This is a genomic window from Dyadobacter sp. HNCC25DJ186 (assembly GCF_056895235.1).
Genome location: NZ_JBXHAS010000003.1, coordinates 288,358 through 346,028 on the forward strand (window position 1 = coordinate 288,358; position 57,671 = coordinate 346,028).

A 57,671-nucleotide genomic window follows, 5' to 3' on the forward strand; every position below is an offset into this window, starting at 1 on the left:
TGACGAAGCGAAAGTTCTGCTTCTTTCCGACGCGTGATATCTCTCGCAATACCCGAAACTTCTTCGATTACGCCATTAGAATATTGAATTGGATTCAGATAAAATTCCAGCCACATTTCGCCGCCGTCTTTTTTATCAATTTTAAATTCAAAATACTGAGGCTCACCACGGAGTGCCTGGCGGTATTTTGTATCCAGCGTTTTTCTATTTTTTTGCCCAACCATACGCCAGCCAAATTTCTCCGCACCGACCTGTAAAGTCGGCCGGATACCTACCTGATTTTCAATCAGATCAGCATAATTTAGATTGAAAGACGTTAACTGCAGGCTCTTATTTACAGACCAGATCAAATGCGAACTGCTGTCAAAAATGGCATTCAAACGAGCGGCATATTTACTTAATTCTTCCTCACTTTGTTTTCTGGCAATAGCCAATGCAACCTGACCAGAAATAAATTCCAGTAATTCCAGATCGCGCGCATCAAACATATTCTGGTCGTCATAGGACTTGACACCAATAATTCCCGTTACTCGGTCGCCAATCCGCAACGGCACACAAAGCAATAATTTCGGAGTTACCCCATAAAGGTGGAGACTATTGGTCTTCGCCAGTCTTTCTATATCAGAGTCGTATAAAAAAAGTGGCTTGTTTGAAGCTATCGCATATTCGGTTACACCATTTCCCAAACGACGCCTTGTAAACCGTACATTTCCTTTAAAATATTCATCGACGTAGTAGGGAAAATAAAGATAACTTTTACTCTGATCGTAAAGCGCGATAAAGAAGTTTTTAACGTCGATAATTTTTCCTAATTCCTCATGGATTTTATGGTAAAAATCTTCCAGGTTTTGGGTATTGACTGTCCAGTTTGCGATACTGTAATATAAACTCTGTGCTTTTTCAGCCCGGATTTTTTCAGTGTAATCATTTAATATACAACGAAATGCTGTTGGTTTTCCGTTATCAAATCTGCAAACAACACTTCCTGCTACAAAAACCTTTTTGCCTTCCTTACTTAGAAAAACGGTTTCGAAATTTGGATTTGCCTTGCCCTCGCGGATCAAATCAAGCTGTGCGATAGCTTCCTCCATGTGCTGAGGATGAAGAATATCTTGCATGCGCATGGAAGCAGTTTCATCCAGCCGGTAGCCAAGTACCTCGCGCCAGGCCTTGTTTACAAATATAAATTTCCCATCCAGCGCCACCAGTTGAATCAAATCGCTGGTGTTATCTACCAGATCCTGAAGCTGCGCATTTGACTTGGTTATGGAAGATTCCATACGACGCTTTCGGGTTATATCATCACCAACCAGCGTGATGTATAAAACCTTGTCGTCGTCATTTTGGATCAAAACAGAATTTATGGAAAATGTCCTTAAAGTACCCTTTTGTGCTAAAAAAGGCACTTCCCGCTGTTCAAGTTTTCGTTTCCCCTCAATGCCTTCAAGCAGCATCTGACTCACTTCATCCTCCTCATCCTTTGGAACCAGCCTGTCGAAGATACTTTCTCCGATCAGATCAGATTCGAGCCACCCGGTTTTTTTTATCGCATAGGGACTAATCGCACGAATGATAAAATCAGGCGTGAAAGTTACCCCAATTAAGTTCAGATGTTGTAGTGTGGCGTGTATTGACTGCCAGTCAGTCAGCGACGATATCATTTCCATAGTTTGACGGAAACCGTATTTTTAAGATTACTTCCTATTCTTTATTCGATAAATCTACGAATTAAGACGTAATTTTGATCCGTGAAAATAAATTATAAAAATCAGAACGATTCGAAAGTTCGTGCCAAAAAACATTTGGGACAACATTTCCTTAAAGACATGAATATCGCCAACAAGATCGTTGACGGTCTGACTGGTCATGGCGGATATGAAAAAGTATTGGAAATAGGGCCCGGTATGGGCGTACTCACGCAATTCTTATTGCAAAAATCCACGTTCAGCACTTATGTTATTGAAATAGACACCGAGTCGGTCGTTTATTTAAAAAAGCATTATGAGGAACTGACGCCGCGGATTATTGAGGGAGATTTTCTAAAATACAATACTTCTGAAGTTTTCCCGGAGCCTTTTGCGATTATTGGTAATTTTCCATACAACATATCTTCGCAGATATTTTTTAAAGTACTTGAAATGCCCGACCGCGTTCCCGAGGTTGTTTGTATGCTGCAAAAGGAAGTCGCACAACGCATTGCCTCACCTCCGGGGAACAAAGATTATGGAATTTTAAGTGTGCTTTTACAGGCGTTTTATGACATCACTTATCTGGTAACGGTTCCGCCGGGAGCTTTCGATCCACCTCCAAAAGTCCAGTCAGGCGTGATTCGTTTGAGTAGAAATGATACCAAATCGCTTGCTTGTGACCAAAAATTATTTTTCAGAGTTGTTAAAACTGCTTTCAATCAACGGAGAAAAACTTTGAGAAATGCTTTGAAACCGGTTTGTGAAATGCCGGAAAACCCTCTTTTAACGAAACGAGCCGAACAGCTCGGCGTCGCAGAATTCGTAGAATTAACTAATCTGGCGGAAAGCGTGATCAAGGCTGCCAATTTGAATAATGCTTAAATCGTTTTGACCATTGCCGTCGTAAATATCCGTCAGCACGTTTCTCATTTTAATACCCCTTTTGCCAGCATAAATTTATGAATTTTGAGTTAACCAAAGAATACGTTGAACAAGTACAGGAACTAATCCTTGCAGAGAATTCGGAAGTCATTCGGACGCGTATGGCTGAACTTTATCCTGCGGATATCACTGGCTTATTGTATGAATTGGAAACTTCTGATGCACGGTACCTTATCAATCAGCTTGATACTGCTTTGGGGGCAGAGATCCTGGCGGCGCTGGACCAAAATGAAAGACGGGAGTTTTTGAAAGCCTTCACGTCAGAGGAAATATCAAAATATGTCAATCTTTTCGATTCTGATGATGCGGTGGATTTGCTGAATGAACAGCCTATCCGTGTCAGAGAAGAAGTGATTGCCTTACTTGAAGACAGAGAACAAGCCCGGTTCATTCTTGATTTGCTGCATTATGACGAGGATGTGGCAGGTGGTTTGATGCAGAAAGAATTGGTGAAAGCCAATGTGAACTGGAACGTAAATCAATGTATTGAAGAACTTAGAAAACAGGCGGAAGACGTTGAAAAGGTATATGCAGTCTACGTAACCGACGACAACGGAATATTGCTTGGCGTACTTTCTTTGAAAAAAATTGTGCTGGCCAGTAAGGATACAAAGGTTGAGCGGCTTTATGATAAGGATGTAATTTTCGTTGAAACCTATCGCCCGGCCGAGGAAGTTGCAGAGCTGATGCAGCGTTATGACCTTGACGCTTTACCCGTTGTGAATGTCCAGGGAAAACTTTTAGGGAGGATTACAATTGATGACGTGATCGATGTAATTACTGAGCAGGCCAATTCTGATACGCTGGCCATGGCCGGTATCACCGGAGATGTTGAGGAAGATGATACCATTTTACAACAAACCCGAGCGCGGCTTCCATGGCTTTTAGTTGGTATGATGGGTGGAATTCTGGCTGCGAAATTTATTAGTTTTTTCGAAGGCGACCTGAAAATCATACCTGCTATGGCAGCTTTTATTCCCATCATCGGATCGACGGGCGGAAATGTGGGAATTCAGACCTCTTCTATTATTTTACAAAGTATCGCCGACAAGACCGGTTTAAACATCAGTGTTTGGAGCCGGCTTATCCGTATGTTCGCCGTGGCTTCGATCAACGGACTTATCATCAGTGGAATTGTATTTGGATTTAACTTATTGATCGGAAACGAATTACAACTGGCATTAGTAGTATCTTCCGCTTTGTTATCGGTCGTCTTCCTCGCTTCTTTTACCGGGACAGTAACACCCATTGTTCTGGATAGAATCGGGATTAATCCGGCGGTTGCATCAGGCCCTTTCATTACCACAGCAAATGACCTGATCGGTTATGGCGTTTATTTTGGATTGGCGCATTTGCTGTTGCATTTGTAATGCGAAACCATCTAACATTCACTTAGACTGATTGGAATATTCACAGCCAGTCCACCTTCTGAGGTTTCCTTGTATCGAAAATTCATGTCCAGCGCAGTTTCCCACATCGTCTTAACAACGTTATCCAGGGATACTTTCGCATTTTCCGGATTGCTTTGCATAGCCAGTTGGGAAGCGGTAATAGCTTTGATCGCTCCCATCGTATTTCTTTCAATACAAGGAATCTGAACAAGTCCACCGACTGGATCACAAGTCATGCCTAAATGATGTTCCATGGCAATTTCAGCCGCCATCAGACACTGCTCGACAGTCCCACCGGAAACTTCTGTCAGGCCGGCAGCAGCCATTGCTGACGATACACCAATTTCTGCCTGACAACCACCCATTGCAGCAGAAATAGTCGCGCCCTTTTTGAATATGCACCCCACTTCACTCGCCGTCAGCAAAAATTTTATAATTTCTGGTTCAGAATCATGGCAGAAGATCAGATAATATTGTAAAACCGCCGGAATCACACCAGCCGATCCATTCGTCGGAGCAGTTACAACCCTGCTGAACGAAGCATTTTCTTCATTGACGGCCAAAGCAAAACAGCTTAACCAATCAAGTGTGTACTTGAAGCCACTGCCGCCATTACGAATAGCTTCAATCCATTCCTCATAGTTAGAATAACTTGCTCCGTTTAAAAGTTTTTGATTGAGCGCGGCAGCACGCCTTTTAACGTTCAAGCCGCCTGAAAGAACGCCCTCTTTATGACAACCTTGATAAATACTTTCCCTCATTACTTTCCAGATATTCAACAGCTGATCTGCAATCTCCGATTCGCTCCGCCAAACCTTTTCATTCTCATAAATAATATCTGAAATCTTCATCCCGGTCGACTTATGCCAGATTAGCAAATCAGAAGCGTGGTCTACCGGGAAAGGGAGTTTCACGCATGAAGAAATTTTCTCATCTTTATCATCTTCTTTTATTACAAAACCGCCTCCAACCGAAAAATAAGTCTCGGTAATGGTCTCGCCATTATCAGTCTCCGCAACGAAAGTGAGCGCGTTGGGATGGAATGGCAGGGATTCCTGCATCTGAAATTTTATATCATTTTTGGGATTAAAGATGATCTCCTTTTCACCATTCAATAACAGGATATTATTTTCTATGATGCTGGATTTTACACTTTCAATTTGTTTCGTATCCATAGTCACCGGATCGAAACCGCTTAATCCCAACTGCACCGCAAGGTCAGTTCCATGACCAATACCGGTCTTCGCCAGAGAACCAAATAAAAAAATCTTTACAACACTGACGTTTGCCAGACTGCTATTTTCCTGTATAAGTTTCACAAATTTCTGCGCCGCCCGCCATGGACCAAGTGTGTGTGAACTCGACGGACCGACGCCGATTTTGAAGATATCAAACACGGAGATTCTCTCCTCTTTCATAGCCGGTTTAGCAGCTTTCGATTTTTCCGATACGGTCATTTGTAAGAATTTAAACGAGTTCTTTCTACAATATACAACGCTAATTAAAACGTTTCAATATGCTCAGGATAATTTCCTGCGATTTGCGAGATTGAAATAAAAATTACTGACATGTGATCCTGTACGATTTATTGTTATTTTGCCATCCTTAAATTTTGGCCACTCGCAGGAAAACTCCTGATAATAATTTATAATATTCATGATTGCAGTTATTCAACGGGTAAGTGAAGCTTCCGTTACGATTGAAGGAAAAGTTGAAGGTAAAATTGATACCGGTTTTCTGGTACTCTTGGGTATCACCCACAGCGATACCCGGGAAGATATCGAATGGCTGGGTAAGAAAATAATTGGAATGAGAATATTTGGCGATGAAGAAGATAAAATGAATCTTGACCTGAAAACAGTCAATGGGAATATTCTTTTGATCAGCCAGTTTACGTTACATGCAAGTACAAAAAAAGGAAACCGGCCTTCATTTATTGATGCGGCAAAGCCAGAAATTGCCATTCCTTTGTATGAGCAGATGATTGAATTTTTGGGACAACAACTTGGAAGCCCCATTCAGTGCGGAATCTTTGGCGCGGATATGAAAGTCGCTTTACTCAATGATGGCCCGGTAACAATTGTAATCGATTCAAAAAACAGAATATAAAACCTTAGCGATGACAATCGAAGAAGCACAACAGCAGGTCGATAATTGGATAAAAACATACGGAGTACGCTATTTTTCGGAGCTTACGAATATGGCAATTTTAACGGAGGAGGTTGGAGAAGTAGCGAGAATTATGTCCAGAACCTATGGAGATCAGTCCTTCAAAAAGTCCGATATGGATAAAGATCTCGGTGATGAAATGGCGGATGTACTTTGGGTACTGATATGTCTTGCCAACCAGACCGGGATTAATTTGACCGAAGCTTTTGAAAAAAATCTTGCAAAAAAGACTGAACGAGATAAAAATCGGCATAAGGATAATCCGAAATTGAGTTAGCAAATAAGTAGGCAACGTAACTTCCGTACAAAGTGATAAAGTCTTTTACTGCGCGACTTACTAATCCTGAAAGGATGACAGTATTATAGAAAATGGATGAAGTGTTATGTTAAACCCTGAAAGGGTGACATAATTTATCTATAAACTCTTAATAAAACACAAACGACTTCGAAGATAATCTTCGAAGTCGTTTGTTAAATATATTAAGGACTACATATCCAATAACAACCTCATTGGATCTTCAAGTAATTGTTTTACCCGTACCAGGAAGCTTACTGAATCTTTTCCGTCAATTGTACGGTGATCGTAAGAAAGCGCAAGATACATAATCGGACGGATTACGATTTCACCGTTTACCACCACAGCGCGTTCAACGATATTATGCATGCCCATAATAGCCGATTGCGGCGCGTTAATGATTGGCGTTGACAGCATTGAACCAAAAGTTCCTCCGTTTGTGATTGTGAAAGTTCCTCCGGTCATTTCGTCCATACCCAACTTTCCGTCACGTGCGCGAACAGCCAAACGAACGATCTCCTTCTCAATCGCTGAGAAAGAAAGATCTTCTGCATTTCTGATCACAGGAACTACCAAGCCGCGAGGTGTAGAGACCGCAATAGAGATGTCAGCGTAGTCATTGTAAACCAATTCCTCGCCGTCAATATATGCGTTAACAACCGGGAAGTCTTTTAAAGCAACAGTAACTGCTTTTACGAAGAATGACATAAAGCCTAAACCAACTTCATGTTTTTCTTTAAACTTATCTTTGAATTTGTTACGAAGATCCATTACCGGCTTCATATCCACTTCGTTGAAAGTGGTAAGCATGGCAGTTTCGCTCTTCACAGCAACCAGACGTCTTGCAATCGTTTTACGAAGCGAAGACATTTTTTCTCGACGCTGACCGCGCTCGCCAGGAGCAGCCGCTTTCGCAGGAGCAGACGGAGCCGCCGGTTTTGCAGCGGGAGCAGCAGCTGGTGCCGGTTTTACGCCAGCTTTCAAAGCATCGTCTTTCATTATTTTTCCACCTGAACCAGAACCGTTCACATCCTTAGGATCGATTCCTTTTTCAGCCAAAATCTTGGCTGCAACAGGTGAAGTATGTTTTTCACTATAACCTTTATCTGATTCAGCAGCCGGAGCAGGAGCCGAAGAAGGTGCAGATGCACCGCCAGTCGAAGCCCCAACTTCAATTTTACATATAACCGCGCCGATTGCCAGGGTATCACCTTCCTGACCAACAATTCTCAAAGTTCCAACAGCTTCCGATGGAAGTTCGAAGGTCGCTTTATCTGATTCGAGTTCACATAGAATTTCGTCTAATTCAACATGATCTCCATCCTTTTTGCTCCATGAAGCAATTGTTACCTCAGTGATCGATTCACCAACGGCCGGAACTTTCATTTCATAAATTTCACCAGTTGCCGCTGGTGCCGCAGCAGGTGCTTTTTCCTCCGCCTTTTCTGTGGCTGGAGCAGCAGCCGGTGCAGGAGCAGCGACGGGTGCCGGAGCTTTCTCAGCAGCCGGTGCCGCAGCAGCTGCGCCATTGCCGGATGCATCGATCGTAGCGATCAAATCCCCAATACTTAATGTATCACCTTCCTGCGCTTTAATATGCAAAACACCTTCTGACTCTGCGGTCAGCTCAAATGTCGCCTTATCAGAATCCAATCCGCAAATCACCTCATCCAATTTCACAAAATCCCCATCATTCTTGAACCAGTTTCCTATCGTAACCTCAGTTATGGACTCGCCTACCGGCGGTACTTTTATCTCAATTTCAGCCATTTTATCAGCAATATGATGAACGAATTATGTCTTAAATAACCAGTTGAATACCTATTCAAATGCCCTGCGAATAATCTCAGCCTGTTCCTGCGCATGGATTTTCGCAAATCCTGTCGATGGTGACGCGCTTGAACGGCGGGCAATTACTTCCAATGGTTTGCTGCCATTGTACATACGAAGCATGAAAGTCCAGCCACCCATGTTAAAAGGCTCTTCCTGCACCCAAAATACTTTCGCATTTTCGTAAAGTGCAAGATGTTCGTCAATTTGTTTTTGCGGGAAAGGATGCATTTGTTCCAAACGGATGATTGCTACATCGTCACGTTTATCTTTTTGCTGCTTTTCAAACAATTCATAATACAGCTTTCCTGTACATAACAACACTTTGGTAACCTTTTTAGGATCCACAAACGAATCACCGATCGTCTCTTTGAAAGTTCCCTCAGTAAGATCTGAGATTGGCGAAACGCAAAGCGGATGTCTTAACATCGACTTTGGCGACATCACGATCAAAGGCTTACGGAATGGGAATTTCAACTGACGACGAAGCAAGTGGAAGAAGTTCGCCGGTGTTGTAACATTGGCAACGATCATATTGTAATCTGCCGAAAGCTGTAAATAACGTTCAGGGCGAGCATTCGAATGTTCTGGCCCTTGTCCTTCATACCCATGCGGAAGCAGCATCACAAGACCCGTCCAGCGATCCCATTTCGTCTCACTTGAAGAAATGAACTGGTCGATAATAACCTGGGCTCCATTGGCGAAATCACCAAATTGCGCTTCCCAAATCACCAACGCATTCGGATTAGCCATGGAATAACCAAATTCAAAACCTAAAACTGCATACTCCGAAAGCAGCGAGTTATAAATCATGAAAGGTCCCTGTCCTTCCTGGATATGCTCTAAATTACTGTATGAATCGTTGTTTTCAACATCGTGCAAAACAGCATGACGGTGAGAGAAAGTGCCGCGCTGAACATCCTGACCACTTAAACGAACAATATTTCCTTCCGCCAGAATTGAACCGTAAGCAAGTAACTCAGCCGTAGCCCAGTTAACTTCCTTCTTCTCAAAGATCATTTGTTCACGATCTTTCAAAAGTTTGTCAATTTGTTTCAGGCGTTGAAAGCCCTCCGGCGTATTGATCAGTGCTTTTCCTATTTTCTCAATTACCTCCAGAGATACACCTGTTTCAGGAGATTTCTCAAAATCAACAGGCGTTGATTTTCTCAGACTATGCCATTCCTGTTCAAGTTTAGGCAAAACGTAAGGCAATGCCTTTTGTTTCACCATATCGAGACGTTCCTGAAGCAAAGTCTTAAATTCTTTATCCATATTGGCTGCCAATTGGGCATCCACATCACCGCGTTCTGCAAGGGTCTTTTGGTAGATCTCGCGAGGGTTCTGGTGGTTTTCAATTGACTTATAAAGAACTGGCTGCGTGAACTTAGGTTCATCAGCCTCATTATGTCCATGACGACGGTAACAAACCATGTCAATGAAAATATCTTTATTGAATTTCTGACGATATTCAACAGCAAGTCGCATACAGAAAACAACAGCTTCCGGATCATCACCATTTACGTGAAGAACTGGTGCATCGACGATTTTCGCCACATCCGTACAATAAATACTTGAACGTGCATCAATGAAATCCGTTGTAAAACCAACCTGGTTATTAATGACAAAGTGAATAGTACCACCCGTATAATATCCATTCAAACCAGACATTTGCGTTACTTCGTACACAATTCCCTGACCCGCAACGGCCGCATCCCCATGAATGATCACAGGAAGAACACGGTCATAATCAGATTCATACATACCATCGGCACGAGCCCTGATAAATCCTTCGACAACCGGATTCACAGCTTCAAGATGCGATGGATTCGGAGCAAGCTTCAAATGAACCTGATTTCCGTTTTCAGCAGTGATCTGGCTTGCATAACCCATGTGATATTTCACGTCACCATCTCCCCAAACCTGGTCTGGTAAATTGCCTTCGAATTCGTTGAAGATCTGTCCGTAAGTTTTTTGCATGACGTTAGCCAACACGTTCAAACGGCCTCTGTGCGCCATACCGATCATCACCTCAACCACACCCATTTCCGCAGCTTTGTTGATCATTGCGTCAAGGGCAGGGATTGTTGTCTCTCCGCCTTCCAGCGAAAAACGCTTCTGTCCTAGGTATTTGGTATGCAGGAAATTCTCAAAAACAACAGCCTCGTTCAACTTCGAAAGAATATGTTTTTTCTCATTTATTGAAAAAGACATATTCAAAGCTTCTTTCTCAATTTTCTTACGTAACCAGCTTTTTTGTTCGCGGTCGCGAATGTAGAGATATTCAAATCCTATATTGCCCGAATAGATTTTTTTCAGGGAATCGATAATTTCTCGCAAAGTAGCAGGGCGACCGAAAACTTCGGTACCAGCTTCGAATACTAAATCCAGGTCCTCTTGTCCAAGACTAAAATCGCTAAGTTCCAACTGTGGTTTACGATCCCTCCTCTTTTGAATAGGATTGGTTGTAGCCAGCAAATGTCCTCTCGAACGATATCCACGGATTAAGTGAACCACCTCCATTTCCTTTCGGATCTGAGCAGCGTCCACCTTGCCGGCAGATGCTACCTCCTTTCCATTACTGGCACCATTGGCATGTCCATTGCCATTGGCAGGGTATTTCTGATAAAAATCAAACCCTTCAAAAAATTTCTGCCAACCTTCGTCTACGGAGGTTGGATCTTGCTTATAGGAATTGTATAATTCCTCTATGTAAGCGGCGTCGGAATTTGCTATATATGTGTATTTATCCATCACAAATGTGATTATTTCATTTACCGCACAAAGTTACGAGACTTATGTAAACAAAACGCAAAAAATCTCCTTTTTACTAAACATGTTCTGAGATATTCACCGTTAGTTTATTTCAATACTTCTGGAAGCCATTCGGGTTAGGAACAAACTTCAGCATTAACTCATGAATTCCTTTTGGCCCGGTGGTGACCAGGTTTAGTTGTTCAACCTGTTTAGTGCTATAAAAATATCCAAGCCTCACATTTCTGCCGACCATTACTTCGGCAGATAATTGTAAATAATTAATATTCGATCCGCCAAAAGATGAGCCTCCTCCTGCATGGTAAGTGGCCCCCAAACCAACTTTTTCATTAACCCAGATACGACCTCCAAAATCAACTCTTAGTTTATAATTCTTTTCCTGCACGAACAGCAAATTCGGGATCAGTTGTAATTCGTCTCCAAGCTCATAACTTCCACCAACCATAACATAAAGTGGCCTGCGATAAAAGAATGCAATTTGCTGCTGTCCAAATCCCTGAGACAATAACTCAGGCTTTGATACTCCCAAATAAAAGTTATCTGAATGTAACCAGGCTCCGAGACCAAAACTCCCAAGAGCCCTGTTGGTACTATTAAAGGACGAACCAACATCAAAAACTGGTAAAACATTTATGCCACCCTGACCACCCATAGCCAGTTTCCATTGGTCTGAGAGACCAAGGTGGTAGGCAAAGGAACCAGAAAATGCCGTGGTTGTGAAAAAACTCGTCTGGTCATTCATTGCCTGAAATCCTACACCGAACTTTCCGTTTCCGAAAGTGCCGTCTGCTGCGAAAGTCTGGCTTGAAGGCGAGTTTTGTATCGTGAACCATTTTCTGCGAAACATGGCTGTCATATTGAAGGTTTCCCTGACGCCGGTAAATCCAGGATTAATGGCCATAGGATTTTGGAGGTATTGCTCATACATCACTTCCCTTTGCGCATAAGCTTTTTCTTTATTAATGATAAATAAAGAAAGCAAGAGTAGAGAAAACAAAAAGCGGCTTTGGAAAAGTGTCATCATCAGTTTTGTGGAAAAGAAAGATTTAGAATAGCAAAAAAAAATGGCATGAGAACAGTTCCCGTGCCATTTTTATATTTAATATCATTCTGGTTTTTTAATCATCACTTAAAAGTCATAACCCAAAGTTACATAAGGAATTGCCTTATTGGTATATCCATTATCAACACCCCAGGCATAATCGAATTTAGCATAAATACCAAATATCGTTGTTCTAATACCTGCACCGTAACCCATTAAATAAGGATTTTTGTAGTTAGTTACCGTCGCTTTGAAAGGCTCTTCCACACTACCAATGATTTCTGTATTCAAGCTGTTTTTCTCGCTAAATGGTCCTTTTCCAGTCCAGGCTGTGCCAATATCTCCAAAACCTACGATCTGCAAATTACGGAGTGTGCTTGATGTAATGGAACCCCGGTAAAGATACTTGATCAAAGGAATACGAAGTTCTGCATTCAGCAACATGTAACTAGTTCCTGACAAACGGTTCAGATTAAATCCGCGTAAGTTGGTAGCAAAGTCTGTGAAGAAAATATCTCGGTTATCCCTGCTGAAATCAAGTGGATTGATGCCGGTCGTACGAGAATCTTTTTTGTTTCCAATCCAGTTTTCCATACCTCCCAGAATACTTTGCTTCGCAGCTTTTCCACCAGAATGGCTCATGGCAACACGGGTTGCAAAAATCAGGTCACGGTGAAGTTTTTGATAATGTCTGAAATCCAGACTAACGCGATTGAAACTTTCGTTGCCATTCGATAATCCAAGGTAGTTGTCGTAACGAACTTTGAAACGCGTTCCCTGCATCATATTCATACCTGTTTTAATGGTATTATCAAAAACAAATTCAGTTCTTAAACCTCCATAATTAGAGTTAAGATCCGGATTTGAAAGAATAAGATCTACCATTCGCGTCGAAGTGAACATCGGTGCCACAGTAAAACGGCTCGTTGTTGAGAACGGGTATGAAGCAGAAACCATGACCTGGTTGAAACGATATTTTTGCGGCGCAACCTCCGAATCGATGTATAACGCCTTTCTGTCCACCCTTACTCCAAAGTCAATCCGGTGAACATTGTTAGAATATTCTGCGAAAAGATCAGAGTTCCGGAAATTCGAAGAAATAAATACACCCGCTTTGATGACATGATTTTCAAGAAGATCGTTCATCGAAATAGATTGAGCGTATCCAAAACCCCGGATCGGGTCTATCCGCCAGTCAGAGCTTGCATCGTTATTGATAAACAAGCCTTTATAATTGTACGGACCCTTTATCGCAATGTTTTCACGCGTTGCCTTCGTTCTTGTTAAAGTATTTGGTGAAGTTGGGAATGTGCCTCTTTTTTGACGGGATTCAAATGATTTTAAAACATCTTCATCAAACTCATAATTTTCCGTATCAACTTCTCCCTCTTTCAAAGCCATTTTAGGCGTTTCAATTTTTGCCGGCACTTTTACTGAATCTGCTTTGATAACTGCATTTCCAGGCTTTCCTGCTTCAATTCCAACAACATCTCCTTTAACCAAAGAAGGCGTTTCTATCGACGCGCTCGCATCAAACCCATTTTTAAATGCCGCCGTGTAATAGCCATCATTCAAGTATGTATATGCAATAGCGCCGCCAGATTTCAACGTTATATCAGCATTACGCATGCTGTTGATATAATTCGTAACCTGCGAATTGGTATTTGACGCTCTGTTATATTTAAAAACATTACTTACGCCTTTTCCATTAGACAGATAAAAAACATCGTTATCATCTGCATAAATTGGCGCAACTTTCACCTTAGGATCCGCCGGTGTCAACCTCAAAAGCTGTCCTGAGCGCGGAGAACCGTCATGTTCAAAAACCGACAAACCGGCCGAAAGCGTTTTGAAATTTCCTTTATCAACCCCTAATGAATCCGTTGGGCGATTAGATGCAAAAACAACACGTCTGGCAGAGCCCTGAACAAATCTTGGGGAAACATCGTCATACAAATCATTTGTTAATCCGATCAGTGACATTCTCGCCACGCTGACCAGGAACAAATCATTTTGTCCGTTTTTGTCTGCACTCACTGCCAGCATCGTTCCATCCGTGGAAATATCCATATCGCTGATCTGATCCAGTCCGCGGATAGTCCGTCGCAGTTTAATTTTGATTTTTTTAGAGTCAAGGTTTTCGTATAAATAGAAATTCTGACGACCATTCTCAGAAGCAAGCACCGCCAGTGTGTTATTTCTCGACCAGCCTAAAAGTGGCGCCTGGGTTTTATTTCTTCCTCCAATGATATCAAGCTTACCCTGACGGATTATTTTTTTGGAACCAGATTCGCTGTTGAATAAATAAACGCGGTAACGTCCATTTTTAATTTCACTAACCGCAGTCCACTTTTTATCCGGTGAAACTTTTACAGCGGCTCCGGCATCCGAAGCACTCAACTCATTAAGTTTATACTTCCAGGCAGGTTTTGGATCCGTGTAAAATTGCTCGGCTTTTTTATTTAAATTCAGATAATACGCACGCCAGTCTCTCAAAAACCGATTGTATGAAGGTACTCCTAATGTGCTGGTTATACTGGTTTGTTCTGTACGAATAATTCTGGTCAGGTTAAGGATGTCGGAAATCTTATCCTTTCCATAGCGTTCGGCGATATAATTCCAGATCGAATGACCAATTAATGTTGCGTCATTGCCAGTCAGCAAGGTTGGTTTTCTAACATTACGATTTGTCAAAAAGTCACGCATGTAATCATTCAGCTCCGGCGACCAGCCCTCCGAAATATACGCCGCCGCGCCCGTCATGAACCATTCAGGAAGTGTAAGCAGAAGAGAACTTTGAAGCGCTTCCTTCATATTACCGCCATACAACATATCATATACGAACAGCAGACTTATATCTTTTACCAGTTTCTTTTTGAATCCAATCTGATCTCCGGTGTAGGCGACTTCGACGCGTGACTGGCCGAGATCCAACTTTTTATCTTCAAGATTATCAAGGCTTGACAATCCCATGTTGCTCTGTTCCAGTTCCTGAGGGGAATTATAGAGGAAAATTTTCACGCGACTGTAAGGCGTCCAGCCCAAAACATCCGTAATTTTATCGAACTCACTTTCAGCATATTGCGCTGTAAGTTTGGCCAATGCGGTTCCTCCCTGATAGTGATAAATTTCAAAATTTGTCGTTCTGAAAATCTTCCAGTTGAAGGTTTTGTATTGCACACGATTTTTGCCAAAGACTTCCTGGGACGGATAGCGCTGTGCGTTAGTCTCTACACCCGTCAAAAGCAGGGTAAAAAATGTGGCGGATAATGTTAGCTTGTGTATAATTTTAATTCTCATTTTTCTCCTGCTTACTTCAACGGAAATATAACGAAAAATACCTCTTAATATTCACTGCTTCATTCAATTCTTTCTGCTTTTCGAGATATTCTGTAAACTGGTTCGCAAAATACGGCGCGAGTGTGACACCCTTCGTGCCCAGTCCATTAAAAATCCCGATGCGCGGATGATCCGGATGGATACCTAACATGGGCCTTCTGTCATGTGAAGAAGGACGAATTCCCGCCAGCTGTCCAGTGATTTTATAAGGCACTTTTAACAACGACTTCAATTTACTTTCCAATTCCAGGGCCGCTGCTTCTGTCGTTTCCCAATCCAAAGGATCCCAGGAATAAGTCGCTCCTACGCGGCATTGTTTTTCAGAAACGGGAAGAATAAAAATTCCCTGATTTACGATCTGATTGGTCGACAATTTATCAATTTCAATTTCCAATATCTGGCCCTTTACCGGGGTAAAAGGTAGCCAGTTAAAAAGCTCATTTTCCCTCGCATTAAAACCCTGGCAAAGTATTACCTTGTCAAAACTGTAACCATTCCAGGAAACGGATTCCTGAGAAACTTTCAGATCGTCAATATGAAATGCTGATTCCAGATATTGACTTAAATTTGAAAAATAGTCACGGCTTTTATCCAATAATAAAGGTAAATCCACCCAGCCTGAACGAATAACTTCCATACCGCCAAAGGGAGCATGAACATGTTCCGGCACATTTTGTTGATCAGACGGTGACTGTATATATCTGGAAATTCCGGGATCGGACGTTTGAGCTAAGTACGAATTTTGCTCTTCTATGGATCGAAAAGGCCTAAAAATGGAAGCCTGATGCAAAAATTTCACATTCAACTTTTCCTCCAAACCAGCATAAAAATTTTGTGCATAGGGAAAAATCTCATCGGCGAGCCATGTTTTTACTAACTTTTTTCCTGTCAATGGATTAAAAATTCCGGCTGCAACCTTTGACGAAGATGGCAAAGACGAATCATTTATCAATAATATCCTCTTACCTGACTCATGCAGATGCCAGGCCAATGAAGTTCCGGCAATTCCCTGTCCGACAATCAGATAATCATAATGGTTTTTAATATTTTGTGTCATGAAATTTTATTTATTTTCACGATCACGAAGTACCAGACCGATTTGTTCATCCGCTAACCTGACCACCATTTCTACCTGCTCGTCCAGCGTCATCATCGAGTTATCGATATAAATAGCATCTTCTGCCTGTCTCAATGGACTTTCTGCACGGGTAGTATCTATCCGGTCACGCATTTTCAGGTTTTCGGCAATTTCGGGGAGACCGACCAGTTCCCCTTTTTCTAATAATTCAAGCTGACGACGTTGCGCACGAATCATTGGATCGGCCGTCATAAAAATTTTCAGCTCAGCCTGGGGAAAAACAACTGTCCCGATATCGCGGCCATCCATCACAATTCCTCTCGACCGACCCATGCGCTGCTGCTGGGCAACCAATGAATGCCGTACATCCTTGATCGCACTGACGGTACTTACCTGCTCGGAAACGTACATCTTACGAATTTCGTCTTCCACGTTAAGGCCGTTGAGATAGGTATCATTCGTTCCCTTTTCCTTATGTCGGCGGAACGTGATATGGATGTCATTTAACGCTTTCTGGATTTCCCTGGGATTGGAAACCGATATGTGATTCTGAATAAAAAATAATGTCACTGCCCGATACATGGCTCCTGTATCTATGTATGCGTAATTCAGTTGTTGAGCAACCTGCTTGGCGGTTGTACTTTTTCCACAACTTGAATATCCATCAATCGCAACAATTATTTTGGGCATACTTTCAAGGTTTAATATTTGGCGGCAGAGCCTGGCCAAATTCAAAAATGCAATAGATTAATCACTGCAAAAGTATAAGAAAGAAAGCGTGAGACGAACTTTTTTATATACTTACTTGAAAACAACCGCTGTTACAATTTCTAACTAATTCTCCACTAAAAAGATAACCATATTGCGGGCTCCGTGCGCACCAATCACCAACGACTGCTCAATGTCCGCAGTTTTGGACGGACCGGCAATAAAACAGCCCCAACCCGTCGTATCAGACAAACGGTTATAAGCGTCATGCATATTATTGACCAGTGCATTTCTCGGGATAACAAAAGCCAGATTTTGGGTAATAAAAGGCAAAACCCGATGCTGTAAATGGTTGTCCGAAATCCAGACTGCGCCGTTTTCCGCGACGCCAAATTCTGCCTGCAAAATAGCAACTTCAATTAATTCAAGATCATGCGGATCTGCAACCTGTAAACTAAAATCTGCCCAGGAAGCCAGTTCAGGAATTGTGGTGGCTTTATTTACTACACCAACGTACATTTCCTCAACTTTTTCAAGAAGCTCATCCTTAGATTCTACTATGATTACCTCAGTATATATGGCTTGTAAAATTTCTCTGAATTTCTCCTCCGTATCTTTATAACCGCTGTCAAAATTGAAATGCGTTGGCAAAACAGTTTCAGAAGGTTTGTTCAGCTTAACCTGCTGAAGAATTTTTTCACGTGAGCTCATGATATTTTTTGTTCTAAAATTATTTCCGGTTTCTGACAAACCAGTCTCTGAAACTTTCTTTTGGTGGCTCTGGCATTTCCCGTTGCTTAAACCATGGGTTCAGCGAATTATTAACCATAAAAGGTAAAGTCCGCATTACCGAGCGACCTAATCTGCCCGACCACTGATAAAACCTTGGCTGAGATAAAACCATCGACATCGCTTTTACGCCTATTTCTTTCGCCTGAGGCACGTGCCCGCCCTTAACCAAAACCTGCCGCCATTTATACAACTGATCGTGAATATCAATTTTTACCGGACAAACATTGGAACAGCTTCCACATAATGTACTCGCAAAAGGAAGATCTGCATTTTTAGTCATATCAAGATTCGGAGCGAGGATAGACCCGATTGGGCCAGCAACGGCATTATGATAACTATGTCCGCCGCTTCTGCGGTATACCGGGCAAGTATTCATACAAGCGCCGCAACGAATACACTTCAAAGAATTCCGGAAATCAGGACGGCCAAGCTGTGTGCTTCTTCCATTATCCACAATGACCAGGTGCATTTCCTGTCCTACGCGAGGCTTTCTAAAATGACTGCTGTATGTGGTTACAGATTGCCCTGTCGCACTTCTCGCAAGAAGTCTGAGAAAAACGCCCAGGTGAGATTGTAATGGGATGATTTTTTCAAAACCCATACTGGCAATATGAACATCGGCAAGATGCGCGCCCATATCAGCATTTCCTTCGTTTGTACAAACAACGAATCCACCGGTTTCAGCGATTGCAAAATTAACACCGGTCAATGCAGCCCTTCTTGTAAGGAATTTATCACGTAAATGTTGCCTCGCCGCCTCTGTCAGATATTGCGGGTCAGTTGCGCCTGCATCCGTTCCCAAATGTTCGTGAAAGAGATCACCGATATCTTTCTTTTTTAAATGGATAGCTGGCAAAACGATATGGCTTGGCGGCTCCTGGCGCAGTTGAACAATTCTTTCGCCAAGGTCCGTATCGATAACCTCAATGCCATTCTGAATAAGAAACTCATTCATGTGGCACTCCTCCGTCAGCATCGATTTGCTTTTCACCATCTTCTCAACCTTGTGCTGCTTTAAGATCGCCAGAACTATTTTATTATGTTCTTTCGCGTCAACAGCCCAGTGAACATGAATACCATTTGCTTTTGCATTTTTTTCAAATGTTTCAAGCAGATCGTCCATATGAGACAGTACATAATTCTTTATCTGTGAAGCAGTTTCCCGTAACTCCTCCCATTCAGGCAATAATTTTGACGAAATATCCCGCTTTTTTCGGACGAACCACAATGTTTCGTCATGCCAATCTACGTACGATTCGTCTTTATTGAAGGTCTCTGAGGCCTCGGCATGTTCAATTACTACTTTCGACATGGTTTGTTAACAAATAGATAATAGTATTTTTTAAAGAATCTCAATTGTACTTTTCACATTCGTTGTACTATTTCAAGTTTGCAAATTGTTAAATAAACAACTTTTTACAAAACACCAAAAAGCTATTTTACTCTATTGCAATATGTTGTAATTTTGAATCACAAAGTTTTTTGATCGGGGCATCAGAGTCTGATCAAAGTTTAATTTAACTTTTTTTAGACACAAATTAATTTTCACTCCTATGAAAACCAAAAACACTCTTTTTTCAGCTGCCTTGATTGGTATGCTTATAGCAGGTTCAGCATTTACAGCTAATGCACAAACCGCCATCGCAACTTCCGACAAAACTGAATCAGCTTCTACTAAGTTATCAGTTCTGCAAGTTAAACCTATGCAATTCCGCGTTTCATATAACAATGCACAATCAAACAATATAATCGTACGTATTCTGGACACTGACAAAAATGTTCTTTTTTCAGAAAACAAACGTGCAGCAGCAACATTTGTGAAATATTTTGATCTTTCGACGCTTCTTGATGGTACTTATACTTTCGAGATTACGGACGGAAAAGAGAAAGCTTCACAAACGTTTGATGTTCTGACAAAGACGAGCCGCGTCGTTTCTTCAATCAACTAAACGACTGAGCCTTCTCAGATTCTGGATTCCGTAAACTTTGTAAAATGCCGGTGCTCAATGATTGGGTGCCGGTATTTGTTTTACAGCACTATTCAAAATCTCAGCGATATGTTTTACCTGAACTGGTGAGTTTTGTCGTTTTAAAATTCCTTCCAAGTGCAGAAGACAACTCATATCTGATCCGGTAATATATTCGGCATTATGACGGATGTGGTCCGATACTCTGTCTTTCCCCATCTTAACCGAAACTGCTTCTTCAGCAACGCAAAATGTTCCTCCAAATCCGCAGCACTCATCTTTTCTATCCAGCTCAACAAGCTGTAATCCCTGGACCTTCGTTAATAAAGTTTCCGGTTTGTTATAAGGCGCGGCATTCAATTCTGACATCTGGGAAAGGTGCAAGCCGCGCTGTCCGTGGCAACCCTGATGCAACCCGACGCGATAAGGAAAATCTGCCGCGACCTCATCGATTTTCAAAACATCGGTTATAAACTCAACAAGTTCATAAACTTTCTTACGAAGTTTTTTAGAATCCTCAACCCGATCCTCTACTTTCAAATGCTCTTTGATATGCAGCACGCAACTTCCTGAAGGTGCTACGACATAATCGAATTCAGCAAAAGAATTAAAAAAAAGATTGTTGCAGTCCTTGGTCAAATGCTCGAAGCCTGAGTTCGCCATGGGCTGGCCGCAACAGGTCTGATTTAGCGGGAAGCTAACTTTACAACCCAATTTTTCAAGCAACTCCAAGGTCGCTATACCCACCTGCGGATAAAACTGGTCCACATAACAGGGAATAAACAGTCCGATTTTCAAATGTGAGTAATCCATATTTTACCAAAATTCAATCGTTGCCATAATGGGGTAATGATCAGAAACGTCCGGGTATTTTTTGATAACCTTGTATTTCTTCACTCTAACCTTGTTGTTCATCAATACAAAAATATAATCGAGCCTGTCACCGGGAAGTCCCTCAGTCCAGGTTTGCATCTGGGATCCCCGGGCTGCATCCTGCCATTTTTTCCTGAAAGAGAAATAGGGCTGCTCATTTGGCCGGGCGCCCATGTCCATTCCTAAAACCACAGGCTGAATACTTCCTTCAAGCAACCTGTTTACAAACGCCGCCTGCAAAGCTCGGTCAACAACGGAAGCATATTCAAGACGTGCATTACAAAACCTAAACGTCAGGTTTTTATTGACACTAATCAGCCCGCATTGTAATACTCTGGCATCTGATCCCTTAGTCGCAGGTAAATTGAACTTTTGCGTTTTCTCAAATGGCCACTTGGATAACAAACCTACACCCTGCGATCCATGCTCGGTGCTGTCAGCGACGCCATAAGCATAATACATACCCGTCTGAATGGCTAGCTGCCTTAACTGAAATTGTACTTTACCGTTATTTTTTAAGCTATCGACCGCTTGTAAGGCGACTAATTGTGGCGAGTTCTCTTTTATAATTTTCAAAATCCCCATGAGATTCGATTCGTCGTTCAAATCGAGTCCATGCCGGATGTTGAAACTCATGACTTTAATCTCCACCGGCCGACGAGGCTGTGACGAAAACAAAGTGATGGTTAAACATATTAAGCTGATAATCAGTACTAACTTTTTCAATCTATCAAATAGCTAAGTAAAATGGCTCCTGTCAAACTGTAATTTAAGACCCTTAGGTCTAAAATCGCAATCTGTCTTCGGTTAATTCCTGAGAAGGTTTCCCCTAACTTTTATTGAGTGATGCTGGTTGGTGCTAGTTTTAAAAGCTATTTTTCAATTGTGGCTAACAAAATTTGTGGTACTCATTTGAAGATAATCCCTAAACCAAAGCGAAGATCTTGTCCATTATAACCCATTTCTCCCCTTCCTTCGCAGAAGGCAACGCTTGCTGATATTTCCACATCAGCTGCTCCCAAACCTGTACATCCGGATTGGCAGCATCCATGGCATTTTTTGTTTCAAAACTAAAATCGTCTACCGTTTCCATAATCATGAATAACCGGTTTTCAATTCTGTAAAGCTCCATTTGCGTAATCCCTGCATCCAGAATACTCTTTTTTATTTCCGGTCGCGGTACGCGATGGTGCTCTTCATACTCTGCTATCATTTTTGCGTCGTCAACTAAATCCAGAGCAAGACAGTATCTTTTCATTTTGTAATCTTTTTAATCGAGGGAATAAAATTTTACCGCATTTTCACCCCAGACTTTCTTTTGTTCAATTTTGGTAAGCTTGGTCATGTAATTTACAAGCACATCTTTCATCGCTCCGTATTCAGCTGCCACCAGACAAACCGGCCAGTCAGAACCAAACATCAAACGATCTGATCCAAAAGCTTCAAAAACAGTATCCAGATAAGGTTCAAAATCTGCGTTCTGCCAGGAATACCAATCCGCTTCTGTCACCATGCCTGAAATTTTGCAGGAGACGTTTGGAAGCTCGGCTAACTTTTTAATATCCCTCGCCCAGGTTTCTATCTCACCTTTCCTGATATAAGGTTTTGCAATATGGTCAAGTACAAACTTTACGTTTGGCAATTGTTTTGCAAAAGTATAACTGGCCGCCAGCTGGGTCGGATATACCAGAATGTCGTAAGTAAAACCGAACGCAACCAATTGTCCCACACCTTTAATAAAATCAGGTTGCAGCAAAAAGTCATCCGGCTCTCCCTGAACGATATGTCTGAAACCTTTTAGTTTTTCAAATTGCGAACAAACTTCCAGCCTATCATACAAATTCTCAGCCCGAAGATCGATCCAGCCAACAACGCCTTTGATAAAATCGTTTGCCTCTGCAAGCTGCAACAAAAATTCCGTCTCAGAATTGGACTGATCTGCTTGCACAGCCACGCATCCATCCACGCCATTTTCGTACAAAATCGGTTCAAGATTTTCAGGTAGAAAATTCTGTCTGATCTTTTCCATTTCTGGCGTGATCCAGGAATCTCTTACCGGATCATAAATCCAAAAATGTTGATGGGAATCGATAACCATATTATATTATTTGAATTTTTCCGGATGAGAATTATGCTTTGCACCCGGAAAATTTGAATTTATACTGCTTTCCAGGCAATTGCTTCCTGCTTCTGAACACCCAAACCTTCAATACCAAGTTCAACGATATCACCTGGTTTTAGATAAACCTGAGGTTTCATACCCAGACCTACGCCAGCCGGAGTTCCCGTAGAAATAACGTCACCAGGAAGCAAAGTCATAAACTGGCTCAGGTAACTTACAAGAAAACCAACCTGAAAAATCATATCCGAGGTATTACTATCCTGAATTTTTTTACCATTTAAAGACAACCAAAGGTCAAGATTATTTGCATTCGGAATATCTTCTCTTGTGATAAGGTATGGTCCAAGTGGTGCGAAAGAGTCATTACTTTTCCCTTTTACCCATTGTCCACCACGTTCCAACTGATATGCACGTTCGGAGTAATCATTGTGAATGGCGTAACCAGCTACATAACTAAGCGCATCAGCTTCTTCAACATAACTTGCTTTTTTCCCAATCACAACGGCAAGCTCAACTTCCCAGTCTGTTTTTTCCGAACCTCTTGGAATAATAACCGGATCATTTGGGCCAACCAGCGCAGAAGTTGCTTTAAAAAAGACAATTGGCTCTTTCGGTAATTCTGTTGCACCGGATTCATACGCGTGTTTTGCATAATTCATCCCTATACAAATAATTTTTGAAGGGCGCGCAATACATGACCCAAAACGGAAACCAGGTTCAACACGTGGTGCCGAAGCAGAATTGACAGTGAGCCAGTCGGCAAGACGATTTAACCCGTCCGTACCAAAAAATTTCTCATTATAATCTTCACCAAAGGCAGAAACATCCAGCAACTCGCCGTTTGTAAGTTCTACACCGGGTTTTTCTTGTTCGTAAGCTCCAAAACGGAAAAGTTTCATAGTTATGGCTTTCGGCTTTCGGCTGTCAGCAATCGGCTGCCAGATTACGGCCAGTTTTGATAAAATATTTTCTTAACTATTTCAATTATCAATGCCGATTGCCGAAAGCCGACAGCCGACATTTTTTTTAATTATTTAGTTTCTCAAATCCCCCATCAATCAAATAATCGCAACCGGTGATGAAAGAGGCTTCGTCTGAACAAAGGTATAGCGCCAGTGCACCAATCTCATCCGGTTTTGCCATTCTGCCAATCGGCTGAGTTTTCGATAGTTTTTCGAACATTTCAGCTTCTTGTCCCGGATAGTTTTTTGCAATAAATCCGTCAACAAAAGGCGTATGAACACGTGCCGGCGAAACGCTGTTGCAGCGAATACCATCGGCCAGATAATCTTTCGCAACGGATAAGGTCATTGAATATACAGCACCTTTTGCGGTTGAATAAGCAAAACGGTCAGGTATACCGACCGTTGCGGCAATTGACGCCATGTTCAGAATTACACCCCCACCAGCTTTTTTCAAATGTGGTATTGTCGCAAAAAGGCAATTGTAAACGCCTTTAACATTGACATTAATCACGCGGTCGAAGTCGGTTTCAACTGTATTATCCGCTTTTCCGATATGGGCTATCCCGGCATTATTGACCAATATATTAATGGTTTGTTTTTCAGCAATTTCATCAATAACTTTTACAACATCAGCCTGTTTTGAAATATCGATCGCGTGCGCTTCTGCGCTTCCGCCACCACTTTTAATATCTTCAGCTACTTGATTTGCTAGGTCAATATTAAGTTCAAGAATATGCACATGAGCACCTTGCTTTGCGAAGGTTTTAGAAATCGCCAAGCCAATTCCACTTGCACCTCCCGTTACCAAAGCCACTTTGCCGGTTAAATCAAACATGTATTTTTATAATTAATTATTACGTCAATGTCTAAATGAAAAGACTGATGGTTGCGAACTTTACTCGAAACAAACTTGCGGTCAACAGGATAAATCCCGTGTCGAGACCTCCAAGCTCCTGGCCCCAGGAATGACTTCTGGCGTTGTAGCCTTGGATATTTTCCCCGACCTATACCTGAATAATTCACAGGAATGGTGACCTCAGTGCTTTTCCAGATTCATTTGCAAGATCAATCCGCGGATTAGTTGTTTCCAGCTTCTAATGTTATTAAAGCGAAACACCTCTTTTCCAGGGAATAAAATCATCCTGCCCTAGCTGCTGCGCCTTCGTCAGTTCTCCACTTGCCACTTTGATAACATATTCCAATAAATGGTCTGCGTTTTCCTCCAGTGACTGCGTACCATCCACAACCGGCCCGCAATCAAAATCGATCACATCCGGCATACGGTTTGCCAGAATAGTATTCGTTGCAACTTTGGCAACGGGGCAGATTGGATTTCCTGTCGGAGTTCCCAAACCAGTTGTGAAAAGGATAATATTCGCCCCGGCAGCTGTTTGTCCCGTTGTCGCTTCTACGTCATTTCCGGGTGTGCAAACTAGTGCCAGACCAGCTGCTGTTGCTCTCTCCGTGTAATTTAAAACATCTGAAATATATGCATTTCCACCTTTTTTAGCAGCACCAGCTGATTTAATTGCATCGGTGATCAAACCGTCTTTGATGTTACCAGGCGAAGGATTAAAGGCAAATGCTGATCCAACTGCTTCTGCTTTTCCCGCATAATCACGCATTAATTTTTCAAACTTGGCCGCTTTTTCTTCTGTAACACAACGGTTGAGAAGTTCCTGCTCTACACCATTAAGTTCCGGAAATTCAGCCAAAAGGGTTTGTCCGCCAAGCCCAACGACGATATCAGACAAATGACCTAAAACCGGATTAGCAGAAATTCCTGAAAATCCATCCGAACCACCACATTTCAATCCAACGGAAAGTTTCGACAAAGGTGCCGGCTCACGATACTGCTTGTTCATTTCTGTCAAACCCAGGAAAGTTGACTTGATCGCACCTGAAACCAGCGAGTATTCAGTTCCTTTCTGATGTTCAAAAGCGTAAAAAGGCTTGTTGAAATTTGGATCGCGCTTTTTAATTTCGTCTTCCAAAGTTTTAAGTTCCGAATTCTGACAACCTAAACTTAACACCGTAATACCAGCCACATTCGGGTGAACTGCATAAGCGGCAAAAAGCGCACATAAAGTATTGGCATCTGTGCGGGTACCGCCGCAACCGCCTTCGTGTGTCAGGAATTTAATTCCATCAACATTTGGGAACGGACGACTTTTTACCTGCTGTTCTTTTGTTGGTTCAGTAAATCCTCCCAAATTTTGCATACGGGACATATCTCCTGACTGGTATGCCTTCAAAAATTCAGCAACCTGCCCCCGATACATATCCGTTTGCGCATAACCAAGTTCTCGCTCGAAGGCATCTTTCATGATCAGCACATTGCGGTTTTCACAAAATACCAGCGGCAAAACCAGCCAGTAATTGTAAGTCCCTACCCTGCCGTCTTCCCGGTGATACCCATTAAAAGTTCTTCCCTTCCACCGACTTACGTCCGGCTGTGTATATAAATATGGCTGCCGATTCGCAGTGCTGTAATCCTGGGAATCGTGTTTTAAATTAAAGGTAGTAATGGGTTCTCCCCGTTTGATCGGCTGTTTTGCCCGGCCAACCAAAACGCCGTACATGATAATCGCACCACCTGCCTCTATATCTTCGGTAACAAATTTATGCTTTGAAGAAACGCCGAAAGGCAAAACATAACGCTCGCCGTTCCATTCCGCAGTATCGCCTGTTGGAATATCTCTTAGCGCAACGATAACATTGTCGGACGGGTGAATTTTTAAAAGATTGGACGCCATAGTCTCAATAGAAATAAGTATTAATAAATGTTCATGATGTAAATCTGAAATAACTTCTTGCTAAGAAATTCGTCTTCATTATAATCAGACGATTTATTCCGTTTTTACCCGGCATATCAAAAGCATACATCACTAATATATACTTATAAAAAACAGCTGAAATAATACAGGAAGTTATCCAAATAAAAATACCAATATTTCTTATTGAATTTTAACACAAATGAATAGAAATATAAAAAGGCGTTGTTTCACTATACTGGCATATTTTTCAATAATTTTGGCATAAATTGATTCATAATTGATTAAATCTTGACATTATAACTGTGAAACCGCAATTACTTAAAGTATCCAAAGGATTGCACCAGTCTTTCAGTATCAGGCGGGATGTGGTGTTGTATTTTTATAACCGTTGGCATTATCATCCGGAGATCGAGCTCGTGCATATTGAACAAGGCTCCGGAACTCAGTTTGTGGGAGATAACATCCAAAATTTTGAGAGTGGAGACTTGCTGCTGATCGGCCCAAATCTGCCGCACTATTGGCGCTGTGATGAAAAGTATTTTAAGGGTGATTCTCAGCTGTATGCTCAAGCCACGGTCCTTCATTTTTCTGCGGATTTATTTGGAGAAACTTTCCGAAGTCTTCCTGAAAACAAAGCAATCAATGAATTACTGGAAAAGGCGAAATGGGGAATGAAACTTTTGGGAAAGGAAAATCAGCAGATTAAAATGCTGCTTCAAAAACTGCTGGATCAGGTTGATGGAAATCCGATTATTTCATTGTTGCAAATTCTGGAAACGCTGGCGCATAGTAAAGACATAAAGTTGCTTTCGAATAGCCATTATCAGGAAGAATATGACCAGCACGACGAAGATCGGATTAACCAGATATATAAGTATTCACTGAGTAATTTCCAGCAAAAAATAACGATCGAAGAAGTTGCCGAAATCGCAAATATCAGTCCAAACTCTTTTTGCAGGTATTTCAAAAGCCGAAGCCGGAAAACTTATTCTCAATTTTTACTGGAGCTTCGAATCGGCCATGCCTGCAAATTATTGATTGATGGAAAACTGAGTGTCGCACAGATCTGCTATGAAAGTGGATTCAATAATTTTGCCAATTTTAACAAATATTTTAAAATGTATACCGGAAAAAGTCCCCTTCAATACCAAAAGGGCTATCGCGCGAGTTCGGTTATTTCCTGATTGTCTTTTATAGCTTCTATTCTTTTTTTTACCGGTCCGACGGCAGAAAAAGCCGTCGGACCGGGCGACCCCGTCGGATGGCTTTTTCCGCCATCCGACGGGTAAGGAAAAACTGCGTCAGAAACTAAAAGCTACTTGGTGATGGTTTTATAAATTACGTGCTGAAACAATGAATACTATTCACGCGGTATTAAAACAGATGGTTTGTATCCTTACCATTTAATACCAATACATATTTGCCAAAACAATAATCAAAATGAGAGCCAACCTAGTTAACATCTTCGAAAAGACAATTCAGGAAGCTGAGATTTCAATAAAGAATAAAGTCATTGAAAGTATAAATATAATAGGCGAAGAAAATCCTAGTCGTCCTTATATAACACCGGGTTTTGTGGATGCCCACGTCCATGTCGAAAGCTCCATGCTGACACCTTCCCAATTTGCCCGATTAGCCGTAGTCCATGGCACGGTCGCCACAGTTTCTGACCCGCACGAGATCGCCAATGTGGTTGGTGTCCCAGGTGTAGAATACATGATAAAAGATGGAAAACGTGTTCCATTTAAATTTTGTTTCGGTGCCCCTTCATGCGTCCCAGCTACTGTTTTCGAAACGGCTGGTGCCGTGGTCGACCCGGAAGATGTCAGAAAAATGCTCGCAAGCGACGACATTGGTTACCTTGCAGAGGTTATGAACTTCCCCGGCGTTTTGCAAGGCGACCCTGATATGGTGGCGAAAATCAACTGGGCTAAACATTACAATAAACCTATCGACGGCCATGCTCCCGGACTTCGTGGCGAAGCGGCCAGACAGTATGCAGCCAATGGAATTTCCACAGACCATGAATGTTTCACTTTTGAAGAGGCGAGAGAAAAAATCGATTACGGTGTCAAAATCCTGATTCGTGAAGGAAGCGCCGCCAGAAATTTTGACGCGCTAATTCCGTTACTGGCAGAATTTCCCGACCGGATTATGTTCTGTTCGGATGACAAACATCCCGACAATTTGGTCGAGGGGCATATCAACATACTTATAAAAAGAGCACTGGCGCTTGGACACGATCTCTGGAATATTTTGCAGGCCGCCTGTATCAATCCGGTCGCGCATTACAGACTTCCCGTTGGCTTACTGAGAAAAGGTGACCCGGCAGATTTTGTGGTTATCGATAATCTTACAGATTTCAATATTATCCAGACTTATCTTGACGGAGAATTGGTCGCTGAAAACGGAATTTCTTTTATTCCTGATCTTCGCAGCGAACATATCAATCAGTTTAATTGTGAAGCAAAAACACCATCAGATTTCGCATCTCCAACACCTACCTCAACCAATGGAAAAATTCGGGTTATTGAGGCTTTGGAAGGACAATTGATCACGAATCTGTTAATCGAAGATTTTAAAACAGAAAACGGTTTTATGGTTTCGGATACCGATCAAGATATTCTGAAAATCGTTGTTGTAAACCGATATCAAAATGCTGCTCCTGCCATTGCATTTATCAAAAACTTTGGCTTAAAAGAGGGGGCGATTGCTTCGACCGTTGCGCACGACTCGCACAATGTCATTGCAGTTGGCTGCGACGACCAAAGTATTTGTGACGCTGTCAATTTATTAATTGAAGCAAAAGGTGGAGTTTCCGCCGTAGGTTTGGATGAAAAACATATGCTCGCACTTCCTATTGCAGGTCTCATGACGGACTTGGACGGGTACAAGGCAGCAGAAGCTTATGCAAAAATTGATCAGTTTGTTAAAACGAAGTTAAGATCAACATTAAAGTCACCCTATATGACATTATCTTTTATGGCTTTATTGGTAATTCCTAATATTAAACTAAGTGACAAGGGTCTTTTCGACGGTGAAAAGTTTGAATTTGTAAACTTAAATCTATAAAAGGTTACTTAACTAAGGTTTATTGCATGATTAACTTAAAGGATGTAATTTTTTCTTGAAAATATTTTTTTAATACGTTTTTTTATAAATATATTTACAAGTGTAAAAATGACCCTTATTAATTTATCATTCCTAACCTTAGTTAATTCCTAACCTTACGATGGCTCACTTACGCTACAAACAAGAAGAAGAACTTTGTTTTTGGGACCAGTTCAGAAAAGGAGACGAGAACGCCTATGCATGCCTTTATCGGTCGTACGTTCACATCCTCTACCAATACTGCTCTCAGTTTACGATTGATAAGCCATTAATTAAGGATTGTATTCACGATTTATTTGTGGAACTCTGGAGAAACCGAACAACGCTGGGTGACACCACATCTGTTCGGTTTTATCTTATGGCGTCGATCAAGAGAAAATTGGTTCGCCATTTGAATGCGCAGCAGAAACACACCAGCAATGAGGATATTCCCGTGGAATACTGGCACATTCACACGCCTTCTCATGAAAATCAAATGATTTCTGAGGAAGAATTTGACTCAACAAATCAACATTTAAATGTAGCAATTAACGGGTTGCCCCGCCGCCAGCGTGAAGCGATTTTCCTGAAATTTTACATGAATCTTAACAATCATGAAATTGCCGACCTGATGAAAATCAACATACAATCGGTATATAACCTTGTATTTGGCGCGTTGGGAAATCTAAAAAAACAAATGACACTAGACCGACTTACATTCTGATTTGAAAATATTTTTACATTTGACAGAAAGCGTAACAATGTGTTACGCTTTTTTTTTGTTATTAAATTACATCAACAAAAATTACATTCTCAACACATGATATCACCAATTGCCACGCCTCTTGCCGAAAGACTACGTCCACGCATACTTGATGATTATATCGGACAGGAAAAATTACTTGGCAAAAACGGACCATTAAGAAGGGCCATTTTACAAAATACAATTCCCTCCATGATTTTCTGGGGCCCTCCGGGGGTCGGAAAAACCACACTTGCCTTATTATTGTCCGACGCTACTAAAAGACAGTTTTATAATTTAAGCGCGATTAACTCAGGAGTGAAAGAGTTACGGGAAGTGCTGGCACGGCCTTCCGGTCTATTCCCACCGATTTTATTTATTGACGAAATTCACCGGTATAACAAAAATCAGCAGGACGCTTTGCTCGGAGCAGTGGAAAAAGGTCAGGTTACGCTGATCGGCGCGACGACGGAAAACCCATCTTTTGAAATAAATTCCGCTTTGCTTTCACGTTGTCAGGTTTATATCCTTGAAGGTTTTGGTGAAAATGAATTAAAAGCAATTATCAACCGTGCACTTGAAAAAGACGAATGGCTGAAACAGAAAAAAATAACCTTCACTTCATATGATGCTTTATTAAGGCTTTCTGGCGGTGATGGCAGAAAACTTTTAAATCTTCTCGAACTCGTTGTGTTAGGTAAGGGCGATGTAGCAGAAATTGAAATTACAGATGAGTGGGTTACAGAAGTAGCGCAGCAAAATATTGCCCGATATGATAAATCCGGCGAACAGCACTACGATATTATTTCCGCATTTATAAAATCCTTGCGAGGCAGCGATCCCAATGGTGCCGTTTACTGGATGGCCCGGATGATTGTTGCCGGAGAAGATCCGTCTTTTATTGCAAGAAGGATGCTGATTATGGCTTCCGAAGATATTGGAAATGCAAACCCCACCGCGATGATCATGGCAAATGCCTGTATGCAGGCGGTGAATGTGATTGGCTATCCTGAATGCAGAATTATTTTGTCGCAAGTGGCAATTTATCTGGCGACATCTCCGAAAAGTAATGCAAGTTATCTGGCCATTGCGGACGCCATGGAAGCTGCCAAAAATACAGCGCATTTACCAGTTCCGCTCCATTTAAGAAACGCTCCCACAAAATTGATGAAACAAATTGGTTATGGAAAGGAATATAAATATTCGCACGACTTTGAAGGCAGCTTTGCGAAACAGAATTTTTTGCCTGAAGAATTGAAAGGTACTAAACTATTTGAGCCTGGGAATAATGCCCGCGAGGAAGAGATACGCCGGAAACTTCAACAATGGTGGACCGACTGGTATGGATACTGATGTTCAGGAAAATGTATCAGGGTTTCGAATCCGGTACTTTTTTCAAATCCTTGTCTTTTAAGAGCTTTTCTGCCAGTTTGCTTAAATATTGATGGTTATTTTTTTCTTCTCCGGCAACAGATGCCATAATCTCGTTGACCTGGTCGATATCTAGCTCGCCGACCAATGCTACCAGGTGATCGTAAGATATCACTTGAAGATTTTGCAGATCTGAAATATCCGTGTGCCTCTTTTCCATGTCAGTTTTTTGTGATTTTCTTTTTAAGGGTTCAAATGAAACATTACTTTCCCATCCTTTTGTGGTATCAATCCCTAAAACCGGAGTTTTAATTTCTGCTTTTGGAAATGAAATTTCCAGCTCTTTAATATTTTCGTCTGCTCTTTTCCAGATATCTTTCAAGGCTTTCGCTAGTTTTTCCAGATTCGATCTTGTTTCCATTTCGCGAAGTGCATCCTCAATTTTTTTCTCCCCGAAATGAGTCTTTCTCAATTCAGAAAGAAATAGTTGTTGATATTTTATTTTCTTTTGGTCTTTGTCCATAATATATAGCGACAATGTGCCGCAAATCTATTCTACAATTTTACAAACTTTATTCTATACATCCTTATAAAGGTGCTGGTTAAAGAGTTTATGTATAGTACGTAAAATTATATAAAAAGTAATGCCTTGATTATCAAAATATTCCAAAAACTATTAAATAATTTCGATAAATTCTAAAAGCACAACTTCACGGCGTATTCTGGAAACTTTACTGTAATTACAGGCATGACTATGAAACAGTTGGTTATTTCTATTGATAAAAATTGTATATTTGATCAAATGGCTCAATCAAATTTGAATGACTATCTTAAACATCTAGCCATTTGTCTATTCTTGCCTTCACATCACAGGGATTAACTTTGATTAAGCCATTTCTGAAAATCAACAAAATAACAATTAACAAACATTATGGCTAATTTTTTTCATCTTGAAGGCCAGAATTTCGCCTTCAATATTGACCGTGTAGACTATTTTATTAAATCACAGGAAGAACCAACAGAAAGTGAATTGGCAAAATATCTGATCACTTTTTATTCAAACGAAATCAAGGTTGGAATTTGGGTATATGATTCAGTGGAAGCCAGGGATAACCAGTTCGTAAGTCTGGTAACTAAGAAATTCCCAAAATCATCATCGAAAGATCAAAACATTTTGAAAGTTCCGATTACTATTATAGAATAGAAATAACTGTATAACGAAAAAGGAGTCAATTTTTACAATTGGCTCCTTTTTCAATATATAGTTATCAGGATATTCCCATCAAGGGCTCGTCTGGTTCGTTACCTGGAAGAGGTTCCGGCGTAATTTCGGGTGCGTCCGGGCTTACCGGCGGCAATTCTGGTTCTGGTTCAACTGGAGGTGTTTCGGGTTGCCTTTCCCAAGGTGGCGTTTCCTGTGGAATTTCCGGATTAGGATACTCCGGTCTTGGATCAAAAGGAGGCGTTTCAGAAGGACTAATCGGATCCGGATACTGGTGGCCCTGGCTCACTACTGTTTCTTCGGATGTCTCACCGGGATTTATGGTCTGTTTCATGATATCTCAATTTTGGAAATTTAAGCATTGTCATAATGATTTGTACAGTTAAAATAACCATGCCCACCAAAACCCGAATTTTACCAGCCTGAGTTCTGTTTTAAATTTGGGTTAATGTCCAGTTGAGGTTGCGGAATCGGATATATCTCGAATTTCGGATCATAAGGCGTCAACCTGGCTCCCACAATCTGGTCGGGCGTTATCGCCGCAATTTCTTCGCGCAAAGTCCCCCACCTTCTGATGTCAAAAACAGTAGTGAATTCCCCTGTAAGCTCCAATCTTCTTTCAGTACGAATTGCAGCACGAAGTTCAGCAGCAGCAGCCGCTTTTGAAGGAGCCGCTTTTGCCCTTGCTCTCACCCGATTCAAAATCGGCAAAGCATTCGCCGGTTTACCTGATTCATTTAATGCTTCTGCATAACATAACAAGACATCCGAAAAACGCATTTCGATCAAATCGGAATTATAACCCTGCGCCGGAGATCCAGCGATTCTGGGAACTCTGGCGAGTTTTCCATAAGCAAGACCATATCCAGTGGTTGTGTCACCCATATACATTCCGTTTTTTTTATTTTTGTAAACATTCACTGTAGAATCGTAAATGACACTATCACCCGCAACTGCGGCAAAATTGGGGCTTCCTTTGTACAGGTACCTTTCGACCAGAGTAAAGTCTCTTCTCGTATCGCCTGGCCCAAAGAGTTTATAGAAACTGTATGTTAAACCATAAGTAGTCTGCTCATCTCCATTCTGCAACCCCTGTGGAAAAAGGAAAAACGGAAAGAAATTCCCATTGGGATTAGACTCATTTGCAAAATATCCGAAAGACAAAACGATCTCCTGATTACGTTCATTATTTATAGAAAACACATCAGCAAAATTGTCGAGTAAGGTAAAATTATGCTTCGCTTCATTTGCCGTTCCGACCACTTCTGCCAGTTTATCAGCGGCTGTCTGAAAATATTCTACTTTGTTCAAAGGCTTGCCGGCCATGTGCAGATATACTTTTCCAAGTATCGCTTTAACAGTCCCGGCAGAAATCCGGCCAATGTCCGCACCTGTCCAACGATCAGGAAGATTATTTTCCGAGAATGTCAGATCTTCAACAATGAAGGCATAAGTTTCGTCAATAGTTGACGCTGGCGCATAGATCAGGTCTGATTGTTCAAGGGATGTGATTGCATTTTTTATCAGGGGAACACCGCCAAAATAACGCACCAGGTTGAAATAAGCATAAGCTCTGAGAAACCTGGCCTCTGCAATATATGTATTGGCAATTTCCGGATCCTCGACAGCTTTATTTGCATTTTCAATGACAGAATTTGCCCGGAAAATGATTTTATAAAACCGGCTCCAAATGGAATTAAAGGCATCCTCTCTTGGTAAATGTCCGAATCGGTAAAATGGATCAGCACCAGCTCCAAAAATTCCTGCGGTAGCATACCGATGCCCTGACTCGCTCAGAATGAAACGGTTGACAATGTCGTTGTAATTTGCGGCAGTGTAACTTTGATACACACCAAGTGTCGCCTTTTTTAATCCTTCTTCATCAGCAAAAACCTGGTCCTGGTTTAAGGACGAATACGGAACTTCGTCGAGAGAATCTTTACATGACTGCAAGCCAAGTATGGAGAGCAGCAGTGCTGATATATATATTTTAAGTTTCATATTTTGAATGATCAAATTGAGAATGAGATATTTTCAACTTTTAATATCGAATTTCACTTAAAAATTGCACGAAAAACCAATGGTATATGAACGTTGCGCTGGATAAGCTCCATAATCAATTCCCTGCTGAAGCAACGACTGATTAAAAGAACTTACTTCCGGATCAAACCCTTTGTATTTTGTAAAAGTGGCAATATTGGTTCCTGTGACAAACAAACGCGGATTCTGAATTACCCCCAACTTTGGAAATGTATAAGAAAGTGTCAGCGTTTTTAGACGAATAAAACTTCCGTCTTCCAGCATTGTCGAATTAATATCCGAGGAGCTCAGGCCACGCTGCGTACTTGGATAAAGCGGATCATTGTGTTGATTGGATTCCGTCCAGCGCTTTTGATACCAGTCTTCTGATTGGTTAAATGCTATTCCGGAATAATTTACGATACCATTATTCAAATAAAACCTGGTAAGATTGAGTACATCATTTCCGACTGAACCTGTAAAAAACGCGTTAACCGAAAACCCTTTCCAGGCAAAATCATTGGTCCAACCGAACGTAAAATCAGGATTTGATTTTCCAAGAATCTGGCGGTCTTCCGCATTGATGATACCGTTCCCGTCGGTGTCCTGATATTTCCAGGAACCCGGAATCTCAGTCGAAAGGCTGGCATAAGGATAGGTCGGTTCGCCTTCCGCGTTAAAATCGGATTTCTGCGCGAGACCCACTATTTTATATCCAAAAAACTGTCCAACCTCTTGCCCTGGAATTAAAATTCCGGATATTCCACCCAGCAGGTTTCCATTGATCGCTACATAATCCGGCGTTTTTTTATCTCCGAGATCTATCAGCGTGTTGACATTTCTTGAAATATTAAACCGTGTGGAAAACTGGATATTCTTTCTTTTGATCAGATTTGCCTGCAAGGTCAGCTCAACGCCCTTGTTTCGCATATTTCCATAATTATCTATGATACTCGTCACGCCCGACTGAGCAGGAACGACCCGGTATTGAAGCAGGTCCATCGTTTTTTTATTGTAGTAATCAAAGCTCACCACGAGACGGTCATTTGCTGTATTAAAGTCGAAGCCAATGTTCAGCTGACGGGTTCTTTCCCAGGATAAATTCGGGTTTCCAATCGAGGTCGGATAAAGGCTTGTAGCAATGTTTCCTTCATTACCCATTTCATAAAAAGCACTCCAAAATTGCGCAAGTGAGGAATAGGGACTGATTGCCTGGCTGCCGGTTTCACCAAATGAAGCTCGGATTTTTGAATTGGAAACGGCTTTGACATTTTCCATAAAAGGCTCCTGATCAATATTCCAGGCAAGCGCAACGGCAGGAAAGATTCCATATTTTTTGTTTGCAGCAAATGGAGACGCCCCATCCATTCGAATAGACGTGTTCAAAACATACCTTCCTTTGTACGAATAATTGCCTCGAAAAAATCCGGACTGCAATCTTCTTCCTTCTTTATAAGAACTGATACTCTGATTATGCGCACTTCCGATATTATCAATTCCAAAAAACGGCACATCATATCCGCTTGAAACCGTATTTAAAAATTCAACAGTCTGGTCATTGTATTCGGCGCCCAACGTGGCATTTAAATAATGATCTTTATTGAAAGTGTTCTCATAAAGAAAGTATGCATTTACGTTATAACTATATGTATTCGACATGGAATTACTTCCACTACCATTCACGACACGCCCTTCTGCGGTCGTTGGGGGCATAAATGCATTTCTCCTGGTGAGGTTTTGATTCGTCCCAAGGCTTACAACAAGCTGCAAGCCATCGACAATCCTGAACCAGTTTTCCAGGTTAGCAATGATGTAATCATTCTTGGAAATGTCTGTTTTGGATTTTAACTCATTATATGGGTTCGCAAAATAAGTACCAACAAAGCCCGGAACACCCAATGAATTGTTACCTAAATAATTAAGATCAATAATTGGAGCAGCTCTTAAACCATCCATCAAACCGCCCGAATTTGGCCAGGCATGACCAGTAGTTATTGCCCGATTGGATTTTTGACGCACCAGTGATAATTGTCCTTTAAGCGTGTACCAGTTCGTAACTTCATTATTCACATTGACACGCAGACTTGCCCGGTTATTATCTGAATTGATAAGTGTACCTTTTTCTGAAAGATAATTCCCGGAAATATAATACGAAGACTTTTGACTTCCTCCCGACACACTTAACGTAACATCCTGACGAAAACTTGGCTGGGTGATTGCCCCAATCCAGTCGGTATTTGTGAAGGCGCTATCCAAATTTCTGAATGGCTCAGGCCGGTCCGTTATACGATAAGATTCATTGATAATTTCGGCATACTGCCTCCCGTTCATCATCCTGATGGGTTTTGCAATGGATCCGAAGGATGTTTTATTCACAAGCTCCACTCTGCCAGCTCCCCGTTTACCTGCTTTTGTGGTAATCAGCACGACGCCATTCGCACCTCTCGAACCATAAATTGCCGTGGCAGAAGCATCTTTCAAAACTTCCATGCTTTCGATGTCATTCGGATTTATTCCGTATAATCCGTTTTGCTCATACGCACCTGTGAAGTTTGCGCTCGCCTCGCGGTATGGAGGCATCGGAAAACCATCGATGACATATAAAGGTTCATTGTTTCCACTCAGAGAATTATTCCCGCGAATACGTACCACCGTTGACGCGCCTGGCTCACCCGACGATTGGGTCACCTGAACTCCGGTCGCACGGCCCTGCAAAGCCTGGTCAAGCGTATTCACGACCGCACTTTTTATTTCCTGTGCAGCAACTCTTGATGTGGAACTGGCGAGATCGCGCTTGCTCTGCGTTCCGTATCCAACAACGACCACTTCTTTCAGTGCTTTTGCTTCCGGATTAAGGGAGATATTGAAATTGGTCTGCCGCTTTACAACTTTTTCCTGTGTTGTAAAACCGACATAACTGAATACCAGTACCGATTTTTCGTCAGGCACCCGGATATTGAAAAGTCCGTCAGGATTCGTCACCGTCTGGATTTTTGTATTTTTTACCAACACACTCACGCCAGGCAAACCTTCACCGGCTTCATCAATCACCCTGCCTTTTGTAGCTATTGCTCCGGGGCCGGCAACACTGTCCGTTCCGACTTGGGATGTTACATTTTCCGTAACGGATTTATTTAACGTATCGGACTTTTCAACGGGTTTTGATATTAAATCATTTCTCCCGGCAGGATTTGCAACGGTATCAATCTTTGCGGCGGGTTTTAAAAGCGGATCAAAATTCTGACGGGTTGGGGAAATGGAGTCGGTTCTAGGGACGGGCTTGACCAACGTATCTTTGAGCGTGGAGGTCAGAGTCGAATCGATTTTTAAATTTTGGCTTCTGACAGAATCCTGCATTGGCGCAGGTATGGAATCGCGTTGGGCTGGTGTTATTTGTGCTGCCGAATATTCTGTCAAAAAAATGGATAGACAAATAAGCGGTAAAACTTTTTTCATAATCACGAAAATGCGCCAATGGGTGCATGTTTCATAGCTTCGTTGAGATTTGTTCATAAGTGGCAGGTGAGTAAAGAAATTCAGATAATTGATTTAGTTTACATTGGATAGTAATTAAGTCTTGTTTCGAAGTTGAAACCACCCATATACTTAAACAAAAATCATACCGTTACTTTTCTGCAAATATTGGGCACAAAAAAAATGGCCGTCTTGCAGATCAGCCATCTTTACTCTGTCATCAGCATCCTATCTGTTCCAGCTCAAAGACCATCGAAATTTATCGTTTTGATGCTAACACAGTAGCAATAACCGAATTACCTTTTGTTAGGTAAATAGTACAACACTTAGGAAAGCCTGATAAATTATCACAAAACAAATCAGGTGTAAATATTTTCTGTCCCTTTGTTTGTAGATTTTTTCAACAAAAAATGGTGCATATGGAAAATTAGTATAGCCAAGACCTATGTACGCTATACGATAAACAAAACCACCCTTCCCAAAATTATCGGATGATATAATTTCTGGAAAAGATGATTTTGAGAAAGACATACTATTTACCGGCAGCCCAAAATATGGCATTTTTGAACATGGTTGTATAAACCTCATTTTCAAAAAGATCCGGAGAATGACCCATGAAAATGTAAACATTTCTGGCTGCAAATTTCGGGTTAGACCATACAACCGGATGATCCCCCATTTTTATTTTAGAATCCGGTTTGTAGGAAGATTCATCTACGCTGGCCAGCACCTTTACATTTGGCCGTGGACTTTTATTATAGGTATACCATTCTTCTTTACCGACTTTAAAAAATGCCGGAACACCTTTCATAACCGGATGCTTTCTGTCTTCCACGTTCACTTTCCCGGAAGTAAAAGTGGAAATATAATCTTTGTAACGGATTCCACCCATGAATTCTGAAAACCAGTTCCACATCGGATAACCGTCAAATTCCCCCAGCAAAGTGGCGTGATGGAAACCGATCCAGCCGCCTTTCCCCTCCTTGATATACTTTTCAAATGCAACACCTGCGGTCGGTGTCCAGGCATAAGGAGGAAAATCGAGCTGGATGAACAGTTGATATTGGCTTAGAAAAGCATCATTAATTTTTTCAGTATTGTCAATATAGTCGACGGTAAAATTATTTTTCTCCGCCAGCTTATCGAGCCAGACTTTTGCAGCTTTCGAATACTGAATATGATGGCCACCATTTTCAGCGATGGCCAACACCTTGAAAGCAGATTTTTTCTGTCCGGAAGTAATGTTACTTATCAGCAGACAAAACCCAACAATAACAAAAAAGAATATTTTCATTTGAATGATTTATTAATCTCATCCAGCAAATAACCTTTCGGATCTGAGTTGTATTCCCAGAACATCACGCCGCCTAACTTATTATCAAGCACATATTTACATTTCCCGGCAACCGACTTTTCATCATCATATCCAATAAACACTTTAGTTTTTTCATTATACAGATAGGGAGCTTTTGCAGCTTCATCACGATATTCCTTATAGCCGTTTTTGTTAACCAGACTGTCTTTGATATAGCTATACCCATCGATGTAAGCCTTTGCAACAGAGTTTTCACCCAGTATCGTTTTCGAGTCTTTCGCCAAAGTGAATGAGCGGCCATAAAATGGAATACCAAGCACGATTTTCGAAGCAGGAACGCCTGCATTCATGTAAGCTTTCACGCCATTATCGGCAGATTTTCTTGTTTTGAATTTGTCCGTTGCATATAGGGCCGCATGATGCACCACCGTGTCGCCTGAGAAAAGATCATAAGTCATCAGGTTAACAAAATCCAGATATTGCTGCGCTTTTCCCATTTCCGAATGCGGAATAAATTCTTCCCAGCCAGCAACGGCCGTTGTCAAAAGTTTTTTATCTCCCTCTTCTTTTTCAAGTAAATCCAGTTCTTTTCTGATCGCTTCGAACATCAGTGTGAAATTCTCCTTATCCTCCGGACGAAACACGTTCCCCTCTTCACCAGGCATCGCAGGATATTCCCAATCGATATCGACGCCGTCGAGTTCATACTTTTTGATGATATCAACTGAACTTTTTGCAAATTTCGATCTTGAACTATCCGTCAAAACCGCGTCAGAAAAGTTTTCGCTCCACGCCCATCCGCCAATCGAGATCAGAATTTTAAGATCAGGATTGATCTTTTTCAACAGATTCAGTTTTCTGAAATTGGTTGAATCCGTTTTTTCGTTGGTCAGAAAAGCTTTCCCGTCCTGCACATTGACAAAAGCATAATTGATATGCGTCAGCTGGTTCGCCTTAATTTCATCGGTATTGACAAGTCCATGAAAACCGCCTACGTAACCAATAATGACTGGCTTGGTTTCAGCTATTTTTTCCGTTTCCTTTTCCTTTGTGCCGCAGGAAACAACAGAAGTCGTCAAAGCGATTCCAGCTAACAGAGAAAGGACAGTGTTCTTATATTTCGGTTTTTTAAACAATGTGTTCATTTGATAAGGGTTAGGTTTGAAAGTTTTAAACTAAGAAACATTTGCTGATTCCCGCATAGAAAAATCAAAGATATTCTATTGTCTGTTGCCAACCGAAATACCGAACGTGATACGTGAGTCATTTCTTTTTCTACCCGCTTCAACAAGATTTTCGTAAGAGTTTTCGTAACTCGTTCTGAGCGCGACCCATTTGTTGACCGGAAATTCCACAGATATTACAGTATTCCAGCGCAGGTTTGAGATATCCGTCAGCGCTGGTTGTACAAACGTGATATGGTTGATCCTGAACCGGTCTTTCGCAAAAGAATGTTTTCCTTTGACACGGAAAGAATTTCGCTGGATGCTTTTAGTGGGCAGCTCACGAAAGTTGGTCGATTCGTGCACGAGTGCATTTGTCAATAATATTTTATTTTTTTCAGTATTCAACAAACGGTAACCGATACCGGCACCACCCATGATCCGCATTGTAATTCCACGAAGATTGCTCGTTTCCAAAGTCCCCAGCCCGAAGACATACGTTTTTCGTTTTTTGAAAACATCGACAAACAAATCCACATAAGAATCCCGCTCGGCCAGTATACCGTTTTGCTTACCATACGTAAAACGCGGATTGGTAGCAATCGAAAGCACGGGACCAGTCGTAATAATTTCTGCCCGAAGCACCATTAAACTGCGGTTCACATTACCGCTCGTAAAATTTCCATCTCCAATAAATCGGTACGTTATTGTATCAAGTTTGAAAAGAATTGGTGGGGCCACAATACTATCTTTTGGAATCGTAGACAGCGCAACGGAATCTGACACGGCCACACTATCTGTAACTGTTTGTTGACTGTAAGAATTTGGACATATCGTGAGAAGGAAAAATGTTAACAAATAGAAAAAATGGAAATAATTTAGTTTTCTCATAACTGGAATTTACTGTAATACTTCGGCCGATCTTACTTTAACGGTCTGTTCTAGATAGGAAATCGTTTGAAAACAGCATCCGGTTTTGCTGCTTCTTTAATATAATAACACTTTTAGCTTGCTTATATTTTCTTCAAATAAACTTAATTTCGACCATTGGAGATAGCTTTCCAGTCTTAATTAATTTGAGGAAACGAAAAACGAATGCTGAAAAAACCGGGTATAATCGAGCGGGTCAACGAATTAAAATATCATCGGAACGAATATATTTTTGAAAATTTCAATGTTTCGGCGTTGGACCATGCTTTCCTTTTAAAGTATAGTTCTTCACTAACTGAGACAGGTCGGAGAGGTTTTTTTGACATCTTACCAAAGGTCATTGAAATAAATTTCGCCACATTTTCCATTCCATCTCCGGCAATGGACCTCATCGTTTCAATCAAACAATCTGAAAATGCCGTAATACTATCCTGCCCTTGCGGCGCGGAGAAAAAGATGCCTTGTGAACATCAGGTTCAGGTTTTATATAACGTGATGGATCGGAAAGATCTGCGTATTTTTTTCGACGAAAAGCTACGGCTCGCGCAGGTAAAACTTATTGCGATCGATTATGGGCTGGAAAATGAGCCTAATCTGGATGAATATTTCAGGCTGGAACATGCGAATAAATCGGTTGAAATAAAACCAAAATTAAAACAGCTTTTTGCAGTAAATGATACTACAAAAACCTACCTGAAAGAAAATCTGGTTCCCAGGCAAAACCCGCTCTTACCAAAAAACTCGGACTCAAAAGACGTTTCAAAGATGATCGTCGTTTTCGGCCAGCATAAATATTACGATCATTTTTACGTAGAACTGTTTGAGGCACAAACCACAAAAGACGGGAAGCTGAAAAATCCATTGATTTCAATTAATCCGCTGGATTTTATTTGGAAACTCGACAATGCCGAAGAGTTAAAATTCTTTACCGGCGTATCCAAATTTCAGAATCAGTACCGGTCCGGGAAGTCAGATTCAGATATCGACGGACTAAAATCACTCGTAAAAAATCCATTAAAATTACCGGCCTTTTACCACGACATAAAAGTTTCGGAACGTATTTCGGCAGCGTCCCTGATTCCCGTTCAGATGCGGGCATTGCCTGTTGATCTTCACTTACTGGTTGATGTAAAGGATAAATTTCATGAACTTTCCGGACAGCTGATCGTTGACGGCAAGCCATTCGCGCTGGAAATCCTTAAAATCAGATATAGCTATTTTGTCGTGATCAATGACACCATGCATCTGATCGAGAATCCAGACATTTTGCGCGTGATTGAATTTTTCAAACAAAACAACAACGAGATCCTGGTACACGAGAGCAAATTTGAAGAATTTCATCATACCGTTCTTTCAAAAATTGAAGATAAAATCCGGGTCACTTATGCTTACCTAAAACCTGCAACACAGAAACAATTAAAAGAAAATGGTTTTGAAAGGGAAAACGAACAATTGATTTATCTGTCTGATCTGGATAATTATATTTTGATCACGCCGGTTATGCGTTACGGAAATGTTGAAATTCCAGTTCTATCCAAAAAGCAGATTTATTCCACGGACAGTAAGGGGCGGCCCTTTACGGTGGAACGTGATGAAGAGCTGGAAGTTCAGTTTACGGCGACTTTATTAAGGCAACATCCCGATTTTTATGATCAGATGGGTGCGGATCATTTCTATTTAAGCAAGAACAGGTTTTTGGATGAAGGCTGGTTTCTCGATGTTTTCGAAGAATGGCGGAATCAGAATATAACAATTTTAGGTTTTAATGAATTAAATAACAACAAGTTAAATCAGAACAAAGCCACTGTTTCTCTTAGCATTAACAGCGGAACAGATTGGTTTAATACCCGAATTCAGGTAAAGTTTGGGAAGGAAACAGTTTCACTGAGACATCTGCATAAATCCATTCGTAATAAAAATAAATTTGTTCAGCTTGGCGACGGAACACTTGGCATTTTGCCCGAAGAATGGATTGATAAGTTTGCCAGATATTTTGAGACAGGCGAGGTTGTGGGCGAAGAAATCCGTACCCCAAAAATCAATTTTTCCGGTATTATGGAATTATATGATGACGAGGTTTTGAGTCAGCCGGTGAAAAATGAGCTGATGTTATATGCTTCCAAATTCACAGATTTTGAGTCGATCAAGCCGGTTGAAGTCCCAAAAGATTTACACGCGTCACTGCGTGAATACCAGAAAGAAGGTCTAAACTGGCTGAATTTCCTAGACGAATTCGGTTTCGGAGGCTGCCTGGCAGATGATATGGGTTTGGGGAAAACAATACAGGTGATCGCTTTTATTTTATCGCAACGAGAGAAAGGTCATCAGAATACCAATCTGATCATCGTTCCGACTTCCCTGATTTTCAACTGGCAGGCCGAGGTTCAGAAATTTGCACCATCCATAAAGATCCATACGGTTTACGGATCGAGCCGGGTGAAAAATCATCAGGAGTTTGATGCGTATGAGATCATTTTGACTTCTTATGGCACATTACTTTCTGATATTAAGTTTTTGAAAGATTATCATTTCAACTACATATTTCTTGATGAATCGCAGGCCATAAAAAATCCCGAATCGCAACGTTACAAAGCGGCGCGGTTGCTTCATTCCAGAAATAAAATTGTCCTGACGGGAACACCGATTGAGAATAATACTTTCGATCTCTACGGTCAGCTTTCTTTCGCTTGTCCGGGTTTGCTGGGTAACAAAATTCAGTTTAAAAATCATTATGCGATTCCAATTGACCGTTTTGAAGACAGTAAACGCGCAAGAGAATTACAGAAAAAAGTAAATCCATTTATCCTGAGAAGAACAAAACAGCAGGTTGCGACAGAATTGCCGGACAAAACGGAAATGGTGATCTACTGTGAAATGGGTGCTGAACAACGAAAAGTTTACGATTCATATTCCAATGAATTCAGAAATTTTTTGCTTACAAAACAGGAAGGCGATTTGGCGCGCGACAGTATGAATATTCTTGCCGGGTTAACAAAACTCAGACAAATTTGCAACTCGCCTTCTTTGATCAATGACCAGGAATATTACGGGGATTCGTCTGCGAAGATTGAAGTTTTAATCGAACAAATTGAAACCAAGGCGCCACGGCATAAAATTCTCGTCTTTTCTCAATTTGTAAAAATGCTGGATCTGGTCAAAAAGGAGCTTGTCGGAAGAAACATAAATTTCGAATATTTAACGGGACAAACTAAAAATCGTGCTGAGAAGGTCAATAATTTCCAAAACAATTCCGATGTCCGGGTTTTTCTGATCAGCTTAAAAGCCGGAGGTGTCGGCCTTAATTTAACCGAAGCAGATTATGTTTATCTGATCGATCCATGGTGGAATCCGGCTGTTGAAAATCAGGCTATTGACAGAAGTTACCGTATAGGCCAAAAGAAAAATGTTGTTGCCGTTCGTTTGATCTGTCCGGATACGGTGGAAGAAAAAATCATGAAGATGCAGGATTCAAAAAGAGATCTTGCCAATGACATTGTAAAAACAGATACTTCGATTTTGAAATCGTTGAGCAAGGGAGATTTGCTTGGATTGTTGTAGCATTAAAAGGGTTTCTTAGCAGCGCTCTGTCACCCTTTCAGGGTTTCGGTTGTGGATCATTAATGTTCTTTCTATAATAATTTCATCCCTTCGGGATTATAAAAAGGGGCTGAATAATTTCGAATTTTCAGCCCCTTTTTGTAGTTAATTCTTAATTATATTCTGCAAAGGATTCATCTTCATAACACCATAGCCAATACTCACCAGGCTCAGCTGAATTTATTACCGGATGGCCGGTCGCGTGGTTATGTTTGGTCATATGCGTTGATGGTGAATCATCACAGCACAGCGTAATCCCGCAAGTTTGGCAGGTGCGCAGGTGTACCCATGTTCCGCCCGTTTTCACACACTCTTCACATTCACGCTTTTGCGCGGTTTTAATTTCAGTGATCGCACTGATATGACTGCAAATCTGATCTGCCATTATATTTCGCTTAGATATTGATGAACCAAACTAATTGACATAGAACCTTCTCCAACCGCAGAAGTAACTCGATTCATAGCCCCCGCACGCACGTCGCCGGCGGCAAAAATACCAGGAGAACTTGTCTCCAAAAGGTAAGGATCGCGGTCTGCCTTCCAGACTTTTTTAAACTCGCCGTAGTTATGCATTTCTCGGCCTGTTTCAATAAATCCCTTTTTATTTTTAATAATTTCAAGGCCAATCCAATCTGTATATGGCTTTGCACCTATAAAAATAAATAAGGCATCGGCAGAAACCGAACGTTGTTCGCTTGTATTCAAATCAATAAGTTTCAAACCCTGCAAATGACCATTTCCGCAAGCCTCAACGATTTCTGTACAACCTAAAATCTGAACATTTTCAGTCGTCGAAAGCTGATCGATCAGGTAGGAAGACATGGATGAGCTCAGGTCATTTTTGCGCACCAGAATATAAACGTGTTTCGCAAATTTGGACAAATACATCGCCGCCTGTCCTGCCGAATTTCCTCCTCCTAAGATATAAACCTCCTTATTGCCGCATGAAGTGGCTTCCGTATTTGCAGCACCATAATAGATCCCCTTTCCGGTAAATTCCTCGATCCCTTTAGTTTCCAATTTACGATAATCAACACCTGTCGTAATAACAACCGCCTTTGCATTGATTTCGGTATCGTCTTCCAGCACAATGGTTTTATACTTGTCCTTCACTTTAATCTCTTTTACAGACTGAGGTGAAAGAATTTCCGTACCAAATCTTGTCGCCTGGGTAACTGCTCTTCGGGCAAGATCTGCACCGCTCAGACCAGATGGAAATCCAAGATAATTCTCAATTCTTGAACTCGTTCCAGCTTGTCCGCCCGGAGCTCTTCTTTCGATCAGCAAAGTACTCAGTCCTTCCGAAGCGCCATATACGGAAGCAGCCAAACCAGCAGGTCCCGCTCCGATGATGATCACGTCATAAATCTGCTGTTTAACCGTCGCATTCAATCCGATCCTTGATGCAATTTCAAGTACAGACGGATTTTTAAGCAGCGAGCCATCTTCGAAAATGACAACGGGAAAATCGGCAGTTTCGAAATTATTGGTCGAACAAATCTGCTTTCCCTGGTCACTTGACTCGATATCCATCCAGGAATAGGGAATCAAATTGCCATAAAGGAAATCTTTTATCTGATGCGATTTTGGGGAAAACTGATAACCAAGTACTTTAAGGCCTTTGAAATCAGGGCGATAATCCGCCTGCCAATCGTTTAGCAAATCATCAATTGCCGGATACAATTTTTCCTCAGGAGGATCCCACGGTTTCATCAGGTAATAGTCAAGCTGCACATCATTAATCGCCTTAATCGCTGCATCGGTATCCGAATAGGCAGTCAGCAAAACCCGTTTTGCATCCGGAAAAATCTTTTTTGCTTTCTGTAAAAAATCAACGCCCTGCATTTCAGGCATTCGTTGATCTGATATGAAAATAGCAACTTCTTCGCCTTTATTTTGCAAATCAAGCAAACTATCCAAAGCCTCCTTTACAGACGATGTGCTCAAAACGCGATAAGTATCCCGATACTTCGTTTTTAGGTCGCGGGTGATGGCTCTCAAAACCTGCGCATCATCATCAATTGAAAAAATAATCGGCAAACCCATATATCGTAGTTTTTCTATTTAAAGCTAATTATCCGTTGATTGGAAAACAAACCACAAACTCAGTTCTTCCGGGAACGGAATCCACCGTGATGGTCCCTTTGTGCTGCTTTACAATTCTGGTAACTACATCAAGTCCCAAACCAGTTCCCTGACCGATTTTTTTTGTAGTAAAAAACGGATCAAATATTTTTTTCTTAATATCATCCGAAATGCCGGCACCATTATCGATCACCGAAACACATACAAATTCTCTGTCGCGTCTTGTTTTCAATGTCAATACGGGATTTTCTCTTCCTTCCAAAGCATCCGTAGCGTTATCGATCAAATTCGTCCACACCTGATTTAACTCGCCGATCATGGCTTTAACAGGCGGAAGACTTTCATCATAATCCTCGATGACAGTTATATTCGCCTTTTTAATTTTATAATTGAGCATAATCATCGTATTTCTGATGCCAGTACGGATGTCAGCAAACACCTTATCGCCGCCACCATCCATGTGTGTAAAAGTCTTTACAGAACTGACCAGTTCCGAAATTCTTTTTGATGCCAGCCCAATTTCCGATACCATCCGTTCTGTGGTAAAACTATTGTTGATCCAGATCAGCAACGGAGATAATTTCCCTTCCGGAATATACGTTTTAATCTCTTCCAAATCCTCTATAGAGAGCCCGAATTCTACAAAATTTTCGGCCATGTCATAGACGTTTTTTATCCCCTCCTGCGAATCCAGCCAGTCAGAAATTTCATCCTCCCTGTCTGCACGTTCCATCATAGTCAGGACAGGACGTTCCTTGTTATCCAGTACTTTATGAATTTTACTATTTACACTTTCGATATCAGCCGTATCCAGTCGAATTGAAATTAATTGTTTAAAAGCATCCGGCAAACATTGCAAATGTTTTTCGAGAGAAGCTGAGCCACGTACAATTGCCGCTGCCGGATTATTGAGCTCATGTGCAAGCCCGGCGGAAAGTTTTCCAAGCGCCATCATTTTCTCACTTTGCTGTTCACGCTCTGTAAACTCTTTGATGCGCGAAGCCATCACGTGGACAAATACCTGCGTCAATTCATAGTTGAGCTGAATAAGATCTCTCATCTTGTCTTTCGACAACGAAATTACTTCCGTTTCTTCAAGACAGACAGCGTTCGCAAAAAAATTTTTAGCACGGGAAAATGGTAACAGACCAGTAATTGAGCCCCCGCCTACATCTGAGACAGAAAGCTTTTGATTATTCTGCATCCTGTAAAATTCAACACGTCCGCGAAGGATGATGTGCGTGTAGACAATTGGATCGTTGATCTTACCAAAAAATTCGCCTTCTTCTAAAATACGGTGTTCACTTTCATCAATAAACCATTGTAGCTGTTCGTCAGGCACCTCTTTTAAAGATTCAATAACCTTTAAATCTTCTACTGTAACCTCCTTTGTGGCGAATTCCTTCATGACAATCGAAATTTAGGATTTGATTTACTTTTAAGCGAAACAAGTCATATAATCAGCACAACACCAAAATTAAACAATCTGTCACAAGCTGTTTGTGTAAATTTATATTACAAACGATCTTTTATACAAAAGGCCTTGCGGTAAAGCAAAGCCCTTAATAATCGATAGATAAAATTTCGTTATTTCGTCCACAAACTGTCCGTAAAATAATGCTTGCAATCAAGAAAATTTTCGATCAGCTCAAAGCCGTTATTACCGGCAAGATTTTCTATTTCAGAAAGCGAATATTTTTTAGACAACTCTGTCCATATCAGTTCATTTTGTCGGAAAGCGTAAGACTTGTCTAAATTGGCAATGTAAACATCCTGCTGTTTCAAACTCACTAAATAACTTCTTACTTCACCATTGACCGGATTGTAATGTGAATAAAAATCAAAAAATTCTTTCTTGAAGTTGCCTCCTAATTCTCTATTGATACGCTGTAACAAGTTCATATTAAATGCTTTCGTAATCCCCTGACTATCATCATAAGCATCCCGAATGACAGCCGGATTTTTTCGAAGATCGAAACCGATCAGCAGCTTGTCACCCGTTTTCATATGCTGATTAAATTGTCCAAGCAGATCATTGGCCTCCTGGTCCTGGTAGTTCCCGATATTACTGCCAAGAAACAAAAACAATCCCGGCTTCTCCAACGAAAACAACTCTTCCATCATGGTAAAGTAATTGCCAACCAGCGATTTTATTTTTAATCCCGGCAAATAATCAAGCATATTGGTTTCCAGTTCATCAATCGCTTTCTGCGAAATATCGATTGGAACGTAAGTAAAATCTACCTGTTTTTCGATCAGTTTTTTCAGCAACTGACGGGTTTTGATACCGTCTCCGGCACCAAATTCTATGATATTGAAAGGCTCTTCAAAGTTTAATTTTCTAAGAATATCCTCTCCCTGCAACGACAAAATCTCAAATTCGCAGGGCGTCGGATAATATTCAGGCATTTTCATAATATCCTGAAAAATGACGCTGCCCAGATCATCGTAAAAATATTTTGATGATATGGTTTTAAAAGGTGCTGTCAGGCCTTCGTCAATATCCTGCTCAAAAGTCGATATAGCGCTTACGGTTGTAATTTCCATTTTTTAAGTTTGTTGATGGTTAAGTGTGGCGATTAGCTTTTAGCAATTAGCCGGTTGCTAAAAGCTAACTCCTAATCGCTAAAAGCTATTTCACTAGTCGGATTCCGGTATACTGCCAGCGTTCGTCGGTGTGAAAAAAGTTACGGTATGTATTCCTGCTATGGTCGGGCGAAGTGGCTACCGACGCTCCGCGCAACACCATGGTATTGATCATGAATTTTCCATTGTATTCTCCGACAGCTCCTTTTGCTTTGGTAAAATTTGGATAAGCCAGATAAGCGCTGTTCGTCCATTCCCACCTTTTTCCCCAAGAAAAATGATAAGATGCGACTTCCCACTCAAATTCTGTTGGCAGGCGCATTTCTTTCCATTGTGCATAGGCCCAGGCCTCATAATAACTGACATGGCAAAGAATTGCTTTCGGATTCAATTTCTGCAAACCGCCCAGCGTGAAATAATGCCACTCGCCATTGATCTTATGCCAGTACATCGGCGAATCGATCTGATTTGCATTCACCCAGGACCAGCCCTCGTCCAGCCACAAATTAAAATCCTGATAACCACCCGCTTCGATGAATTCAATAAACTCTTCGTTGGTAACCAGCGACTTATTGATCTCGAAATTCTGGGCATAAACCTTATGCCGGCCTTGTTCATTATCAAAACAAAATCCGTCACCCGCATATCCTACCTCGTAAATGCCTTCGTTGATCTGAACAAAACCAGTTTCTGAATTCACATCATCAACCAGATTATGTTCCGGGTCATACACGGGAAAAGTTGGGTTATGGCCTAAAATATATTTGATATCCGTCACGAGTAATTCCTGATGCTGCTGCTCGTGGTGCAAACCTAACTCAATCAACGTCAACGCCTCTTCATTATCCAGCGTCGTCAGCAGTGTATTCATAAACTCATCCACATAGCTGCGATATGCGTACACATACGAAACCTTTGGGCGCGTAATATTTCCCCTATCCGTTCTCAGGACGCGATCGCCAACATTGTTATAATAACTGTTGAATAAATAGTTAAAGGTTTCATCAAAAACCTTATAGTCCGCTACGTGATTTTTCAAAATGAAAGTTTCAAAAAACCATGTCGAATGCGCTAGATGCCATTTTGGAGGACTTACAAACGGAACCGGCTGGGGTACATAATCTTCCGTTTCGAGAGGTTGACAAATCTGTTCAGTATACTTTCTGACAAGGTTATATCTTTCCCTAATGTTGGTGGTTCTCATTAGACAAATAATTTTTTAAATCTGAAATAGTCTTAATACGCAAGGATTGTGCCTGACTTCTCCGCATCATTAAAGCATAGGCGTTATTAAACCCGATCGGTTTTAGCCAGCTCAACCTGTACTGATCAGAAAATTCCTTTTGAACAAAATCAAATACCTTCTCCCGGTTTCCAATAATTGGATCCAGCGTTTTTTTGTCAGGTTTTAGAATAACGAGAAGTCCGGTGCCGGTGTATTCCGGGTACATATCGATCTCATTATTCGTTAATGCATCAAAACAAATTTTCGTTCCGCCAAGGCCTGTTCTGGTTACAACTTTAAGTTTGGTGTTTCCTTCGATCAGCATTTTATAGATGTTGATCAGAATATATTGCTCCGCAAAGATTTTTGATCCTAAACGAATGGTACCTGCATCCGGACTGTTCTGCGGCTTTTTATACAAACCCTTTTCCAACATAAAATCAAGCGCAACTTTTTCGGGCAATTGTTTCTGATAATCAACCCGATAGTTCAGTTCTGTCATAATGGAATCGTTGATCACGCCCGACAGAATATCCAAAGCTGGCTGTAATTCCGGGTATTTTTGGAGAACATCCTGGCGAACCAGCGGAGCTGCATAATATGGTGGAAAAATCGTTTTATCATCTTCGAGTGTAACCAGATCATAGGCCTTCAGGCGACCATCCGTACTATATCCGCTGATCACATCCAGTTTATTTTCAAATGCCGCTTTATACATCACCGCATCACTGATCACCACAGTAGAAATATCGAGTTTATATTTCGATTTCAGCCCAAGATATCCGTCTTCACGGCCCATAAATTCTGGCGTAAATCCAGCCAGTATTTTTTCAGATGTATAGGGAATAATGTAAAATGAAGAGAATAAAATGAGCAGTACCGGCAATACCACTGTTACTTTCCTCATTTTTTTCAGGTTCGCTTTTTGAAAAAGTGAAAGCAAAAAATCAAGTAAAATCGCAAGTAATGCCGCAGGAATGGCTCCTGCCAGAATCATGTTCGTATTATTCAAAGCAATTCCCCCGAAGATAAATTCCCCCAAACCACCAGCCGCAATGTAGGCAGCAAGCGTCGCCACGCCAACATTGATCACGGTCGCGGTCCGGATTCCCGCCAGAATTACCGGCATCGCCAATGGTATTTCGACCTGAAACAATATCTGCCATTTATTCATTCCCATCCCGCGCGCAGATTCAGTGATGGCTGGATCCACGCCTGTAATGCCAGTGTAAGTATTACGGATGACCGGCAATAACGCGTAAAGAAAAAGTGCCGCAATAGCCGGTAAAGCGCCAATTCCCAACAGCGGAATCATAAAACCAAGCAAAGCAATACTGGGAATAGTCTGAAGAATTCCGGCGACTCCAAGAACAAACCAGGCTGCGCGTTTTTTATCGGCGATCCATATTCCAAGTGGTAAACCAACGGCAACAGCAATAAGTAAGGAAATGCAGGTCAGACCAATGTGTGCGATGGTTTGATCCAACAATTTATCCGATTGCTGCAACATAAACTGACCTAAATTCAGCTGCTCGTTCATCGGTTTCGTTTGTTTTCAAGATAGACAGACTGGATTGTCTGTATTGAAACTTCCTTATAAGAATTATCTTCGGAGTTTCGGACAATCAGTATCTCTTCGTTTTTTTCAGAGAGCATTTCCATACCTTCCCAAAGACTCTGATTACTGTTCAATGAAGGTTTTGTTGAAGATGAAGCATCCGTAAGAGATTCCCATATATTGCTGAATTTTAAAGCACTTAATTCGAGCTGCAAACGCTGATGGCTGAAAAAATCCCTTGCAAATTCATTAACGGGTTTGAAGATCAGTTCCTCGGGGGTTCCTGTCTGAACAATTTCCCCCTTATCCATCAGACAGATCTGGTCTCCCAATTCAAAAGCTTCCTGAACGTCGTGCGTTACCAAAACAATTGTTTTACTTTTTAATTCAGGCAATTCCAGAAACTCCTTTCTGACGCTTGCTCTTGTAATTGGATCCAGTGCGCCAAACGGTTCGTCCATTAACAAAACCGGTGGATCCGAAACCAGCGCCCTGGCAAGAGCGACACGCTGTTTCTGACCACCGCTCAATTCATCGGGATATTTGCCGGCATATTGAGGTACGGAAAGTTTCAGCTGATCCAATAAATTGTTAGTTCTTTCGCTGGTTCTTGCTTTGTCCCATTTTAATAAATTGGGGACGATTGCTATATTTTCTGCAACGGTGAAATGCGGAAAAAGGCCGTTATTTTGGGAAACGTAACCGATACTACGTCGTAAAATTTCCGGTTGAACCGACAAAATATTTTTACCGTTAATCGTAATTTCTCCGCTTGACGGTTCTATTAAACGGTTAAGAATTTTTAACGTTGTCGTTTTTCCGCAGCCGCTGGTTCCCAGAAAAACCAGCGTCTGACCTTCCTTTACTTCAAAGGAAACATTATTGACTGCCTTGATTCCATCAAATTCCTTACTGACATTTCTGGCAATGATCATCTGGCTTTGTATCGGTTACTACTGTCTCAAAAAACATATCACACCTCAGCCAACTTCACTGCACAAAAATTACTTTTCAAGCGTCATAAATAAATTGTTGAGCGATTCAGAATAAGTTGGATGTGCAAAAACACCGTCTTTCAGCTGCTGATAGGTAATTCCACCCATCATCGCCAATTGCACAATGGTAATAATTTCACCACCTTGTTCAGCCAAAATAGAAGCTCCTAATATTTTCCCGGTTGTCTTATCCACCACAGCCTTCATCATGCCGCGGGTATCTCCCGTTTCAATCGATCTCGCCACACTCGTATTCGGCATTGTCGCTACCAAAACATCTTTACCGCTCTCCTTTGCCTCTTGCTCCGTTATACCTACGCGGCCAAGCTGCGGATCGATGAACATGCAATAGGGAACGTGGCGATCCTTGATGGATTCGTTGCCGTTTTCTATAATATTTTTTCTAATGACACGGTAATCATCATAAGCGATATGCGTAAAAGCAGGGCCGCCTTTAACATCACCCAAAGCGTAAATTCCTTCTGCGGATGTTTCCAGTTTATTGTTAACCTTTACATATCCTTTTTCATTTACATCAACGCCCGCTAAGTCCAATCCAAGATCAGCAGTTTGCGGCTTCCGGCCGGCACCAATCAAAACGTGAGTACAGGAAATATTTACAGGCTTTTCGTCAACGCTTAGGAAAAGATTGATCGTTTCGCCTTCTTTTTTGATAAGCTCAACTTTACAATCCGTAATGATTTCGATTTCTTCTTCGGAAAATATTTTAACAATTTCTTCTGCAATATCTTCGTCCTCATGACGTAAAATACGCTCGGATTGTTCCAGTATTGTCACTTTGCTTCCAAACCGGCGAAACATTTGTCCGAACTCCAGAGCAATGTATCCACTTCCGATAATGGTCAGATGTTCCGGAATTTCGTCCAGCTCCATAATCGAAGTGGACGTGAGATAGTCGATGGTATCTATACCTTCAATTTCCGGAATTATTGGTTTTTCACCAACATTAATAAAAAACTTATCTGCGGAAAAAGTCTGTTCTCCACCGTCATTTAAGTTAACAGTGATTTCTTTGGGACCGGTAAAAACGGCTGTACCATAGATCAGATCCAGATTTTCAGTTTTTTTGATTCCCTTTTCAGAATTCCCACGCATCCGTTTCACAACCTCGTTTTTGCGATCCAGAATTTCATGAAAATCAACGGTATAACCGCCAACATGAATGCCCAGTTTTTCACTATTAGCAACCGACCAGGCCAATTTCGCAGATGCTACCATGGTTTTGGTTGGCGAACAACCGTCGTTGACGCAAGTTCCTCCTACCCAGCGTTTTTCAATCAGCGCCGTTTTCAATCCTGATTCTGCAAGTTTTTTAGATAAAGGAGTTCCCGCCTGGCCGGAACCAATTACAATTGCGTCATACTTTTCCATATCGACTTTGATCAGGCTCCTATTTGAACACCTTTCCAAAAGGCGATATAATTTTGAATATTTTTTGCTTCTTCTTTCGGTTCAGGATAATACCAGGCCGCATCAGGATTCGACCGTCCGTCTACTTCCAGTGTGTAATAAGAAGCTTCACCTTTCCATGGACAAGTCGTATGGGTAGCCGAAGGAATCAGGTATTCCTGGTTTACTGATTGGACAGGGAAGTAATGATTATTTTCAACCACGATTGTTTCGTCGCTTTCTGCGATCACTTGATGGTTCCAGATTGCTTTCATAAAATTTGATCGATGATATTTATTGGCCTAACAGTTTTTAATTCAATAACATTAAAATTGTGCCTGATTTAATAAAAAAAAAGCCGGCAAGCATCAAAGCTTACCGGCATTCCCCAATTTTTTTTCTAAATTATTTATTTTGATAACTACCAAATAACCTGATCATCCGATCCGGCTGATTTGTAATTATTCCGTCCACACCAAAAGATGCCAGCTGTTTCATATCCTTTTCGTCATCCACAGTCCAGGGCAAAACCAAAACTTTCTGAGCATGGGCTTTCTTTACAAGTTCTTCATTCACAAGAGAATAGTAAGGACTATAAATTTCCGGTGTGAAGCCGAGTTTCTTGATATTATCTTCAAAACTTTCCTTATTCATGATCAGCAGGGCAAGTTTCACTTTTGCATTTTCCCTATGCAAAACCTGCAAAGTGCGTACATCAAAAGACTGGATCGTTGTTCTGTTTTCGATTTGCTTCTTTCTGATCACATCCATGACCAGCGACACAAAAACATCAGGCGCTGGATTATAAACGCCATCTCCCTGAGGTGAGATTTTCGTCTCCATGTTATAAAATACCGGTTTCAACCTGTTCTTTTTCACATACACCTCTACACTGTCGATCAGGTCTGACAACAGTGGTTTGTAAGTTTTCAATTTATTTTGCTCCGGGAAACGCGGATGAGGTTTCGTGCCACCATCAAATTTTCGGATACTATCATAAGGCATCTTATACAAAGCCAGACTTTTTTCTTCCTCTTTTTTGATGTCAGAACCATCAGGTTTACGCATGAACTCGGAGGACATATACGGATCGTGTGATACCACCACTTTCCCATCTGCGGAAATTACGCAATCCAGTTCAAGGGTTTTCGCGCCCAGTTTAACAGCATTAATCATGGACGTAACGGTGTTTTCAGGATATAAACCCATTCCCCCACGATGCGCCTGAACTTCCGGTTTTTGTTGTGCAAATGTGCCTCCGGAAGAGATAATACCCGCAGCGACTAGTGTTAAGAAAATATATTTCATAAGCTTGCAATTGATTTTAGCCGGCAATTTTTAGCTTTAAATCGATATTATTGATTTTTGAAATATTATGAAATTGTTAGGAAACGGTTTTGTCACGCAAAGCAAAAAAGATTGAAGGAAGTGCGGAAAGTTTTTTTTCGTCCTTTAAGTTTAACTTCCCTTATTTGCGTGAAAAAAATTTATCCCTTAAAACCTTATGACCCATATCAAAAACTTTCTATTCCTTCTTTTATTAACCACGATTTCAGCCTGCAATAAATCAGCCAGCACCCCAAAAGAAGCCGCTGAAAAACTTACAGGTAATCCAAAATGGTTTATAAACGAAATCTACGCCAACGACGCTCCCGTTTTTAAAAATGGAAAGCTCGTTCAGCAATTCGGCAGCGTGAGTTTTGAGCGGTATATGGAGACTGTAAGTTTCAGTAACGACGGTTCCTTTTCCGGTTATTTTGTCGGCGATACAAAACCTATGACTTTAAAGTGGAAAACGAATGATAAAAATATCACCGTTTTCTCCGCTGATCCCGCCGCCGCAAAAGGTGGAGAATGGACAATTGACCCCAGAGATGTTTCTGAAAATGCATTCAGTATGAAAACGCAAAGCACGGCCTACAATTATCCGCAAATGACCCGAATTGAGTTAAAATTCAAGAAAGAGAAGTGATGTAATATTATAATTCCTGCAAAACAAGATCTTTAAAAGCTACCTGGGCTTTCCCGCCGCCATGTATTTGGAGCCCGATAATACCTTTTTGCGGTATGGATTGATCAGGCTCTGTATAATCAACAGCTTGTTGTCCGTTGAGCGAAATACGGATCCGTCGGCCT

At 41.3% G+C, this 57,671-nt stretch carries 47 protein-coding genes (2 of these 47 only partly in view); 12 read left to right on the forward strand and 35 right to left on the reverse strand.

The window, feature by feature from the left end; all coding sequences use genetic code 11:
- On the reverse strand, positions 1-1,667 hold the 5' portion of the coding sequence (locus AC1XUO_RS11005; RefSeq protein WP_483329830.1) for a PAS domain S-box protein. 1,948 nt of this gene lie to the left of the window's left edge; the window shows 1,667 of its 3,615 coding nt (coding positions 1-1,667); its start codon is at positions 1,665-1,667; its stop codon lies beyond the left edge, outside the window.
- Between the two features lie 87 nt (positions 1,668-1,754).
- Here AC1XUO_RS11005 and rsmA point away from each other — a divergent pair, with 87 nt between their 5' ends.
- Together rsmA and mgtE are read left to right on the forward strand one after the other, a co-directional pair.
- The gene (gene rsmA, locus AC1XUO_RS11010; protein WP_483330395.1) at positions 1,755-2,570 is read left to right on the forward strand and encodes a 16S rRNA (adenine(1518)-N(6)/adenine(1519)-N(6))-dimethyltransferase RsmA; all 816 of its coding nucleotides are present in this window, start codon (positions 1,755-1,757) and stop codon (positions 2,568-2,570) included.
- A gap of 77 nt (positions 2,571-2,647) precedes the next feature.
- Entirely contained in the window at positions 2,648-4,000 is a 1,353-nt protein-coding gene (mgtE, locus tag AC1XUO_RS11015; RefSeq protein ID WP_483329831.1) for a magnesium transporter, read from the forward strand.
- A gap of 11 nt (positions 4,001-4,011) precedes the next feature.
- Here mgtE and AC1XUO_RS11020 read toward each other — a convergent pair whose 3' ends face one another.
- Complete coding sequence (locus AC1XUO_RS11020) at positions 4,012-5,478, reverse strand: L-serine ammonia-lyase (protein ID WP_483329832.1); 1,467 nt, start codon at positions 5,476-5,478, stop codon at positions 4,012-4,014.
- Positions 5,479-5,677: 199 nt separating this feature from the next.
- Between AC1XUO_RS11020 and dtd the strand changes: the two genes are divergently transcribed.
- Both dtd and AC1XUO_RS11030 read left to right on the forward strand, forming a co-directional pair.
- Positions 5,678-6,130, forward strand: coding sequence for a D-aminoacyl-tRNA deacylase (gene dtd / locus AC1XUO_RS11025; protein ID WP_483329833.1), 453 nt, complete (start codon positions 5,678-5,680; stop codon positions 6,128-6,130).
- 10 nt (positions 6,131-6,140) lie between these two features.
- On the forward strand, positions 6,141-6,467 hold the full coding sequence (locus AC1XUO_RS11030) for a nucleotide pyrophosphohydrolase (RefSeq protein ID WP_483329834.1): 327 nt from the start codon (positions 6,141-6,143) through the stop codon (positions 6,465-6,467).
- A gap of 210 nt (positions 6,468-6,677) precedes the next feature.
- On the opposite strand, the gene odhB is transcribed toward AC1XUO_RS11030, so the two are convergent.
- The 8 genes from odhB to AC1XUO_RS11070 all read right to left on the reverse strand — a co-directional run bounded on the left by odhB (position 6,678) and on the right by AC1XUO_RS11070 (position 19,361).
- Positions 6,678-8,255, reverse strand: coding sequence for a 2-oxoglutarate dehydrogenase complex dihydrolipoyllysine-residue succinyltransferase (gene odhB, locus AC1XUO_RS11035; RefSeq protein ID WP_483329835.1), 1,578 nt, complete (start codon positions 8,253-8,255; stop codon positions 6,678-6,680).
- Positions 8,256-8,306: 51 nt separating this feature from the next.
- Positions 8,307-11,069, reverse strand: coding sequence for a 2-oxoglutarate dehydrogenase E1 component (locus AC1XUO_RS11040; RefSeq protein WP_483329836.1), 2,763 nt, complete (start codon positions 11,067-11,069; stop codon positions 8,307-8,309).
- A gap of 112 nt (positions 11,070-11,181) precedes the next feature.
- Positions 11,182-12,114: a PorP/SprF family type IX secretion system membrane protein gene (locus AC1XUO_RS11045; protein WP_483329837.1), complete on the reverse strand. Its 933-nt coding sequence runs from the start codon at positions 12,112-12,114 to the stop codon at positions 11,182-11,184.
- 105 nt (positions 12,115-12,219) lie between these two features.
- Positions 12,220-15,432 (reverse strand): hypothetical protein, encoded by a 3,213-nt coding sequence (locus tag AC1XUO_RS11050; protein ID WP_483329838.1) that lies wholly within the window; start codon positions 15,430-15,432, stop codon positions 12,220-12,222.
- Between the two features lie 16 nt (positions 15,433-15,448).
- Positions 15,449-16,528 (reverse strand): NAD(P)/FAD-dependent oxidoreductase, encoded by a 1,080-nt coding sequence (locus tag AC1XUO_RS11055; protein WP_483329839.1) that lies wholly within the window; start codon positions 16,526-16,528, stop codon positions 15,449-15,451.
- A gap of 6 nt (positions 16,529-16,534) precedes the next feature.
- Positions 16,535-17,239 (reverse strand): (d)CMP kinase, encoded by a 705-nt coding sequence (gene cmk, locus AC1XUO_RS11060; protein WP_483329840.1) that lies wholly within the window; start codon positions 17,237-17,239, stop codon positions 16,535-16,537.
- A gap of 144 nt (positions 17,240-17,383) precedes the next feature.
- The gene (locus tag AC1XUO_RS11065) at positions 17,384-17,968 is read right to left on the reverse strand and encodes a LutC/YkgG family protein (RefSeq protein ID WP_483329841.1); all 585 of its coding nucleotides are present in this window, start codon (positions 17,966-17,968) and stop codon (positions 17,384-17,386) included.
- A gap of 19 nt (positions 17,969-17,987) precedes the next feature.
- Complete coding sequence (locus AC1XUO_RS11070) at positions 17,988-19,361, reverse strand: lactate utilization protein B (RefSeq protein ID WP_483329842.1); 1,374 nt, start codon at positions 19,359-19,361, stop codon at positions 17,988-17,990.
- 241 nt (positions 19,362-19,602) lie between these two features.
- Between AC1XUO_RS11070 and AC1XUO_RS11075 the strand changes: the two genes are divergently transcribed.
- Positions 19,603-19,998 (forward strand): hypothetical protein, encoded by a 396-nt coding sequence (locus tag AC1XUO_RS11075; protein WP_235153613.1) that lies wholly within the window; start codon positions 19,603-19,605, stop codon positions 19,996-19,998.
- 54 nt (positions 19,999-20,052) lie between these two features.
- Here AC1XUO_RS11075 and AC1XUO_RS11080 read toward each other — a convergent pair whose 3' ends face one another.
- From AC1XUO_RS11080 to AC1XUO_RS11110, 7 genes are all read right to left on the reverse strand, one after another.
- Positions 20,053-20,829: a (Fe-S)-binding protein gene (locus AC1XUO_RS11080; RefSeq protein ID WP_483329843.1), complete on the reverse strand. Its 777-nt coding sequence runs from the start codon at positions 20,827-20,829 to the stop codon at positions 20,053-20,055.
- Between the two features lie 3 nt (positions 20,830-20,832).
- On the reverse strand, positions 20,833-21,525 hold the full coding sequence (locus AC1XUO_RS11085) for an endonuclease/exonuclease/phosphatase family protein (protein WP_483329844.1): 693 nt from the start codon (positions 21,523-21,525) through the stop codon (positions 20,833-20,835).
- A gap of 289 nt (positions 21,526-21,814) precedes the next feature.
- Positions 21,815-22,147, reverse strand: a complete 333-nt coding sequence (locus tag AC1XUO_RS11090; protein WP_483329845.1) for an L-rhamnose mutarotase — start codon at positions 22,145-22,147, stop codon at positions 21,815-21,817.
- A gap of 12 nt (positions 22,148-22,159) precedes the next feature.
- The gene (locus tag AC1XUO_RS11095; protein WP_483329846.1) at positions 22,160-22,987 is read right to left on the reverse strand and encodes an amidohydrolase family protein; all 828 of its coding nucleotides are present in this window, start codon (positions 22,985-22,987) and stop codon (positions 22,160-22,162) included.
- Positions 22,988-23,046: 59 nt separating this feature from the next.
- Positions 23,047-23,910: a fumarylacetoacetate hydrolase family protein gene (locus tag AC1XUO_RS11100; protein WP_483329847.1), complete on the reverse strand. Its 864-nt coding sequence runs from the start codon at positions 23,908-23,910 to the stop codon at positions 23,047-23,049.
- Between the two features lie 127 nt (positions 23,911-24,037).
- Positions 24,038-24,811 carry an SDR family NAD(P)-dependent oxidoreductase gene (locus AC1XUO_RS11105; RefSeq protein WP_483329848.1) on the reverse strand — a complete coding sequence of 258 codons (774 nt, stop codon included), beginning with the start codon at positions 24,809-24,811 and terminating at the stop codon, positions 24,038-24,040.
- A gap of 268 nt (positions 24,812-25,079) precedes the next feature.
- The gene (locus AC1XUO_RS11110; protein ID WP_483329849.1) at positions 25,080-26,732 is read right to left on the reverse strand and encodes a UxaA family hydrolase; all 1,653 of its coding nucleotides are present in this window, start codon (positions 26,730-26,732) and stop codon (positions 25,080-25,082) included.
- Between the two features lie 323 nt (positions 26,733-27,055).
- On the opposite strand from AC1XUO_RS11110, the gene AC1XUO_RS11115 reads away from it, so the two are divergent.
- The 4 genes from AC1XUO_RS11115 to AC1XUO_RS11130 all read left to right on the forward strand — a co-directional run bounded on the left by AC1XUO_RS11115 (position 27,056) and on the right by AC1XUO_RS11130 (position 31,938).
- Positions 27,056-27,937 (forward strand): AraC family transcriptional regulator, encoded by an 882-nt coding sequence (locus AC1XUO_RS11115; protein WP_483329850.1) that lies wholly within the window; start codon positions 27,056-27,058, stop codon positions 27,935-27,937.
- 256 nt (positions 27,938-28,193) lie between these two features.
- The gene (ade, locus tag AC1XUO_RS11120; RefSeq protein WP_483329851.1) at positions 28,194-29,825 is read left to right on the forward strand and encodes an adenine deaminase; all 1,632 of its coding nucleotides are present in this window, start codon (positions 28,194-28,196) and stop codon (positions 29,823-29,825) included.
- 160 nt (positions 29,826-29,985) lie between these two features.
- Entirely contained in the window at positions 29,986-30,567 is a 582-nt protein-coding gene (locus AC1XUO_RS11125; RefSeq protein WP_483329852.1) for an RNA polymerase sigma factor, read from the forward strand.
- Between the two features lie 99 nt (positions 30,568-30,666).
- A complete protein-coding gene (locus tag AC1XUO_RS11130) occupies positions 30,667-31,938 on the forward strand; it encodes a replication-associated recombination protein A (protein ID WP_483330396.1) in 1,272 nt (423 codons plus the stop codon).
- 16 nt (positions 31,939-31,954) lie between these two features.
- Here AC1XUO_RS11130 and AC1XUO_RS11135 read toward each other — a convergent pair whose 3' ends face one another.
- Entirely contained in the window at positions 31,955-32,479 is a 525-nt protein-coding gene (locus AC1XUO_RS11135) for a DUF892 family protein (RefSeq protein ID WP_483329853.1), read from the reverse strand.
- A gap of 408 nt (positions 32,480-32,887) precedes the next feature.
- On the opposite strand from AC1XUO_RS11135, the gene AC1XUO_RS11140 reads away from it, so the two are divergent.
- Positions 32,888-33,160: a hypothetical protein gene (locus AC1XUO_RS11140; protein WP_483329854.1), complete on the forward strand. Its 273-nt coding sequence runs from the start codon at positions 32,888-32,890 to the stop codon at positions 33,158-33,160.
- 64 nt (positions 33,161-33,224) lie between these two features.
- Here AC1XUO_RS11140 and AC1XUO_RS11145 read toward each other — a convergent pair whose 3' ends face one another.
- The 6 genes from AC1XUO_RS11145 to AC1XUO_RS11170 form a co-directional block, all read right to left on the reverse strand.
- Positions 33,225-33,512 carry a hypothetical protein gene (locus tag AC1XUO_RS11145; RefSeq protein WP_483329855.1) on the reverse strand — a complete coding sequence of 96 codons (288 nt, stop codon included), beginning with the start codon at positions 33,510-33,512 and terminating at the stop codon, positions 33,225-33,227.
- Between the two features lie 80 nt (positions 33,513-33,592).
- On the reverse strand, positions 33,593-35,179 hold the full coding sequence (locus AC1XUO_RS11150) for a RagB/SusD family nutrient uptake outer membrane protein (protein ID WP_483329856.1): 1,587 nt from the start codon (positions 35,177-35,179) through the stop codon (positions 33,593-33,595).
- 57 nt (positions 35,180-35,236) lie between these two features.
- Positions 35,237-38,653 (reverse strand): SusC/RagA family TonB-linked outer membrane protein, encoded by a 3,417-nt coding sequence (locus tag AC1XUO_RS11155; protein WP_483329857.1) that lies wholly within the window; start codon positions 38,651-38,653, stop codon positions 35,237-35,239.
- Positions 38,654-39,203: 550 nt separating this feature from the next.
- The gene (locus AC1XUO_RS11160) at positions 39,204-39,965 is read right to left on the reverse strand and encodes a ThuA domain-containing protein (RefSeq protein ID WP_483329859.1); all 762 of its coding nucleotides are present in this window, start codon (positions 39,963-39,965) and stop codon (positions 39,204-39,206) included.
- Entirely contained in the window at positions 39,962-41,131 is a 1,170-nt protein-coding gene (locus tag AC1XUO_RS11165; RefSeq protein WP_483329860.1) for a glycoside hydrolase family 18 protein, read from the reverse strand. The genes AC1XUO_RS11160 and AC1XUO_RS11165 overlap by 4 nt, the downstream gene beginning before the upstream one ends.
- Positions 41,132-41,206: 75 nt before the next feature.
- Complete coding sequence (locus tag AC1XUO_RS11170) at positions 41,207-42,040, reverse strand: DUF481 domain-containing protein (protein ID WP_483329861.1); 834 nt, start codon at positions 42,038-42,040, stop codon at positions 41,207-41,209.
- A 204-nt stretch (positions 42,041-42,244) separates the two neighbouring features.
- Here AC1XUO_RS11170 and AC1XUO_RS11175 point away from each other — a divergent pair, with 204 nt between their 5' ends.
- Positions 42,245-45,637, forward strand: coding sequence for a DEAD/DEAH box helicase (locus AC1XUO_RS11175; protein ID WP_483329862.1), 3,393 nt, complete (start codon positions 42,245-42,247; stop codon positions 45,635-45,637).
- A gap of 151 nt (positions 45,638-45,788) precedes the next feature.
- Here the strand turns inward: AC1XUO_RS11175 and AC1XUO_RS11180 are convergent, their stop codons facing one another.
- The 10 genes from AC1XUO_RS11180 to AC1XUO_RS11225 form a co-directional block, all read right to left on the reverse strand.
- Positions 45,789-46,061, reverse strand: coding sequence for a UBP-type zinc finger domain-containing protein (locus AC1XUO_RS11180; RefSeq protein WP_483329863.1), 273 nt, complete (start codon positions 46,059-46,061; stop codon positions 45,789-45,791).
- Positions 46,061-47,722, reverse strand: coding sequence for an FAD-dependent oxidoreductase (locus tag AC1XUO_RS11185; RefSeq protein ID WP_483329864.1), 1,662 nt, complete (start codon positions 47,720-47,722; stop codon positions 46,061-46,063). The genes AC1XUO_RS11180 and AC1XUO_RS11185 overlap by 1 nt, the downstream gene beginning before the upstream one ends.
- A gap of 28 nt (positions 47,723-47,750) precedes the next feature.
- On the reverse strand, positions 47,751-49,169 hold the full coding sequence (locus AC1XUO_RS11190; protein ID WP_483329865.1) for a sensor histidine kinase: 1,419 nt from the start codon (positions 49,167-49,169) through the stop codon (positions 47,751-47,753).
- Positions 49,170-49,348: 179 nt separating this feature from the next.
- Complete coding sequence (locus AC1XUO_RS11195) at positions 49,349-50,308, reverse strand: L-histidine N(alpha)-methyltransferase (RefSeq protein WP_483329866.1); 960 nt, start codon at positions 50,306-50,308, stop codon at positions 49,349-49,351.
- An 85-nt stretch (positions 50,309-50,393) separates the two neighbouring features.
- On the reverse strand, positions 50,394-51,551 hold the full coding sequence (gene egtB / locus AC1XUO_RS11200) for an ergothioneine biosynthesis protein EgtB (RefSeq protein ID WP_483329867.1): 1,158 nt from the start codon (positions 51,549-51,551) through the stop codon (positions 50,394-50,396).
- Entirely contained in the window at positions 51,532-53,112 is a 1,581-nt protein-coding gene (locus tag AC1XUO_RS11205; protein ID WP_483329868.1) for an ABC transporter permease/substrate-binding protein, read from the reverse strand. Before AC1XUO_RS11205 ends, egtB begins: the two co-directional genes overlap by 20 nt.
- Positions 53,109-54,065, reverse strand: coding sequence for an ABC transporter ATP-binding protein (locus tag AC1XUO_RS11210; protein ID WP_483329869.1), 957 nt, complete (start codon positions 54,063-54,065; stop codon positions 53,109-53,111). The genes AC1XUO_RS11205 and AC1XUO_RS11210 overlap by 4 nt, the downstream gene beginning before the upstream one ends.
- 69 nt (positions 54,066-54,134) lie before the next feature.
- Positions 54,135-55,517 carry a mercuric reductase gene (locus tag AC1XUO_RS11215; protein ID WP_483329870.1) on the reverse strand — a complete coding sequence of 461 codons (1,383 nt, stop codon included), beginning with the start codon at positions 55,515-55,517 and terminating at the stop codon, positions 54,135-54,137.
- Positions 55,518-55,528: 11 nt separating this feature from the next.
- Positions 55,529-55,810, reverse strand: coding sequence for a DUF427 domain-containing protein (locus AC1XUO_RS11220; protein ID WP_483329871.1), 282 nt, complete (start codon positions 55,808-55,810; stop codon positions 55,529-55,531).
- A 130-nt stretch (positions 55,811-55,940) separates the two neighbouring features.
- A complete protein-coding gene (locus tag AC1XUO_RS11225; RefSeq protein WP_483329872.1) occupies positions 55,941-56,843 on the reverse strand; it encodes a glycerophosphodiester phosphodiesterase family protein in 903 nt (300 codons plus the stop codon).
- A gap of 196 nt (positions 56,844-57,039) precedes the next feature.
- Between AC1XUO_RS11225 and AC1XUO_RS11230 the strand changes: the two genes are divergently transcribed.
- Positions 57,040-57,507 carry a hypothetical protein gene (locus AC1XUO_RS11230; RefSeq protein ID WP_483329873.1) on the forward strand — a complete coding sequence of 156 codons (468 nt, stop codon included), beginning with the start codon at positions 57,040-57,042 and terminating at the stop codon, positions 57,505-57,507.
- 7 nt (positions 57,508-57,514) lie between these two features.
- On the opposite strand, the gene AC1XUO_RS11235 is transcribed toward AC1XUO_RS11230, so the two are convergent.
- A protein-coding gene (locus tag AC1XUO_RS11235) for a 3-keto-disaccharide hydrolase (protein ID WP_483329874.1) crosses the window boundary here: on the reverse strand, positions 57,515-57,671 show its final stretch. The gene runs 476 nt beyond the window's last position; 157 of the gene's 633 nt are visible here — the last part of the coding sequence; the start codon falls outside the window, past its right edge — the gene reads right to left on this strand; the stop codon is at positions 57,515-57,517.

Excerpts from the sequence above, each read along its gene's own strand:
- mgtE (WP_483329831.1), top strand. The coding sequence starts at position 2,648 with ATGAATTTTGAGTTAACCAAAGAATACGTTGAACAAGTACAGGAACTA.
- AC1XUO_RS11020 (WP_483329832.1), bottom strand. The coding sequence starts at position 5,478 with ATGACCGTATCGGAAAAATCGAAAGCTGCTAAACCGGCTATGAAAGAG.
- dtd (WP_483329833.1), top strand. The coding sequence starts at position 5,678 with ATGATTGCAGTTATTCAACGGGTAAGTGAAGCTTCCGTTACGATTGAA.
- AC1XUO_RS11030 (WP_483329834.1), top strand. The coding sequence starts at position 6,141 with ATGACAATCGAAGAAGCACAACAGCAGGTCGATAATTGGATAAAAACA.
- odhB (WP_483329835.1), bottom strand. The coding sequence starts at position 8,255 with ATGGCTGAAATTGAGATAAAAGTACCGCCGGTAGGCGAGTCCATAACT.
- AC1XUO_RS11040 (WP_483329836.1), bottom strand. The coding sequence starts at position 11,069 with ATGGATAAATACACATATATAGCAAATTCCGACGCCGCTTACATAGAG.
- AC1XUO_RS11045 (WP_483329837.1), bottom strand. The coding sequence starts at position 12,114 with ATGATGACACTTTTCCAAAGCCGCTTTTTGTTTTCTCTACTCTTGCTT.
- AC1XUO_RS11050 (WP_483329838.1), bottom strand. The coding sequence starts at position 15,432 with ATGAGAATTAAAATTATACACAAGCTAACATTATCCGCCACATTTTTT.
- AC1XUO_RS11055 (WP_483329839.1), bottom strand. The coding sequence starts at position 16,528 with ATGACACAAAATATTAAAAACCATTATGATTATCTGATTGTCGGACAG.
- cmk (WP_483329840.1), bottom strand. The coding sequence starts at position 17,239 with ATGCCCAAAATAATTGTTGCGATTGATGGATATTCAAGTTGTGGAAAA.
- AC1XUO_RS11065 (WP_483329841.1), bottom strand. The coding sequence starts at position 17,968 with ATGAGCTCACGTGAAAAAATTCTTCAGCAGGTTAAGCTGAACAAACCT.
- AC1XUO_RS11070 (WP_483329842.1), bottom strand. The coding sequence starts at position 19,361 with ATGTCGAAAGTAGTAATTGAACATGCCGAGGCCTCAGAGACCTTCAAT.
- AC1XUO_RS11075 (WP_235153613.1), top strand. The coding sequence starts at position 19,603 with ATGAAAACCAAAAACACTCTTTTTTCAGCTGCCTTGATTGGTATGCTT.
- AC1XUO_RS11080 (WP_483329843.1), bottom strand. The coding sequence starts at position 20,829 with ATGGATTACTCACATTTGAAAATCGGACTGTTTATTCCCTGTTATGTG.
- AC1XUO_RS11085 (WP_483329844.1), bottom strand. The coding sequence starts at position 21,525 with ATGAGTTTCAACATCCGGCATGGACTCGATTTGAACGACGAATCGAAT.
- AC1XUO_RS11090 (WP_483329845.1), bottom strand. The coding sequence starts at position 22,147 with ATGAAAAGATACTGTCTTGCTCTGGATTTAGTTGACGACGCAAAAATG.
- AC1XUO_RS11095 (WP_483329846.1), bottom strand. The coding sequence starts at position 22,987 with ATGGTTATCGATTCCCATCAACATTTTTGGATTTATGATCCGGTAAGA.
- AC1XUO_RS11100 (WP_483329847.1), bottom strand. The coding sequence starts at position 23,910 with ATGAAACTTTTCCGTTTTGGAGCTTACGAACAAGAAAAACCCGGTGTA.
- AC1XUO_RS11105 (WP_483329848.1), bottom strand. The coding sequence starts at position 24,811 with ATGTTTGATTTAACCGGCAAAGTGGCTTTGGTAACGGGAGGTGCAAGT.
- AC1XUO_RS11110 (WP_483329849.1), bottom strand. The coding sequence starts at position 26,732 with ATGGCGTCCAATCTTTTAAAAATTCACCCGTCCGACAATGTTATCGTT.
- ade (WP_483329851.1), top strand. The coding sequence starts at position 28,194 with ATGAGAGCCAACCTAGTTAACATCTTCGAAAAGACAATTCAGGAAGCT.
- AC1XUO_RS11125 (WP_483329852.1), top strand. The coding sequence starts at position 29,986 with ATGGCTCACTTACGCTACAAACAAGAAGAAGAACTTTGTTTTTGGGAC.
- AC1XUO_RS11135 (WP_483329853.1), bottom strand. The coding sequence starts at position 32,479 with ATGGACAAAGACCAAAAGAAAATAAAATATCAACAACTATTTCTTTCT.
- AC1XUO_RS11140 (WP_483329854.1), top strand. The coding sequence starts at position 32,888 with ATGGCTAATTTTTTTCATCTTGAAGGCCAGAATTTCGCCTTCAATATT.
- AC1XUO_RS11145 (WP_483329855.1), bottom strand. The coding sequence starts at position 33,512 with ATGAAACAGACCATAAATCCCGGTGAGACATCCGAAGAAACAGTAGTG.
- AC1XUO_RS11150 (WP_483329856.1), bottom strand. The coding sequence starts at position 35,179 with ATGAAACTTAAAATATATATATCAGCACTGCTGCTCTCCATACTTGGC.
- AC1XUO_RS11155 (WP_483329857.1), bottom strand. The coding sequence starts at position 38,653 with ATGAAAAAAGTTTTACCGCTTATTTGTCTATCCATTTTTTTGACAGAA.
- AC1XUO_RS11160 (WP_483329859.1), bottom strand. The coding sequence starts at position 39,965 with ATGAAAATATTCTTTTTTGTTATTGTTGGGTTTTGTCTGCTGATAAGT.
- AC1XUO_RS11165 (WP_483329860.1), bottom strand. The coding sequence starts at position 41,131 with ATGAACACATTGTTTAAAAAACCGAAATATAAGAACACTGTCCTTTCT.
- AC1XUO_RS11170 (WP_483329861.1), bottom strand. The coding sequence starts at position 42,040 with ATGAGAAAACTAAATTATTTCCATTTTTTCTATTTGTTAACATTTTTC.
- AC1XUO_RS11175 (WP_483329862.1), top strand. The coding sequence starts at position 42,245 with ATGCTGAAAAAACCGGGTATAATCGAGCGGGTCAACGAATTAAAATAT.
- AC1XUO_RS11180 (WP_483329863.1), bottom strand. The coding sequence starts at position 46,061 with ATGGCAGATCAGATTTGCAGTCATATCAGTGCGATCACTGAAATTAAA.
- AC1XUO_RS11185 (WP_483329864.1), bottom strand. The coding sequence starts at position 47,722 with ATGGGTTTGCCGATTATTTTTTCAATTGATGATGATGCGCAGGTTTTG.
- AC1XUO_RS11190 (WP_483329865.1), bottom strand. The coding sequence starts at position 49,169 with ATGAAGGAATTCGCCACAAAGGAGGTTACAGTAGAAGATTTAAAGGTT.
- AC1XUO_RS11195 (WP_483329866.1), bottom strand. The coding sequence starts at position 50,308 with ATGGAAATTACAACCGTAAGCGCTATATCGACTTTTGAGCAGGATATT.
- egtB (WP_483329867.1), bottom strand. The coding sequence starts at position 51,551 with ATGAGAACCACCAACATTAGGGAAAGATATAACCTTGTCAGAAAGTAT.
- AC1XUO_RS11205 (WP_483329868.1), bottom strand. The coding sequence starts at position 53,112 with ATGAACGAGCAGCTGAATTTAGGTCAGTTTATGTTGCAGCAATCGGAT.
- AC1XUO_RS11210 (WP_483329869.1), bottom strand. The coding sequence starts at position 54,065 with ATGATCATTGCCAGAAATGTCAGTAAGGAATTTGATGGAATCAAGGCA.
- AC1XUO_RS11215 (WP_483329870.1), bottom strand. The coding sequence starts at position 55,517 with ATGGAAAAGTATGACGCAATTGTAATTGGTTCCGGCCAGGCGGGAACT.
- AC1XUO_RS11220 (WP_483329871.1), bottom strand. The coding sequence starts at position 55,810 with ATGAAAGCAATCTGGAACCATCAAGTGATCGCAGAAAGCGACGAAACA.
- AC1XUO_RS11225 (WP_483329872.1), bottom strand. The coding sequence starts at position 56,843 with ATGAAATATATTTTCTTAACACTAGTCGCTGCGGGTATTATCTCTTCC.
- AC1XUO_RS11230 (WP_483329873.1), top strand. The coding sequence starts at position 57,040 with ATGACCCATATCAAAAACTTTCTATTCCTTCTTTTATTAACCACGATT.